The sequence below is a fragment of the Pantoea sp. BJ2 genome, assembly GCF_040255075.1.
Taxonomy (GTDB): Bacteria; Pseudomonadota; Gammaproteobacteria; order Enterobacterales; family Enterobacteriaceae; genus Pantoea; species Pantoea leporis.
This window is the reverse complement of sequence record NZ_CP158292.1, coordinates 2,585,158-2,642,828: the sequence shown is the minus strand read 5'-3', so window position 1 is coordinate 2,642,828 and position 57,671 is coordinate 2,585,158. Positions and strand designations below refer to the sequence as shown.

Here is a 57,671-nt window from a genome sequence, read left to right as displayed (position 1 = left end):
CGTTGGCAATGGTGCCGGTCACGGCGCCGAAGTCATCCCAGGCGCTGTTAATCACGGCATCGCGGTCCACGGTAGGATCGATGGTCAGCTGGAAGCTGCTCCAGCCGCTCTGGCCGCTCTTCTGCACCTCAAAGGTCCAGCTGCCTTTTGCCAGCGTATTTGGCGTCCACGACCAGGTGCCGTTTACGTCCACGCTCACCGTGGTAGAGGCATAGCTGCCGCCGTCCATTTTATAGCGCAGCGTAATGGTGCCGCTGGCCGGGCCGCTGCCGCGCAGGGTCGGCGTGGTGTCATCGGTGCTGCTGCCGCTGCTCAGGCTGCCGGTCACCGGGCCGACGTTGTCGAACGCGCTGTCGATGGTGGCATTGCGATCCAGGTTAGGATCGATGGTCAGCTTAAAGCTGCTCCAGCCGCTCTGGCCGTCCTTCTGCACCTCAAAGGTCCAGCTGCCTTTCGCCAGTGTATTTGGCGTCCATGACCAGTTGCCGCTGGCATCCACGCTCGCGCTGTCGATGGTGTAGCCACCGTTGCCGAGCTTGTAGCGCAGGGTGATAACGCTGTTGGCCGGGCCGGTACCGCGCAGGGTCGGCGTGGTGTCGTCGGTGGTCGCGCCGCTGCTCAGGCTGCCGGTCACCGGTCCGACGTTGTCGAGCGCGCTGTCGATGGTCGGGTAGCGGTCGAGGTCCGGATCGATGGTCAGCTGGAAGCTGCTCCAGCCGTTCTGGCCGGCCTTCTGCACCTCAAAGGTCCAGCTGCCTTTCGCCAGCCCGGACGGCGTCCACGACCAGTTGCCTGTGTTGTCCACGCTCACCGTGGTGGAGGCGTAGCTGCCGGTGCCGAGCTTGTAGCGCAGCGTGATGGTGCCGTTGGACGGGCCGCTGCCGCGCAGGGTCGGGGTGGTGTCGTCGGTGCTGCTGCCGCTGCTCAGGCTGCCGGTCATCGGGCCGACGTTGTCGAACGCGCTGTCGATGCTGGCGTTGCGGTCCGCGTTGGAATCAATGGTCAGCTCGTAGCGGCTCGCGCTTTCCTGGCCGTCCTTCTTCACCTCAAAGGTCCAGTGTCCGTCCTCCAGATCTGGCGCGGTCCACGTCCAGTTCCCGCTGGCGTCCACTTTAACTATGATGCCGCCGCTGCGGTCGCCATTGCTGTACTTCAGCGTGATGCTGCTGTTGGCCGGGCCGGTGCCGCGCAGCGTTGGCGTGCTGTCGTCGGTGGTCCCGCCGTTGGCAATGGTGCCGGTCACGGCGCCAAAGTCATCCCAGGCGCTGTTGATCACGGCATCGCGGTCCACGGTGGGATCGATGGTCAGCTGGAAGCTGCTCCAGCCGCTCTGGCCAGCTTTCTGCACCTCAAAGGTCCAGCTGCCGTTGGCCAGCGCGGACGGCGTCCACGTCCACTTGCCGTTGCCGTCCACGCTTATCGTGGTGCTGGCGTAGCTGCCGCTGCCAAGCTTGTAGCGCAGGGTGATAACGCTGTTGGCCGGGCCGCTGCCGCGCAGGGTTGGCGTGGTGTCATCGGTGGTCGCGCCGCTGCTCAGGCTGCCGGTCTCCGGGCCGACGTTATCCAGCGCGCTGTCGATGGTCGGGTAGCGATCGAGGTCCGGATCGATGGTCAGCTGGAAGCTGTTCCAGCCGCTCTGGCCGGCGTTCTGCACCTCAAAGGTCCAGCTACCCTTCGCCAGCGTATCCGGCGTCCACGACCAGTTGCCTGCATTATCCACGCTCACCGTGGTGGAGGCGTAGCTGCCGCTGCCCAGCTTGTAGCGCAGCGTAATGGTGCTGTTGGCCGGGCCGGTGCCGCGCAGGGTTGGCGTGCTGTCATCGGTGGACGCGCCGCTGTTCAGGCTGCCGGTTACCGGGCCGACGTTGTCCAGCGCATCGGTAATCACCGGTCCGGCGGCAGCAACGTACTTCAGAATAAATTTCCCGGTCCAGCCGCTGATAACGTCGCCGTTTTGCGCCTTCGCGTGAAACTCCCAGGTGCCGTTTTTGCTCAGTACCGGTGAGGTCCATTCCCAGGTGCCGTCCGCTTTAACGACGGTGCTGCCCACATCATTCCAGGAGCTGCCCGCCAGGCCGTTCTGGAAGAGGATGATGGTGCCGGCCACGCCGGTACCGCGCAGGGTTGGCGTGTTGTCATCGGTGGTGTCACCGCTTGTCAGGCTGCCGGTTACCGCACCAAAGTCGTCCCAGGCGCTGTCAATGGTTGGCTTCAGGTCCAGCGCCGGATCGATGGTCAGCTTAAAGCTGCTCCAGCCGCTCTGGCCGTCCTTCTGTACCTCAAAGGTCCAGCTGCCTTTTGCCAGCGTATTTGGCGTCCACGACCAGTTGCCGTCTGCATCCACGCTCGCGCTGTCGAGGGTGTAGCCACCGTTACCGAGCTTGTAGCGCAGGGTGATAACGCTGTTTGCCGGGCCGGTACCGCGCAGGGTCGGCGTGGTGTCGTCGGTGGACGCGCCGCTGCTCAGGCTGCCGGTTACCGGGCCCGCGTTGTCCAGCGCGCTGTCGATGGTGGGGTAGCGATCGAGGTCCGGATCGATGGTCAGCTTAAAGCTGCTCCAGCCGCTCTGGCCGGCCTTCTGCACCTCAAAGGTCCAGCTGCCTTTCACTAGCGCGGACGGCGTCCACGACCAGTTGCCTGCGTTGTCCACGCTCACCGTGGTGGAGGCGTAGCTGCCGCCGTCCATTTTATAGCGCAGGGTGATAACGCTGCTGGCCGGGCCGCTCCCGCGCAGGGTTGGCGTGGTGTCATCGGTGGATGCGCCGCTGCTCAGGCTACCGGTTACCGGGCCCGCGTTATCCAGCGCGCTGTCGATGCTGGCGTTGCGATCGGCATTGGGATCGATGGTGAGCGTAAAGCTGCTCCAGTCCATCTGACCGCTCTTCTTCACCTCGAAGGTCCAGCTGCCGCTGGCCAGCTCCGGCGGCGTCCACGACCAGTTGCCGCCTGCATCTGCTTTTATGCTGGCGCTGGCATAGCGGCCGTCGCCCAGGGTGTAGCGCAGGATCACCAGGTTGTTGGCTTCGGCGCGACCGTGCAGCGCTGGCGTGCTGTCGTCGGTGCTGCTGCCGCTGCCGAGGTTGCCGGTCACGGGACCGAAGTCATCCACCGCGTAATCGATGACGGGCGCAAAGCCGCCGTCGCTTTCAGAAACAATGATCAGATCGAAACTGTCGTTCCAGTGCGTCTGCCCCAGAGATTTGACGTCGAACGACCACTGGCCGGCGGCCAGCCCGGTGCCCGGCGTCCAGCTCCAGCGGCCGGTGCTGTCGGCGTCAACGGTGACGGAGGCAGCAGCACCGCCCGCCAGCGTATAGCGGATCACCACCTGGCTGTTGGCTTCCGCCCGGCCCTGGAAGGTGGGCGTGGCGTCGTCGGTGATGGCGCCGCTTTCCAGCAGGCCGGTGGCATCGCCGAAGTCGTCGATAACCGTTTCAAAGCGGGTGCGCAGGGCAATATCGGACGGGCTGACGATCTCCAGCTCAAACAGCGCCGAGGCGACGTCGCCGGTGCTGGCCTGGAATTCATAGCGGCCGGCCGGCAGGTTGCTGCCCGGCGTCCAGCTCCAGGTGTCGCCGCTGAGGGTGGCGGTGGCGCTGCCGGCCCAGGTCGGGCTGCCGGCGAGGCGGTAATAGACGATAACGGTGTCAGCGGCGGAGACCTCGCCGCGCAGGGTCGGCGTGGCGTCGTCGGTGAGCGCGCCGTTGCCGAGCGCGCCGGTGAAGCTGCCCGCGTCGTCAAACGCATCGGTAATGGTAACCGTGACGTTGTCGCCGGCAATCACGATGTCAAACGCCGCCGAAGGCGCGCCGGCGCGCAGTTGCTTACCAAAGGTCTCTTCGGCCATCAGGCGCAGGCTGTTAATGCCGTCTTTTAAGTCCTGCGATGGCTCCATCACCCACTTGCCGGTGACCTTGTCCGCCACCGCGCTGCCGATTTTTTCATTTTTGTCGTTGAGCAGGTAAACGGTGCTGCCTTTCTGCGCGATGCCGGTCAGCGTCGGGCGTTTGTCGTCGGTGGCCTTGCCGGCGTCAAAGCTGCCGGTCACGACGCCCTGGTCGTCGTAGAGGTTAATCAGCTCCGGCGCGTCCGGCGCGGTGGTATCCACAATCATGGTGCCGAGCGTCGGCGGGTTGCGGTTGCCGGCGTTGTCAAAGTGGCGGATGGAGAAGCTGTACTCGCCGTCGGCGTAGGGCGTCGGCGCTTCCCAGCGGTAAAAGCCTTCATCGTTTACCGGGACGCGGAAGGTGTCGGTGCCGATGACCAGCTCAATAAAGCCGCCGGGCTCCAGCTTCTCTTTGTTACCAAACACCAGTTTGCCGTCGGCGCTTTCAAAGTAGAGGGTTTTGCTGCGGGCCAGCGGTTCGGTGGCGGCCGGTGCGGCGGCGGCGTCACCGGTGTGTTCAACCTGCGCGCTGCCGTTGCCGGTAATGATGTTGAACGGCGCAGACGGCGTGCCGGCGCGCAGCTGTTTACCAAAGGTCTCTTCGGCCACCAGGCGCAGGCTGTTGCTGCCGTCTTTCAAGTCCTGCGCTGGATCCATCACCCACTTGCCGGTGACCTTGTCCGCCACCGCGCTGCCGATTTTTTCATTTTTGTCGTTGAGCAGGTAAACGGTGCTGCCTTTCTGCGCGATGCCGGTCAGCGTCGGGCGTTTGTCGTCGGTGGCCTTGCCGGCGTCAAAGCTGCCGGTTTTGTCGCCCTGGTCGTCGTAGAGGTTCAGCAGTTCAGGGGCGGCGGGGGCGCTGGTGTCAACAATCACGGTGCCGAGCGTCGGCGGGTTGCGGTTGCCGGCGTTATCAAAGTGGCGGATTGAGAAGCTGTAGTGGCCGTCGGCGTAGGCGGAAGGCGCTTCCCAGCGGTAAAAGCCTTTGTCGTCTACGGGGACGCGGAAGGTGTCGGTGCCGATGACCAGCTCAATAAAGCCGCCGGGCTCCAGCTTCTCATTGTTACCAAACACCAGCTTGCCGTCGGCGCTTTGAAAGTAAAGGGTCTGGCTGCGTGCAAATAAATCAATCATAAGGATCGTCCATAATGTGTTGTCAATGTAAGTGCGGCGCGGTTTACACGACATCGCACAGCGGCGGGAATGTTAGAGCAGCGCGTTACGGACTCGTATCAAGAACCGTCTGCAAAGGAGGAAAACTCCTGGTGGATCGGAGAGAGAGAAAAGGGGGAAGGGCCGGGCGGGCGGATACGGCCAGATGAGTTAACCGCAGCCGCAGAGGCTGGCCGTGTAATACCCGCCGGGGCACGGTGCCAGCACGTTCTGAGTGGGTAAACAACAAAAAAAAGCCACCGAATTTCGGTGGCTTTCCAGACAGATTTAGAAGGATCTAACCGTTAAATCAGCTCGGTTTTCACCCCCTGCTGCACCAGCAGTTCCGCGTCGTCGCCGTGGCTGTACACTTCGTACTCCACGCCCGCGACCGTCACGGTGCCCTGCTGATGCTGCCACTCGCTGATATCGCTGCCTTCCGGCAGAATATCTTTCAGCTGCACCACATCGCCGGCATCGCCGTTGACCATCAGCTGGGTTTTACCGTCTTCGATAAACAGATCTTTTTCGCCGTAATGCAGCAGCGCATCCAGATCGATTTTCAGCGTATTATCCCCGCTGCCACGAATATCAAAGATCTCCACCGACTGAATCTCTGCTTTATGCTGAGACAAATCGAGCAGCTGATCTTTGCCGGTTAATTGCAAAGTATCCACCTGCGTTTCACTGCCGATGATGGCGTGCTCGATTAATGCGTCGACGCCATCAAGGAAGTGGACGAGGTTTTCTACTTTATCCGATAAATTTTCTAATGCTTTAGGGCTATATTCAATAGATAAATTATCTATATAAACATTTCTAGAGTTATGCCCAAATTCAAATTTAAGAAAATATATTTCAGGCTGTATAGATTTATCTTCAATATAATCTTGCACATTCAGCGAAAAAACTTCCCCAGCTTTCATACGAATGGTAAATTCCTGTGGGTCACGCGAACCTTTAAATAATTGAAGGTAAAATTTAAATCTCATTTCTGTCTCTCCTGCGTACCAAATGTCACATTTGAAATTTTCATACGGAGGATCTATTGGGCCATAGTGCCCTATGACGGCTTGAGTATAATCTCCTATAATAAAGGCTTTATCTCCAAGAATGTCAGGCGCATTGTCTGGCGTGTCAACAACATGAGTGTATTTTTCTTCTCCAACAAGATTGAAGAAATTGAAATAAAAGTTATCTTCAAACCAATATTGATGAGAAGGTTCAACATCACCCGCATTATATCTCTCAAAATCAATTATTGAACTTTTAACAGGGCCTCTATCCAAATTCAATTCGAATGTTTGACCCCAGCTTTCCGCGCCAGAATTTTTTACCTGGAAATCCCAGTCCCCCTTCGCCAGCGCCTTTTCCGGCGTCCAGCTCCAGTTACCATCCGCACTCGCCTGCACGCTGAAGATTTTCTCACCCGCCGCATGCTGTGCACGGATCATCACCACGCTGTTTGCCAGCGCGGTGCCGCGCAGGGTCGGCGTCTGGTCATCGGTGGTATCACCGCTGGCGAGGCTGCCGGTTTCAGCACCAAAATTGTCAAACGCATCGGTGATGACAGGCGCGCCAGGCGCTGCCGCGACGTATTCCACTACGAATTTGTCGCTCCACGCGCTGTAATGATCGCCAGTCTGCGCGCGGGCCTGGAAGTTCCACGTATTGCTGCTACTCAGCGCCGGTGAGGTCCAACCCCAGGTGCCGTCGGTTTTCACCACGGTGCTGCCCACGCTCGCCCACTGCATACCCGAGAGGCATCTCTCGATATGGATGATGGTGCCGGCCACGCCACGTCCGCGCAGGGTTGGCGTGCTGTCGTCGGTGGTATCACCGTTCTGCAGGCTGCCGGTGACCGCGCCAAAATTGTCCCAGGCATCGTCGATGATGGGCTGCATATCCAGCGTCGGATCGATGGTCAGCTGGAAGCTGCTCCAGTCGCTCTGGCCAGCTTTCTGCACCTCAAAGGTCCAGCTGCCTTTCGCCAGCGCGGACGACGTCCACGTCCATTTGCCGCTGCCGTCCACGTTTACGGTGGTGGAGGCGTAGCTGTCGTTACCGAGCTTATAGCGCAGTGTGATGACGCTGTTAGCCGGGCCGCTGCCACGCAGGGTTGGCGTGGTGTCATCGGTGGTGGCGCCGCTCGCAAGGCTGCCGGTCACCGGACCCGCGTTGTCGAGCGCGCTGTCGATGGTGGCGTCACGGTCCGCGTTGGAATCAATGGTCAGCTCATAACTGTTCCATTTGTAATCCCCCTGTTTTTTCACCTCAAAGGTCCACAGGCCGTCAATGAGCTCTGGCGCAGTCCATGTCCAGTTACCGCTGGCGTCAACTTTGATGGTGTCCTCATACATGGTGGCCAGGCAGAAATAGCGCAGCAATATCGTGCTGTTCGCCGCGCCGGTGCCGCGCAGGGTCGGCGTACTGTCATCGGTGGTGCCGCCATTGGCGATAAGGCCGGTGGTGGGACCGAAGTCATCCCATGCGCTTTCAATGATCGGCTTGCGGTCGGCGGTAGGTTCGATAGTGAGCTGGAAGCTTTTCCAGTCGCTCTGACCGGCCCTCTGCACCTCAAAAGTCCAGCTGCCCTTCGCCAGCGCATCCGGCGTCCAGCTCCAGTTGCCGTTGGCATCGACGCTGACGCTGGTCGTAGTGTAGGTGCCGCTGCCGAGCTTATAACGTAAGGAGATCAGGCTGTTGGCCGGGCCGGTACCGGAAAGGGTTGGGGTGGCGTCATCGGTGATACCACCTCGCGCGATCATGCCTTTCACATCACCAAAATTATCATAGGCGTAGTCAATAGTCGCATTGCGATCCACGGTTGGATCAATGGTCAGTGTGAAGCTGCTCCAGTCGTTCTGGCTGGCTTTCTGCACCTCAAAGGTCCAGTTGCCCTTCGCCAGCGTTTTCGGCGTCCATGACCAGTTGCCGTCTGCATCCACGCTCGCGCTGTCGAGGGTGTAGCCACCGTTGCCGAGCTTGTAGCGCAAGGTGATAACGCTGTTGGCCGGGCCGGTACCGTGCAGGGTTGGCGTGGTGTCATCGGTGGTCGCGCCGCTGCTCAGGCTGCCGGTCACCGGACCGACGTTGTCGAACGCGCTGTCGATGCTGGCGTTGTGGTCCGCGTTGGCATCAATGGTCAGCTCGTAGCGGCTCGCGCTTTCCTGGCCAGTCTTCTTCACCTCAAAGGTCCAGTGTCCCTCCTCCAGCTCTGGCGCGGTCCACGTCCAGTTACCGCTGGCATCCACTTTAATCATGATGCCGGCGCTGCGGTCGCCGTTGCTGTACTTCAGCGTGATGCTGCTGTTGGCCGGGCCGGTGCCGCGCAGCGTCGGGGTGCTGTCGTCGGTGATCCCGCCGTTGGCAATGGTGCCGGTCACGGCGCCAAAATCATCCCAGGCGCTGGTGATCACGGCATCGTGGTCCACGGTCGGGTCGATGGTCAGCGTGAAGCTGCTCCAGCCGTTCTGGCCGGCCTTCTGCACCTCAAAGGTCCAGCTGCCGCTGGCCAGCGTATCCGGCGTCCACGTCCACTTGCCGTTGCCGTCCACGTTTACTGTGGTGCTGGCGTAGCTGCCGCTGTCGAGCTTATAGCGCAGGGTGATGACGCTGTTGGCCACGCCGGTGCCGCGCAGGGTCGGCGTGCTGTCGTCGGTGGTGTCGCCGCTGCGCAGCGTGTCGGTCACCGGGCCCTCGTTATCCAGCGCGCTGTCGATGGTTGGGTAGCGATCGAGAACCGGGTCGATGGTCAACGTGAAGCTGCTCCAGTCGTTCTGCCCGGCCTTCTGCACCTCAAAGGTCCAGCTGCCTTCTGCCAGCGTATCCGGCGTCCACGACCAGGTGCCGTTTACGTCCACGCTCACCGTGGTGGAGGCGTAGCTGCCGCCGTCCATTTTATAGCGCAGCGTAATAGTGCTGTTGGCCGGGCCGCTGCCACGCAGGGTCGGCGTGGTGTCGTCGGTGCTGCCGCCGCTGCTCAGGCTGCCGGTCACCGGACCGACGTTGTCGAACGCGCTGTCGATGGTGGCGTTGCGATCCAGGTTTGGATCGATGGTCAGCGTGAAGCTGCTCCAGTCGCTCTGGCCGGCCTTCTGCACCTCAAAGGTCCAGCTGCCTTCTGCCAGCGTATCCGGCGTCCACGACCAGTTGCCGTTGCCGTCCACGCTCACCGTGGTGGAGGCGTAGCTGCCGCTGCCGAGCTTGTAGCGCAGCGTAATGGTGCTGCTGGCCGGGCCGCTGCCGTGCAGGGTTGGGGTGGTGTCATCGGTGGACGCGCCGCTGCTCAGGCTGCCGGTCACCGGGCCCGCGTTATCCAGCGCGCTGTCGATGGTCGGGTAGCGATCAAGGTCCGGATCGATGGTCAGCGTGAAGCTGCTCCAGTCGCTCTGCCCGGCTTTCTGCACCTCAAAGGTCCAGCTGCCTTTTGTCAGCGTATCCGGCGTCCACGACCAGTTGCCTGCGTTGTCCACGCTCACCGTGGTGGAGGCGTAGTTACCGCCGTCCATTTTATAGCGCAGGGTGATGGTGCCGTTGGCCGGGCCGGTGCCGCGCAGGGTTGGGGTGGTGTCATCGGTGGACGCGCCGCTGCTCAGGCTGCCGGTCACCGGGCCCGCGTTATCCAGCGCGCTGTCGATGGTCGGGTAGCGATCTAGGTCCGGATCGATGGTCAACTGGAAGCTGTTCCAGCCGTTCTGGCCGGCGTTCTGCACCTCAAAGGTCCAGCTACCCTTCGCCAGCGTATCCGGCGTCCATGACCAGTCACCATTTGCATCAACGTTTACCGTGGTAGAGGCGTAGCTGCCGCTGCCCAGCTTGTAGCGCAGCGTAATGGTGCTGTTGGCCGGGCCGGTGCCGCGCAGGGTTGGCGTGCTGTCGTCGGTGGACGCGCCGCTGCTCAGGCTGCCGGTTACCGGGCCGACGTCGTCCAGCGCATCGGTAATCACCGGTCCGGCGGCAGCAACGTACTTCAGAATAAATTTCCCGGTCCAGCCGCTGATAACGTCGCCGTTTTGCGCCTTCGCGTGAAACTCCCAGGTGCCGTTTTTGCTCAGTACCGGTGAGGTCCACTCCCAGGTGCCGTCCGCTTTAACGACGGTGCTGCCCACGTCATACCACTTGCCGCCCGCCAGGCCGTTCTGGAAGTGGATGATGGTGCCGGCCACGCCGGTACCGCGCAGGGTTGGCGTGTTGTCATCGGTGGTGTCACCGCTTGTCAGGCTGCCGGTTACCGCGCCAAAGTCGTCCCAGGCGCTGTCAATGGTTGGCTTCAGGTCCAGCGCCGGATCGATGGTCAGCTTAAAGCTGCTCCAGCCGCTCTGGCCGGCCTTCTGTACCTCAAAGGTCCAGCTGCCTTTCGCCAGCGTATTTGGCGTCCATGACCAGTTGCCGTCTGCATCCACGCTCGCGCTGTCGACGCTGTAGCCACCGTTGCCGAGCTTGTAGCGCAGGGTAATAACGCTGTTGGCCGGGCCGGTCCCGCGCAGGGTTGGGGTGGTGTCATCGGTGGACGCGCCGCTGCTCAGGCTGCCGGTTACCGGGCCCGCGTTGTCCAGCGCGCTGTCGATGGTCGGATAGCGATCGAGGTCCGGATCGATGGTCAGCTGGAAGCTGCTCCAGTCGCTCTGGCCGGCCTTCTGCACCTCAAAGGTCCAGCTGCCCTTCGCCAGCGTATCCGGCGTCCACGACCAGTTGCCGTCTGCATCCACGCTCACGCTGTCGAGGGTATAGCTACCGTTGCCGAGCTTGTAGCGCAGGGTGATAACGCTGCTGGCCGGGCCGGTGCCGCGCAGGGTTGGCGTGGTGTCGTCGGTGGACGCGCCGCTGCTCAGGCTGCCGGTCACCGGGCCCGCGTTATCCAGCGCGCTGTCGATGCTGGCGTTGCGATCGGCATTGGGATCGATGGTGAGCGTAAAGCTGCTCCAGTCCATCTGACCGGTTTTCTTCACCTCGAAGGTCCAGCTGCCGCTGGCCAGCTCCGGCGGCGTCCACGACCAGTTGCCAGCTGCGTCTGCTTTTATGCTGGCGCTGGCATAGTGGCCGTCGCCCAGGGTGTAGCGCAGGATCACCAGGCTGTTGGCTTCGGCGCGACCGTGCAGCGCTGGCGTGCTGTCGTCGGTGCTGCCGCCGCTGCCGAGGTTGCCGGTCACGGGACCGAAGTCATCCACCGCGTAATCGATGACGGGCGCAAAGCCGCCGTCGCTTTCGGAAACAATGATCAGATCGAAACTGTCGTTCCAGTGCGTCTGCCCCAGAGATTTGACGTCGAACGACCACTGGCCGGCGGCCAGCTCAGTGTCCGGCGGCCAGCTCCAGCGGCCGGTGCTGTCGGCGTCAACGGTGACGGAGGCAGCAGCGCCGCCCGCCAGCGTATAGCGGATCACCACCTGGCTGTTGGCTTCCGCCCGGCCCTGGAAGGTGGGCGTGGCGTCGTCGGTGATGGCGCCGCTTTCCAGCAGGCCGGTGGCATCGCCGAAGTCGTCGATAACCGTTTCAAAGCGGGGGCGCAGGACGATATCGGACGGGCTGGCGATCTCCAGCTCAAACAGCGCCGAGGCGACGTCGCCGGTGCTGGCCTGGAATTCATAGCGGCCGTACGGCAGGTTGCTGCCCGGCGTCCAGGTCCAGGTCTCGCCGCTGACGGTGGCGGTGGCGCTGCCGGCCCAGGTCGGGCTGCCGGCGAGGCGATAATAGACGATAACGGTGCTGCCGATGGAGACCTCGCCGCGCAGGGTCGGCGTGGCGTCGTCGGTGAGCGCGCCGTTGCCGAGCGCCCCGGTGAAGCTGCCCGCGTCGTCAAACGCATCGGTAATGGTAACCGTGGCGTTGTCGCCAACAATCACGATGTCAAACGCCGCTGAAGGCGCGCCGGCGCGCAGCTTGCCGCCGAAGGTCTCTTCGGCCATCAGGCGCAGGCTGTTAATGCCGTCTTGCAGGTCCTGCGCCGGCTCCATCACCCACTTGCCGGTGACCTTGTCCGCCACCGCGCTGCCGATTTTTTCATTTTTGTCGTTGAGCAGGTAAACGGTGCTGCCTTTCTGCGCGATGCCGGTCAGCGTCGGGCGTTTGTCGTCGGTGGCCTTGCCGGGGTCAAAGCTGCCGGTCACGGCGCCCTGGTCGTCGTAGAGGTTAACCAGCTCCGGCGCGTCCGGCGGGGTGGTGTCGACAATCTGGATGCCGAGCGTCGGCGTGCTGCGGTTGCCGGCGGCGTCAAAGTGGCGGAGGGAGAAGCTGTACTCGCCGTCGGCGTAGGGCGTCGGCGCTTCCCAGCGGTAAAAGCCTTCATCGTTTACCGGGACGCGGAAAATGTCGGTGCCAATCACCAGCTCGATAAAGCCGCCGGGCTCCAGCGCTGTTTTACTGTTACCAAACACCAATTTGCCGTCGGCGCTTTCGCGATATATCACCGGGCTGCGGGCTAATAAATCATTCATAGGTATCGTCCATAATGTGTTGTCAATAGTGCGTCGCGGTTTACACGACATCGCACAGCGGCGGGGATGGTAGAGCAACGTGTTACGGGCCTGTATCAAGAACCGTCTGCAAAGAAGGAAAATTCCTGGTGGAACGCAGGGGAGAAACTCTGGCACGCGCGATAAATCGCGCCGAAACGGTGACGTGCAAATTCTGAGTGATGATTACGTTTGGCCGCTCAACGGCGGGTGCGGAAAACAGGTGCCCGCAGCGGTGAAATCATAATTCAATAACCGACTGTTCTTGCGTCCTATCATGGTGTCGTCCTGTTTTGTACCGGGCATCTTTTTCACGCCGCCCACAAACAAAAAAGCCACACAGCAAAGGCTGTATGGCTTGGTAATCGCGATGCTCGATTAGCGCCGCTATATCATCAGCGTTTAAACGGCGTGTTGCACCAGTAATTCGGTCTCATCCGTGTACTGATAAACATCGTATTGAATGCCAGCAACGGTGAGGGTGCCTTGCTGCTGTTGCCAGCCGTCAATATCGTTGCCGGACAGAATATCCTCCAGCTTCACCACGTTGTTGGCGTCGCTGTCCAGCATGTACTGCGTTTTACCGTTATCAATCAATACGTCACTATCAACAACGGACAGCAGATCGCCAACACTCAGTGACGTTAACGCGTTGTTAAACGCGTCATCACCGCTTGCTGTATCTGCTGAGGTATCAATGGTGATCGCGAAGCTCTGGCTCCAGCTTGGTGCGCCCTCAACCTGCACCTGGAATGTCCAGTAGCCGTCATTCAGATTCTGCCAGGGCGTCCAGCTCCAGTTGCCCTCGTTGTCAGTGAAGGTGCTGTTGGTACGCACTCTGCCGCCATCGGTATACAAAATATCGATCAACGTATTAGCCGGACCGGTGCCATGCAGGGTTGGCAACGCGTCGTCAGTGATGCTGCCGCTGTAAAGGTCACCCTGATCGCTGCCGACGTTATCCGTAATATGGGAGATCTCAGCGTCGCGCATCGCCATACGGCCTTCTGGCGTATCAATGGTGATCGCGAAGCTCTGGCTCCAGCTCGGTGCGCCCTCAACCTGCACCTGGAACGTCCAGTAGCCGTCATTCAGATTCTGCCAGGGTGTCCAGCTCCAGTTGCCCTCGTTGTCGGTGAAGGTGCTGTTGGTGCGCACCCTGCCGCCATCGGTATACAGGATATCAATCAGCGTGTTAGCCGGTCCGGTGCCGTGCAGGGTCGGCATCGCATCATCGGTAATGCTGCCAGAGAAGCGGTCACCCTGATCGCTGCCGACATTATCCGTAATATGGGAGATCTCAGCGTCGCGCATCGCCATACGGCCTTCTGGCGTATCAATGGTGATCGCGAAGCTCTGGCTCCAGCTCGGTGCGCCCTCAACCTGCACCTGGAATGTCCAGTAGCCGTCATTCAGATTCTGCCAGGGCGTCCAGCTCCAGTTGCCCTCGTTGTCGGTGAAGGTGCTGTTGGTGCGCACCCTGCCGCCATCGGTATACAGGATATCAATCAGCGTGTTAGCCGGTCCGGTGCCGTGCAGGGTCGGCATCGCATCATCGGTAATGCTGCCGCTGAAACGTTCGCCTTGCTCGCTGCCCACGTTATCGTAGATGTGGGTGATCAGCGCGTCCGGTGCCGCCGGGGTGTCGATGACCAGCTTGAACGCATTGCTCCACGTGTCCTGGCCGTCGGCCTGCACTTTAAATGTCCAGGTACCATCGGCCAAATCGGCGCGTGGCGTCCAGCTCCAGTTACCGTCAGCATCGGTGGTGATACCGTTGTAGCGGGTTACGCTGCCATTGGTGAACATAATGTCCATGTAAGTGTTCGCCGGGCCGGTGCCGCGCAGGGTCGGAGCGGCATCATCGGTGCGGTTGCCGCTGGCACGCACGCCTTGCTCCTGTCCAACGTCATCCCAGGCATAGCGAATAACCGGGGTGATCGCTTTTACGCCGTAAGCGTAAGACGAAGGCTGGTGCGCGTAGCTTACCGGTGTGTCACTGACGAGGCTTTCAGGGAAGCTACTCAGGGTTTTGGTGGCGGTTTGCTCAATCACATAAGTTGAATTATCGAGCGCGATATAGGCGGTTGAACCGTTTTCACGCGACGCGCGGTCGGTGTCGAGGGTGTAATCCGGATAGCGTGTGTTCATCTGTAGTTCCTTAACAGAGTAAAAGAAGGGATTGACGCCTTGCTTGCCGAAACGGGCGGGCAACATGCCGGTCCGGCTTGGGCTGGCAAGCGCACAGACGAGAGGATGGGTTAAACGCGTTAATCAGGGTACGAGAATGGTCCCGATGCGCACGCAGCTTTTCAATGCGTGAGCGAGAAAAGCGCGGCAGTCGGCGGCCGCCGCGCGGGAGCGTTAAGGGCGGGAAGCGGGCGGCAACATGGTCAAAATGTCATCCAGCGGCACCGCGTGGCTAAACAAATAGCCTTGCAGCTGATTACAGCCTGCATCGGCCAGCGCGTTTTTCTGGCCTTCGGTTTCCACGCCTTCAGCGGTCACCGTTAAGCCCATCGCGTGACCTAACCGCACCACCGATTCCACAATCGCAGTAGAGTTCTGCGCCACGCCCAGCGACTGAGTAAACGAACGGTCAATCTTGATTTTGTCCACCGGGAAGCTGCTGAGGTAATTAAGGCTTGAATAGCCGGTACCAAAATCATCCAACGCAATCCGGAAGCCGGCTTCGCGCAGTGCAATGATGCTGTTGCGCGCCTCGTGTTCATCTTCGATCAGCACGCCTTCGGTGATCTCCAGCTCCATGCGCTGCGGATCGGCACCTTCTTCCTGCACGATATGGATGATGCGCTCAACAAAATTCACCGCGCGGAACTGCACCGGCGAGACGTTCACCGCCACCACAATATCCGGCAGCTTGAGCGACGTTTTACAGGCTTCGCGCAGCACCCATTCGCCGAGCGGGATGATCATGCCGGTCTCTTCGGCGATGGCGATGAAATCACCCGGTGCAACGTCGCCGCGCATGGCGTGATGCCAGCGCAACAGCGCCTCCAGGCCAACCACCTGCTGGCCGCTGATATCCATTAACGGCTGATACCACACCGCCAATCCACTAAACTTCACCAGCGCCTGACGCAAATCCGCCGCCATCTGCTGACGGGTGCGCAGCGATTCATCCATCACTTTTTCGAACTGGCGATACTGGCCGCGTCCGTGGTTTTTGGCGTCATAAAGGGCGATATCCGCTTTGCGCATCAGCTCCAGCCGATCAATACCGTCTTTTGGCGCCAGCGCCAGACCGATGCTGACGCCTACCCACAGCTCGCTGCCCACCAGCTGATACGGCTCGCTCAGGCGGCTGATGATGCGTTGCGCCAGCGATTGCACCTGACCAATATTCTCCACCTCCGGCATCACGATGATGAACTCGTCGCCGCCGATGCGGCCCACGGTGTCGCTGGTGCGCACAATCTCATTGAGGCGGCGCGCCACCTCAATAATCAACTCATCCCCGGCGTGATGGCCGTAGGTATCATTGATATTTTTGAAGCGATCAAGATCCAGCAGCAGCAGCGCCACGCGCTGATCGTGGCGTCCGGCCAGCGCCAGCGCCTGGGTTAAGCGATCTTCCACCAGGGAACGATTGGGCAAACCGGTTAACACATCATGAAAGGCCAGATGCTGCGCCTGCGCTTCACTGGCACCGAGTTTCAGCAGCGACTGCGACAGCTTGAGTGACGAGGTCCAGATGCGGCGCACCATCACCAAACACAGCACGGTAATCAGGATCACCGACAGCAAGGTAGACGGGCCGAGGGTGCGTAACATCTGCGCGCCGGGCTTATCGGGATTCCAGCTGAGATAACCGACCGGTTCGCCCTGTTGTGAATTCAGCAGATAGCGCGCTTTGGTTTTCCCCGCTGGCTCGCTGTCGCTGAAATGCAACTGACGCAGCTGGCTGCGATCGGCGAGGTTGCGCAGATAGCCATCGTCGAGAAACTTAATGCTTACCAGACGATAGCGCCCGGCCTGTTTGGTACTGCTGATATCGCCCACCGCCAGCGCGGCGGCGCGTTGACCGATGCGCACGAAATCGGCGTGATCGGTGGGGCCGGCTACCACATCGCTGTTTTGCACCAGCGGACTGTTCAGCATGTCCTGCAGATTAGGTCCGATGCGCTTGTCCGGCACCGGCTGGCCATTGCGCCACACGTTGATCAGCTGGTTGTCGCGGTCCAGCAGCACCACCAGCTGGTGATCAAACATGTCATAGAGCCAGCCGCCGACATTTTGCGTCAGCCAGCGTTGATCGGGATGCGACGACGCCAGCTGATCGGCCAGCGGAGACCAGCGCGTCAGGCTGCGCAGCTGGCGCAGATGTTCCGTCAGGCTCTGGGTAAACGAAGCCTGGATCATGCGCTGTTGCTGATCGCGCGCTTCGTTATTGCTTAACGCTGTGCCCCAGAACAGACCCACGCCCGCGCCGACAAAGGTCAGAAGCAAAATTGCCAGCAGCGGCAAAATAACTTCACGCACAAAGTTGCGGCGAAAACCATCCGATAGTTTTATTGCGTTAATCATTTTAAAAGTTGGCCTGACAAGAAGGGTTCATCCTTTAACCTAGCAGAACATCCGCAGGCTGTATTCTGTAAGGGAGCTGAAAGCGTGATGTAAATTAGCGTTAATTTTTTGAATGCTGTCACAAACAGAAAAGTTAAAAATAATTTATTAAAACGCCGTCCGTTTCGCTGCAATTCTGCTGCCCTAAAACAAATTCATCCGCCCGTCATTGAGCCGTCACGGCGCTGTCATCTGACATGCGCAATGTAATCGCCATCCCGCAGCAAGCCCGCTGCGTTCCTCAACCAATGCGAATGAGGTATTGAGCGTGATGGAGATATCCAGACATCCGACCACTGTTTATCAGGCTGTTGCCGCCCAACTTGAGCAGGCGCTGCAGGAGCGCTATCGCTGCGGCGACTATCTGCCTTCTGAACAGCAGTTGGCCGATCACTACGCAGTGAATCGTCACACCTTGCGGCGCGCGGTGGATGAGCTGGTCAACAAAGGCCTGCTGCAACGGCGTCACGGCGTGGGCATTTTGGTGCTGATGCGGCCGTACGATTATCCGCTGCATGCGCAGGCGCGCTTCAGCCAGAACCTGATGGAGCAGGGCAGCCATCCCACCAGCGAGCGTCTGCTGGCGGTGCTGCGTCCGGCGAGCAGTGATGTGGCGAGCGCGCTGGGCGTCAACGAAGGTGACAACGTTATCCACTTGCGCACGCTGCGCCGCGTCAATGGTGTGGCGGTGTGCGTCATTAACCACTTCCTGGCGCAACTCAGCTGGTGGCCGGCGCTGCAACAGTTCCACAGCGGTTCACTGCACGACTTTATGCAGCAGCAGCTTGGCCTGAGCCTGACGCGCAGCCAAACCCGCATCAGTACGCGTCGTGCACAAGCCAAAGAGTGCAAGCAGCTTGAGATTGCGCTGCAGTCGCCGCTGCTGTGTGTGCGCACCCTCAATAAACACAGCGACGGTCAGGTAGCGGAATACTCCGTCAGTCTGACGCGTGGCGACATGATTGAACTGACTCTGGAGCACGAATGACACAGCAAACCGCCCGCCAGCATTGGCTCTCGGTGCTGGCGCACAGTGAAGCCAGCCAGCTTGAAGCGCACTGGCAGCCGTTACGTATCAATACTGATTTTGAACGCATCCGTCCGGCAGAAACTGGCTTAACTCGCCTGCAGGCGCGCATGGGCGGCAGCGGTAAGCGCTTTGTGATGGGCGATGCCACGGTGACGCGTGCGGTGGTGAAGCTGCACAACGGCACGCTCGGCTTTAGCTACGTGCTGGGGCGCGACAAAGCGCACGCCGAACGCTGCGCGCTGATTGATGCGCTGCTGCAACAGCCGGAAACCCAGACGCTGTTGCAGGAAAAATTGATTGCCCCGCTGGCGGCTCTGCGTGAAGAGCAGCGACAGCTGCGCGCGCGTGAAATCGCCAGCTCCAAAGTGGATTTCTTTACGCTGGTTCGCGGAGATAACTGATGACTTTACTGGCAGGTTTTACCCATCCGGTGGCCGATGCCCAACGTGCTTTTCGTCGCATCCTCAAAGCGATGAGCGAGCCGGGCGTGATGGTATCGTTGCCGCTGCAACAGGGCTGGGGCGATCTCTCGCCGGCGGCCACGGCGGTGCTGCTGACGCTGGTCGATCAGGAGAGCGCGCTGTGGCTCGATGGCCGCATCGATAATGACGTGGTACGCAGCAACCTGCGTTTCCACACCGGCGTGCCGATTGTCGATGAACGCGATGCCCCCTTTGCGCTGACGCATGCGGCGGCCAATCCCGATCCGGCGCTGTTTGCCTCTGGCGACAATATGTCACCGGAAAAAAGCACCACGCTGATTGTGGAAGTGCCATCACTGAGCGGTGGCTTAACGCTGCGTCTTTCCGGTCCCGGCTTACGTGAGCCGCGCGCCGTTGCGCCGCAGCTGCCGGAAGCGATTCTGCACTATCTGCGTGAGCGCCCACATCCGTTCCCGCAAGGTGTGGATCTGATTTTCACCTGCGGTGAAGCGATGATGGCGCTGCCACGCACCACCGACGTGGAGGTGTGCTGATGTACGTTGCGGTCAAAGGGGGCGAAAAGGCGATAGCCAGCGCCCATCAGCTGCAGGCCGATCTGCGTCGTGGCGATCGCGAGGTCGCCGAATTGGGTTGCGATCAGGTGGCGCAACAGTTGGGTTTAGCGGTCGATCGCGTGATGACCGAAGGCGGCATCTACGATCCGCAGCTGGCGGCTTTAGCAATTAAACAGGCGAGCGGCGATCTGGTGGAAGCGATTTTCCTGCTACGCGCCTATCGCACCACGCTGCCGCGCCTCGCCGATAGCCTGGCGCTGGCAACCGCTGAGATGCGCCTCGAACGCCGCATCTCAGCGGTTTACAAGGATTTGCCGGGCGGCCAGGTGCTCGGCCCAACCTACGATTACAGCCATCGCCTGCTCGATTTCACGCTGCTGGCGAATGGCGAAACGCCCGCCGCGCCGCGTGACGATCAGGCGCTGCCACAACGTTGTCCGCACGTGTTCAGCATGATGACGGCTGAAGGCTTGGCGGCACGCGAAGAGGATGACGGCAGCGAGCCGTGCGACATCACGCGCGAACCGCCAGGCTATCCGGCAACGCGCGCCGCACGGCTGCAACAGCTGGTGCGCGGCGACGAAGGTTTTCTGCTGGCGCTCGGCTACTCGACGCAGCGCGGCTACGGCCGTAATCATCCGTTCGCCGGCGAAATTCGTACCGGTTATCTCAGCGTGTCAATCTGCCCGGAAGAGTTGGGCTTTGAGATTGAGATTGGCGAAATCCTGCTGACCGAATGCGAGATGGTGAACGGCTTCACCACCGAAACTGACAGCGCGCCGCACTTTACGCGCGGTTACGGTTTGGTGTTTGGCCGTTCCGAGCGCAAAGCGATGGCGATGGCGCTGGTGGATCGCGCGTTGCAGGCGCCGGAGTACCACGAACGTATTGCCGGCCCGGCGCAGGACGAAGAGTTTGTGCTGTCGCATGCCGACAACGTCGAAGCTGCGGGCTTTGTCTCGCATCTGAAACTGCCGCACTACGTCGATTTCCAGGCGGAGCTTGAGCTGCTGAAGCAACTGCGCCAACCGCATCAGGAGCATAACCATGAGTGAGTTAACCGGCTACAACAACGGTTATCTGGATGAGCAGACCAAACGCACCATCCGCCGCGCCATTCTGAAGGCGGTGGCGATTCCCGGTTATCAGGTGCCGTTCGCCGGACGCGAAATGCCGATGCCCTACGGTTGGGGCACCGGCGGGATTCAGATCACCGCCAGTATTATTGGCGATGCCGATGTGCTGAAGGTGATCGATCAGGGCGCGGATGACACCACCAACGCGGTATCCATTCGTCGCTTCTTCCAGCGCGTCAGCGGCGCGGCAACCACCGAAGCGACCCGTGATGCCACGCTGATCCAGACGCGCCACCGCATTCCGGAAACGCCGCTGGAAGAAGATCAAATCCTGATTTTCCAGGTGCCGATCCCCGAGCCGCTGCGCTTTATCGAGCCGCGCGAGACCGAAACCCGCACCATGCACGCGCTGGAGGAGTACGGCATCATGCAGGTGAAGCTGTATGAAGATATCGCCCGCTACGGCCATATCGCCACCACCTATGCCTATCCGGTGAAGGTCAACGATCGCTACGTGATGGATCCGTCGCCGATCCCCAAATTCGACAACCCCAAAATGCACATGATGCCGGCGCTGCAGCTGTTTGGTGCCGGACGTGAGAAACGCATCTATGCGCTGCCGCCGTATACCAAAGTGGAAAGCCTCGACTTCGACGATCACCCGTTCAGCGTGCAGCAGTGGGAAGAACCCTGCGCGCTGTGCGGTTCGCGCCACAGCTACCTCGACGAGGTGGTGATGGATGACGCCGGTACGCGCATGTTTGTCTGCTCCGATACCGATTTTTGCCACCAGCAGCAGGAACAACAGCATGCACAGTGAACAGCCGCTGCTTGCGGTCAACCATCTCACCCACCTTTACGCGCCCGGCAAAGGGTTTGAAGAGGTGAGTTTTGAACTCTATCCCGGCGAAGTGTTAGGCATTGTTGGGGAATCCGGATCGGGCAAAACCACCTTGCTGCGCAGCCTGTCGGCACGCTTAGCGCCGCAGCAGGGCAACATTCTTTATCGCGCGCAGGATCTCTATCAGCTGAGCGAGAGCGATCGCCGCCGCTTGCTGCGCACCGAATGGGGCGTGGTGCATCAGCATCCGCTGGATGGTTTGCGTCCGCAAGTCACGGCGGGCGGCAACATCGGCGAGCGGCTGATGGCGGTGGGCCAGCGGCATTACGGTGATATTCGTCAAGAGGCGATGCGCTGGCTGCAGGATGTGGAGATCCCCGCCAATCGCATCGATGATCTGCCCACCACCTTTTCCGGCGGCATGCAGCAGCGTTTACAGATTGCCCGCAACCTGGTGACGCAGCCGACGCTGGTATTTATGGATGAGCCAACCGGCGGGCTGGATGTGTCGGTGCAGGCGCGCCTGCTGGATCTGCTGCGCACGCTGGTACGTGAGCTGAATCTGGCGGTGGTGATTGTAACGCACGATCTCGGCGTGGCGCGGTTGCTGGCGCATCGCCTGCTGGTGATGAAGCAGGGGCGCGTGGTGGAGAGCGGGTTGACCGACCGGGTGCTGGACGATCCACATCATCCGTATACGCAGCTGCTGGTTTCATCGGTGCTTAACTAATGGCGGACATCACTATGCAACCTTTACTGCGCGTAGAGCATCTGAGCAAAACCTTTGTGCTGCACAACCAAAGCGGCGCCGCGCTGCCGGTATTGCAGGACGCCAATCTTGACGTCAGCGGCGGCGAATGCGTGGTGCTGCATGGCCGCTCCGGCAGCGGCAAATCCACGCTGCTGCGCGCGCTGTACGGCAACTATCAGGCCAACAGCGGTCACATCTGGCTGCAACATCAGGGCGAATGGATCGACATGGCCAACGCGCCCGCCCGCCAGATTCTGGCGATTCGGCGCCACAGCGTTGGCTGGGTCAGCCAGTTTTTGCGTGTCATCCCACGCGTGCCCACGCTGGAGATCGTGATGCAGCCGCTGCTGGAGCGCGGCACCGAGCGCGCCTTCTGCGAAAAGCGCGCCAAAGAGCTGCTGACGCGCCTCAATGTGCCGGAGCGTTTATGGTCACTGGCGCCGTCCACCTTCTCCGGCGGCGAACAGCAGCGCGTTAACATCGCACGCGGCTTTATCGCCGACTATCCGGTGCTGCTGCTGGATGAGCCAACCGCCTCGCTCGACAGCGCCAACAGCGCTGCGGTGGTGGAACTGATTGAACAGGCGCGCGCCCGCGGTGCCGCCATTGTCGGAATTTTCCATGACGAAGCGGTGCGCGCACGCGTGGCCGATCGCCTGCACGTCATGCAGCCAATGCAAGCAGGAGCAGAAGCATGATCGTCAACAACGTCCAACTGGTGCTGGAAAACGAAGTGGTAACGGGATCGCTGGAAATCCGTGACGGGCGCGTCGCCAGCTTTAGCGACAGCGTCAGCCAACAGCCGGGCGCGCTGGATGGCGAAAACGCCTTCCTGCTGCCGGGGTTGGTGGAGCTGCACACCGATAACCTCGACAAGTTCTTTACGCCGCGCCCGAAGGTGGATTGGCCCGCCTATTCGGCGATGAGCAGCCACGATGCGCTGATGGCCGCCAGCGGCATCACCACGGTGCTGGATGCGATTGGCGTCGGCGACGTCCGCGATGGCGGCCATCGTCTGGATAATCTCACCAAAATGATCGACGCGATTCAGGACAGCAATCGCAAAGGCATTAACCGCGCCGATCACCATTTGCATCTGCGCTGCGAGCTGCCGCACAACACCACGCTGCCGCTGTTTGAAGCGCTGATCAACACGCCGGAGCTGTCGCTGGTGTCGCTGATGGATCACTCGCCGGGCCAGCGCCAGTACGCCTCGCTGGAGATGTATCGCACCTATTATCAGGGCAAATATCAGCTCAACGACGAGCAGATGGATCAGTTTGAGCGTGAGCAGTTGGCGCTGGCCGCCGAGTTCTCCACGCCTAACCGCAACGCCATCGCCAGCTTGTGCCGTTCACGCGGCATTCCGCTGGCCAGCCACGATGATGCCACGGCGGCGCACGTTGCCGAATCGCATGAGGTCGGCAGCGCCATCGCCGAATTTCCCACCACGCTGGAGGCGGCACGCGCATCACGCAACTGCGGCATGCAGGTGCTGATGGGCGCGCCCAACATCGTGCGCGGCGGTTCGCACTCCGGCAACGTGGCGGCGGCAGAACTCGCCAGCCACGGCCTGCTGGATATTCTCTCCTCCGACTACTATCCCGCCAGCTTGCTCGACGCGGTGTTCCGGCTGGTGGCCGATGAGCGCAACACGCTGACGCTGCCGCAGGCGGCCGCGCTGGTGACCCGCAATCCGGCGCGGGCAATTGGCCTGCACGATCGCGGCCGCATCGCCGAAGGACTGCGTGCCGATTTGGTGCTGGTGCATACCGATCATGGTCATTCGCACATTCGTCACGTCTGGTCGCAAGGCAAGCGGGTGTTCTGATGGCGCGCCTGGTCTGGCTTACCGGGCCTTCGGGCGCGGGAAAAGACAGCCTGCTGAACGCGCTGCGCGAGGCGCCGCCGGAGAATCTACTGATCGCCCATCGCTACATTACGCGCGCCGCCGATGCGGGCGGCGAGAACCATGTGGCGCTAAGCGAAGCCGAGTTTCGACGGCGTGAGGCGCTGGGGTTGTTCGCCGTCAGCTGGCAGGCGCACGGCATGTATTACGGGCTGGGCGAGGAGATCGATCTGTGGCTGGCGCGCGGAATGGACGTGCTGGTGAACGGTTCGCGCCTGCATCTGCCGATGGTGCAGCAGCATTACGGCACGCAGCTGCTGCCGCTGGTATTGCAGGTTTCGCCAGCGGTGCTGGAAGCGCGTTTGCGGCAGCGTGGGCGCGAGTCAGAAGCGGAGATCGCGCAACGGCTGGCGCGTGCCGCCGAACCGCTGCCCGCGCACTGTTATGCGTTGAATAATGATGGTGCGTTGAGCGAAACACTGCTATCGCTGCGCCAGTTGCTGACCGATCCAGCCGCTGTCACCGTTTAATCATTTTACTGTCATCAAGCTTTCATCCGTTTTGCCCGTAATAGCGTGCAATCAACAGCTCAGAAGAGATGGAGTGCAACATGGCACAGGCATTACTGAAAACCGTTGTCGACAATCCCTTCCCGCACGTTACCGGGCAGGGCAACAAGGTGCTGTCGGTGCAGGGATTGTGCAAAGCGTACGGCGCCAACCAGGTGCTGGATAACGTCAGCTTCGATCTGCATGCGGGCGAGCTAGTGGCGGTGATTGGCCGCTCGGGCGCAGGCAAATCGACACTGTTACACATGCTCAACGGCACCATCAGCGCTTCGCAGGGCGCGATCCTCAGCAATCGCCACGGCGAAGTGGATCGCGATGTGGTGACGCTGAACAGCCGCCAGATGCGCGAGTGGCGCAGCGAATGCGGCATGATCTTCCAGGACTTCTGTCTGGTGCCGCGCCTCGACGTGCTGACCAACGTGCTGCTGGGTCGTTTAAGCCAGACCTCGACGCTGAAATCGTTCTTCAAAGTCTTCTCCGAAACCGACCGCGCCCGCGCTATCGAACTGCTGCAGTGGATGAACATGCTGCCGCAGGCGCTGCAGCGTGCGGAAAATCTCTCCGGCGGCCAGATGCAGCGCGTAGCGATTTGCCGGGCGCTGATGCAGAACCCGCGCATCCTGCTGGCGGACGAACCGGTGGCGTCGCTCGATCCGAAAAACACCAAGCGCATCATGGATGTGCTGCGTCAGGTGAGCGAGCAGGGCATCAGCGTAATGGTGAACCTGCACTCAATTGAATTGGTAAAAAGCTACTGCACCCGCGTCATCGGTATTCAGCGCGGCAAAGTGCTGTTTGATGGACATCCTTCCCGGTTGACCGACGGCCTGATGCATGAGCTGTACGGCGACGAAATTAACCAGCTCTACTAACTCCCACGGCAAGAGAAAATCTAAGAATGAAACTGACTTCTTTAGCTTTACTGACTATTGCGATGGCATTTGGCGCAAACGCAGCGGATGCACCAAAAGAGTTGAACCTCGGGATTCTTGGCGGCCAGAATGCCACGCAGCAGATTGGTGATAACCAATGCGTGAAAGATTTCTTCGATAAAGAGCTGCAGGTGGATACAAAACTGCGCAACTCGTCTGACTATTCAGGCGTGATTCAGGGCTTGCTGGGCAACAAAATCGACCTGGTGCTGAGCATGTCGCCCGCCTCGTTTGCCTCGGTTTATCTGCAGAACCCGAAAGCGGTGGATGTGGTGGGCATCGTGGTGGACGACAAAGACGGTTCGCAGGGTTATCACTCAGTGGTGATCGTGAAAGCCGACAGCCCGTACCAAAAGCTGGAAGACCTAAAAGGCAAATCGTTCGGCATGGCCGATCCGGATTCCACTTCCGGCTTCCTGATGCCGAACCAGGCGTTCAAGAAAGAGTTTGGCGGCACGGTGGACGATAAGTACAACAACACCTTCTCCAGCGTCACCTTCTCCGGCGGTCACGAGCAGGACATCCTCGGCGTGCTGAACGGCCAGTTCGAAGGCGCAGTAACCTGGACGTCGCTGATTGGTGACCGCGAGACCGGTTATACCTCGGGTGCCTTTGGTCGTTTGATTCGTATGGATCATCCAGACCTGATGAAGCAGATCCGCATTATCTGGCAGTCGCCGCTGATCCCGAACGGTCCGATTCTGGTGAGCAACAATCTGCCCGCTAACTTCAAAGCGAAAGTGGTGGCCACCATCAAGAAACTGGATAAAGAAGATCACGGCTGCTTTGTTAAAGCGGTTGGCGGTGCCCAGCACATCGGCCCGGCTACCGTGGCGGATTACCAGAATATCATCGATATGAAGCGTGATTTGATGAAGGGTACGCGCGGTTAGTTGTGGTGGGGTGCTTGCTGTTACCTTCCTCGGTCGGTGCTCGCTGTCCCCCTCCTTGGTCGGTGCTGGCTGTCCCCCATCCCGGCCTTCCCCCACAAGTGGGGGAAGGAGATGCTGCCACATGCGACTTCGGAGCTGCATTTTGCAGCATCTTCCTCCCCCATTAATGGGGGAGGACCGAGGAGGGGGACAGCGAGCACCATCCAGCGAGCACCATCCAGCACGAACCCTCCCAACCAACAGGAATCCCCCCTTGACCGATTTCGAACACTACTACCAACGCATCCGCCGCCAGCAAAAGCGCGACTCGCTGCTGTGGTCGCTGCTGTTACTGGCGCTCTATCTGGCCGCGGGCAAGATGGCGGAATTTAACCTGCTCACCGTCTGGCAGTCGCTGCCACACTTTTTCGATTACATTGGCGAAACCCTGCCGGTGCTGCATCTCCCGCTGCTGTTCGCTGACGGCAAAACCGAGGGTTCGCTGGCCTATTGGGGCTATCGCCTGCATTTCCAGCTGCCGCTGATCTGGGAAACCTTACAACTGGCGCTGTCGTCCACCATCATAGCGGTGGCGGTGGCTGGCGTGCTGGCGTTCTTCGCCGCCGACAACACCCAAACGCCACGCAGCCTGCGCATGGCGATCCGCGCGTTTGTCGCCTTCCTGCGCACCATGCCCGAACTGGCGTGGGCGGTGATGTTCGTGATGGCGTTTGGCATTGGCGCCATTCCCGGCTTCCTTGCGCTGGCGCTGCACACCGTCGGTAGCCTGACCAAACTGTTCTACGAAGCGATTGAGAGCGCCTCGGATAAACCGGTGCGCGGCCTCGCGGCGTGCGGTGCCAGCAAACTGCAACGCATGCGCTTTGCCTTCTGGCCGCAGGTCAAACCAACGTTTCTCTCCTACAGCTTTATGCGTCTGGAGATCAACTTCCGTTCCTCCACCATACTCGGGTTGGTCGGTGCGGGCGGTATCGGGCAAGAGCTGATGACCAATATCAAACTCGATCGATACGATCAGGTCAGCATTACGCTGTTGCTGATCATTGTGGTGGTGTCGCTACTGGATACGCTGTCCGGCTGGCTGCGTCGCCGCGTAGTGGAAGGAGACGTATCATGATCGCCCTAGCGCCGGATGTCGCCAAACTCAAGCAGGAGCATGCCGCCCTGTTTGCTGCGCAAAATCGCTATCTGCGCCGCGTTGCGCTGGTGGCGCTGGCCATCGCGCTCTATTACCTGTTCTTTTTCGAATTCTTTGGCATTGAGTGGAGCCGTTTTCTCATCGGCTGCCAGCAGCTCAGCCGCTATTTCCTGCGTATGTTTGTCTGGCAGGATTTCCTCAACTGGCCGTTTGCTTACTACTTCACGCAGGTCGGGATTACGCTGGCGATTGTGTTTTCCGGCACGTTGACCGCGTCACTGATCGCCTTGCCGGTCTCGTTCCTGGCGGCGCGCAACGTGATGCACGATCCGCTGATGCGTCCGATTGCGCTGGTGGTGCGTCGCGTACTGGATGTGCTGCGCGGCATCGACATGGCGATTTGGGGGCTGATCTTCGTGCGTGCCGTCGGCATGGGACCGCTGGCTGGTGTGCTGGCGATCGTGATGCAGGATGTCGGCCTGCTCGGCAAACTCTACGCCGAAGGGCACGAAGCGGTGGAGCGTTCGCCGAGTCGCGGTCTCAGCGCGGTAGGCGCGAACAGCCTGCAAAAACATCGCTACGGCATTTTCACTCAATCGTTCCCGACCTTCCTCGCGCTCAGCCTGTATCAGATTGAGTCCAACACCCGCTCCGCAGCGGTGTTGGGCTTTGTTGGCGCGGGTGGCGTCGGCTTGGTGTATGCCGAGAACATGCGTTTATGGAACTGGGATGTGGTGATGTTCCTGACCCTGATTCTGGTGGCGGTGGTGATGATTATGGATGTGGTCTCCAGCAAGCTGCGTAAACGTTACATCACGGGGAAAGGGGTGCCGTTGTGGCAGCCTGCCGCGCGCGACTGAGCCGTTCACTGCGCTGCCAGGCGCGCTCCAGCGCCTGCACCAGCTGCGCCTGATGCCAGGGTTTTGCCAGCCGCTCACACAGTGGCAGCGTGACCTGCGTCTGGCGCAGATCCTGACCGCTGATCAACACCGTTGCCAGATGCGGCCACTGCGCCTGCGCCTGGCGAATCACATCCGCGCCGTTAATGCCGCCCGGCAGCATCAAATCACTGATGAACAGATCGATATCCGGCGTCTGGCGCAGCAGCCTCAGCGCGCTTTCGCCGTCGCCACACTCCAGCGTCAGATAACCCAGCTGATGCAGATGTTCGCACAGCGTTTGCCGCACCGTCGGTTCATCATCCAGCACCAACACCAGCCGATCGTTGCTGGCCTGCGGCACCAGCGGCGGCGGCACGCTGAGCGGTTGCGCCGCTTCGGGCGCGCGCGGTAATAACAGCCGCACGGTGGTGCCTTGTCCTGGCGCGGTTTCCAGCTCAATCTGGCCGCCGGATTGCCGCACAAAGCCATACACCATGGATAAGCCCAAACCGCTGCCGCTGCCGATGGCTTTGGTGGTGAAGAACGGCTCAAACACCTGTTCACGCACCTCGGCCGACATGCCGCAGCCGTGATCGATCACTTCAATGGTAACGCGATCGCGCTTGCCGTCGGCTTCCTGTTTGCGCTGATTCCAGATACGCAGGCGGATTTCGCCGCTCTGCTGCGCCATGGCATCGCGCGCGTTGACCACCAGATTGATCAGCGCGTTCTCCAGCTGTCCGGCATCGATCCACGCTGGCCAGCCAGGACGCTGCGCATCAATCACCAAATGCTGACCGGGCAGCAGCGCGTGCTGCAGCAGCGAATGCAGATTATCCACCAGCTCCACCACCGACACCGCGCGCGGATAGAGCGCCTGCTTACGTGAGAAGGCCAGCAAGCGCTGCGTCAGCTGCGCCGCACGGTCGGCGGCCTGACGTGCGCGTTCGATGCGGCTGGCGAGCGTGCCGGGCGGCAGCTGATCGACGGTTAACGCCAGGCTGCCAATGATCACCGCCAGCAGATTATTGAAGTCGTGCGCCAGTCCGCCGGTCAGCTGTCCCACGGCTTTCATCTTCTGGCTGTGCAGCAGCGCTTCCTCCAGCGCCTTGCGCGTGGTGCGCTCCAGCACGGTATTTACCATGCCGCGCCGCGGCACCGGGCTGAAGCGCAGCTCCAGCGTGCGGCCATCCGCCAGCCGTACTTCCTGCGCATCGGCTAATCCGTTGAGCTCGACATCAACGCGTTTGAGTAGCTGCTGATAGTGCAAACCGCGATGCAGTTCACGCGGCGCGATGCCGAGCAGCTCGGCATATTGCGCATTCCATACCACCAGCTGACCGCTGTTATCGAACAGCGCAAAGCCGTCGCGCATGGCGAGAAAGGTCGATTCCAGCTGGTTGCTTTTCTCTTTTAGCAGGCGCGACGTGTGCGCCAGCGACGCGGTATTGCGCGCAAACACGTTGAAGGCGCGCGCCAGATCGCCCAGCTCATCGCGCCGCGCCAGGCCCGGCACGTTGACGCTCTTTTCACCCTGCGCCAGCCGCGTCATGGCGTGGGCGATGGCGGTCAGACTCGAACCGAGATTGCGGTAAATGTAGTAACCGGCGTAACCGGTGATCAGCAGCGCCAGCAACATAAACAGGCCGATAAAGCCGATGATCGAATCCAGCTCTTCATGCGTCACCGCGCTGCGGGCGTCACTCTGTTGCGCCACCAGCTGCACGTAATGGGTGATGTCATCGTTGAGCATCGCCACCAGCGCTTTGATGCGATAAGTCGCGTAGGCGATGGCGATATCACTCTGCTCCAGCTGCTGCGCCACCGGCTGCAAATCCGTGCTGGTGGCGATCAGCCGCTGCACCTGGGTATTCAGCGCGCCGTTAAGCCTTAACGCTTGCCACTGGCGCAGCACCGAAGGCAATTGCTGCACTGCGGCCTGCGGCGCGCTGGATTGAATCGCCACGCTGAATAAGCTGTGGGTTTGCTGGCGCAGCGCGGCAGAAGGGGAATCGGTGCGCGTTAGCAGGTCAATGCGATTGAGTAACAGCTGCGATTGCCACAAGCCGCTTAGCATCACGTTGCGCTGCAGATGGCGCTGATGCCCGGCGCGCAGCAACTGATTGATGGTTTGTTCCAGCGTCTGGCTGCGCTCACGAATACGCGCTAGCAGCTGCGGCTGCTGTGCCGCCAGCGGCGCATTTGCCAGCAAGCTCAGCGACTGTTGCAGCTCCCGCTGCGTTTGCTGCAGGCGCGCCGATTCGCTTTGATACTCCAGCGCACCGACCACCTGCGATAACCGCACCGCTGCAATGGCCACATTGGCGGTGTCGCGCGCCAGCGCCAGGCTGCCGTTCATATCGGCCAGCGTTTGTGCCTGCGCCTGTTCCTGAATGTGACCTGCGTGGCGAAATCCAAAAATCGCGACCAGGCTCACCGCCAGCGTCACTGACATCACCAGCAGATTAAACAGCAGCAGACGACTGCGCGCGCCCGCGTGCCAGTGCAGACTGTGACTCATGGCTGCCACTCCTTACCGCTCAACTGCTGGCGAGTATAGAAGCGCGATCGGGGCGAAATATGACAAATATGAATGGCCGCTGACATTTTCCATTTATCTAAGCAGGTTTTACTCGCTGCAACCTTTGCCAGCAGGAGTCTGTAAATGGATGCCACACCGATACTCTCCATGCGGGGAATCACCCGACGCTTCGGCAACTTCTATGCGCTAAAGGGCGTGGATCTCACGGTCTGGCCCGGTGAAGTGCATGCGCTGATGGGCGAAAACGGCGCGGGCAAAAGTACTTTGATGAAAATTCTGGCCGGCGCCTATACCGCCAGCAGCGGGGAAATTCTTATCGACGGCCAGCCGTATGTCATAAAAGGCCCAAAAGAGGCGTTGGCGGCGGGCATCACCCTGATTTATCAGGAGATCAATCTGGCACCCAATTTGACGGTGGCGGAGAACATCTTTCTCGGCAGTGAAATCACGCGTGGAGGCCTGGTGAAGCGTCGCCAGATGGCGGAAGAGGCGCAGCGGGTGATTGATCGCCTGGGTGCGCAGTTCAGCGCCACCGATCTCGTGAGCCGCCTGAGTATTGCCGAGCAGCAGCAGGTGGAAATCGCCCGCGCGCTGCACCGCAACAGCCGCATTCTGGTGATGGATGAGCCGACTGCCGCACTCTCCAACCGTGAAACCGAGCAGCTGTTTGCGCTGATTAAACGGCTGCGTAGCGAAGGCATGGCGATCATCTACATCAGCCATCGCATGGCGGAAGTGTATGAGCTATCGGATCGCGTGAGCGTGCTGCGCGACGGGCAGTACGTCGGCAGCCTGACGCGCGAGCAGCTCAACGCCAGCGAGCTGGTGCGCATGATGGTCGGGCGTCCGCTCAGCGATCTGTTTAACAAAGACCGCGATATTCCGCTCGGCGACATCCGTCTCGCCGTCAATCACCTGTGCGACAAACACAAAGTGCGTCCCAGCAGCCTGTCGGTACGTGCCGGCGAGATTGTCGGGCTGGCGGGGCTGGTCGGTGCCGGGCGCAGCGAACTGGCGCAGCTGATTTTTGGCGTGCATCAACCGAGCGGCGGTGAGATCTGGATCGACGGCGTGAAAGTGCAGATTCACTCGCCGCGCGACGCCATCGCACGCGGCATCGGTTTTCTCACCGAAAACCGCAAAGAGCAGGGTTTGTTCCTCGAACTGGCGGCGCAGGACAACATTGTGATGGCGACGCTGGAACGCGACGCCAGCTACGGCCTGCTCAATCGGCGCAAAGGGCAGAAGATTGCCAGCGAGGCGATTGATGCGCTGAACATCCGCGTGCCGCATGCGCAGGTACGCGCGGGCGGCTTGTCCGGCGGTAATCAGCAGAAGCTGCTGATTTCGCGCTGGGTGGCGATTGCGCCGCGCATCCTGATTCTTGATGAGCCGACGCGCGGCGTTGATGTCGGCGCCAAGAGCGAAATCTACCGCATGATGCAGCAGATGGCGCAGCAGGGCGTGGCGATTTTAATGATCTCCAGCGAGTTACCGGAAGTGGTGGGCATGAGCGACCGCGTCTATGTGATGCGTGAAGGCGCCATTGCCGGTGAGTTGAGTGGGGCAGAGATTAGCCAGGAAAACATTATGACACTAGCCACCGGCGCGCAGCCGGTTCAGGCCTGAGGAGAGCGCAATGACCAGTGAATCCGCACGCGTAAAAAGTCCCACCCTCAAGCGCGCGTTAATGAGTGATCTGCTGCAAACCGTCGGCATCCTGCCGATTTTGATCCTGATCGTGGCGGTATTTGGCTTTGTCACGCCGAACTTCTTCACCGAGGGCAATCTGCTCAACATTACGCGTCAGGCCTCGATCAACATCGTGCTGGCGGCGGGCATGACCTTTGTCATTCTCACCGGCGGCATCGATTTGTCGGTGGGATCGATGCTCGGCACCACGGCGGTGGTGGCGATGGCGGTGTCGCTCGATCCGGCATTTGCGTCACTGACGATCCCGGCGGCATTAGGTGCCGGGCTGATTATGGGGTTGTTCAACGGCATTCTGGTGGCGTGGGCGGGGCTGCCGCCCTTTATTGTCACGCTTGGTACCTATACCGCGATGCGCGGCGCGGCTTATCTGCTGGCCAACGGCACCACGGTGATCAACTCCGACATCAACTTTGAGTGGATTGGCAACGGCTATCTCGGGCCGGTGCCGTGGCTGATCATCATCGCTTTTGCGGTGATCGCGCTGTGCTGGTTCATTCTGCGCCGCACTACCTTAGGCGTACACATTTATGCCGTTGGCGGCAACGTGCAGGCGGCGCGTCTGACCGGCATCAAAGTCAGCGTGGTGCTGCTGTTTGTCTACGCCATGAGCGGCTTGCTGTCGGGGCTGGCCGGATTGATGAGCGCCTCGCGCCTCTACAGCGCCAACGGCAACCTTGGCGTCGGTTACGAGCTGGATGCGATAGCGGCGGTGATCCTCGGTGGCACCAGCTTTGTCGGCGGCATCGGCACCATCACCGGCACGCTGATTGGTGCGCTGATTATCGCCACGCTGAATAACGGGATGACGCTAATGGGCGTCTCCTATTTCTGGCAGTTAGTGATTAAGGGCGCGGTGATCATTATCGCGGTGTTGATCGATAAGTACCGGACGCGGCATCACGTGGGTTGAGTTACAAGGTGCTGGCTGTTTTAGAAGGTGCTGGCTGTCCCAGACTGTGCTGGCTGTCCCCCTCCTCGGTCCTCCCCCACAAGTGGGGGAGGAAGATGCTGCCATATGCTCGTACTGAAGCTGCATGTGGCAACGTCTCCTTCCCCCGCTTGCGGGGGAAGGCCGGGATGGGGGACAGCGAGCACTAATCATAAAAACCAAAAAGCAGGAGAACATCGACTATGCGTTTTAATCCGATTCTAACCGGACTGCTGGCGGCTACGCTTCTGAGCGCGCCATTGGTGCAGGCCAAAGAGCTGAAATCCATTGGTGTGACCGTCGGCGATCTCGCCAACCCGTTCTTCGTGCAGATCACCAAAGGTGCCGAGCTGAAAGCGCGTGAACTGGCGGGCGACAAAGTCAACGTAACGCTGGTTTCCAGCGGCTACGATCTCGGCCAGCAGGTGGGGCAGATTGACAACTTCATCGCCGCTAAAGTGGACATGATCATCCTTAACGCCGCCGATTCCAAAGGTATCGCGCCCGCGGTAAAACGTGCGCGTGATGCCGGGATTGTGGTGGTGGCGGTCGACGTGGCAGCAGACGGCGCTAACGCCACTATCACCTCCGATAACACCGCCGCCGGCGCGATGGCGTGTAAATACATCTCCGACCGCCTGAAGGCCAAAGGCAACGTGGTGATCATCAATGGACCGCCGGTTTCTGCGGTGCAGAACCGTGTCGAAGGCTGCATGACCGAGCTGAAAACCCATCCGGACATCAAGCTGCTCTCCTACAACCAGAACGCCAAAGGCAGCCGCGAAGGTGGCCTCGAAGTGATGACCGGCCTGCTGTCGGCCAATCCAAAGATTGATGCAGTGTTCGCGATTAACGACCCAACGGCGATTGGTGCCGATCTGGCGGCGAAACAGGCGCAACGCAATGAGTTCTTTATTGTCGGCGTCGATGGATCGCCAGACGGTGAAGAGGCGCTGAAACGCAAAGGCTCGCTGTTCGTGGCCACGCCAGCGCAGGACCCGCAGGTGATGGCGGCGAAAGCGGTGGAGATCGGCTATGACATCCTGCAGGGCAAGCCCGCGCCGGATAAGCCGGTGCTGATTCCGGTGACGATGATCGATCGTAACAGCGTCAGCAGCTACAAAGGCTGGACGGTGAAGTAAGCAGCCGCTGTCCCTCACCCTAACCCTCTCCCATAAATGGGAGAGGGGACAAATAGCGCCCTCTCCTGCTTGCGGGAGAAGGCTGGGGTGAGGGCCAGCGTGGAAAGGAGGTGAAGATGCAACGCTCAGAAGTGAATGCGATCCTACAACGCACCCGCGAATTCTTTATGCGTCAGGATGTGCATCTGCCGCCGTGGGCCGATTACGGCCTCAGCCAGTGGCGCGCGCTCGATAAACATGACGCCGATGAACTGCTGGCGCTGCATCTTGGCTGGGATGTCACCAGCTTCGGCGCTGACGATTTCAATCAAACCGGTTTAACCCTGTTCACACTGCGCAACGGTTCGCGGGGTGGCCAGCCGTGGGCCAAACCTTATGCCGAAAAAATCATGCATGTGCGCGAAGGGCAGGTCACGCCGCTGCATTATCACCCGCAAAAGATGGAAGACATTATCAATCGCGGCGGCGGTAATCTGATCGTCACGCTGCATAACCGTGTGGGCAATCAGCTGGCTAATACGGCGGTGAACGTCACGCTCGATGGCATCCGCCAAACCCACGCCGCCGGTTCGCAGCTGCGTTTATCGCCGGGCGAAAGCGTTACCTTGTTGCCGGGCATCTGGCACAGCTTTTGGGGCGAAGAGGGCTACGGCGATGTGCTGGTGGGTGAAGTCTCGATGCCCAATGACGACGAACATGACAATGTGTTTCTCACGCCGCTGGCGCGCTTCAATCCGCTGGATGAAGATGAAGCACCACGCTGGCTGCTGTGTAACGAATATCACCGCTGGCTGGCCTAAAGGAGCCTGATATGGCACTGATTTCACTGGCGCAGGGTTTGGCCCATGCGCAACAGAACGGCTACGCGCTTGGCGCGTTTAACGTCCTCGACACCCATTTCCTGCGCGCGCTCTATCAGGCCGCTGAGCGGCAGCGCTCGCCGTTTATTATCAGCATCGCTGAAGTGCATTTTAAGTATGTCAGCCTCGAGCATTTGGTCGCCGCGGTGCGTACCGAAGCGGCGCTGCACGCTATTCCGGTGGTGCTGCATCTCGATCATGGCCTGCATTTTGAGGCGGTGATGCAGGCGATTCGCCTTGGCTTTACCTCGGTCATGTTCGATGGCTCGACGCTCAGCTATGAGGAGAACGTGCGCCAGACGCGCGAGGTGGTGAAGATGTGTCACGCGCTCGGCGTGTCGGTGGAGGCCGAACTCGGTGCGGTGGGCGGCGATGAAGGCGGAGCGCTGTTTGGCGAGGCCGATAGCGATAAATTTACCGATCCGGCGCAGGCCGCTGATTTTGTGCACTCCACCGGCATTGATTGCCTGGCGGTGGCGATTGGCAATGCGCACGGCAAATACAAAGGCGAACCCAAACTCGACTTCGACCGGCTGGCAGCGATTCGCTCGACGGCTGGCATTCCGCTGGTGCTGCATGGCGGTTCCGGCATTAGCGACGCGGATTTCCGCCGCGCCGTCAGCCTTGGCATCAACAAAATCAATTTCTATACCGGCATGTCGCAGGCGGCGCTCGGGGCGATTGAAGCGCAGATCGGCCAACGCGATGCGCGCTACGACGCCTTTGCTGAGTTGTTGATGGCGGTAGAGCGCGACATCGCCAACGTGGTGGCGCAGCAGATGCAGGTATTCGGCAGCGCCGGGAGGGCATAACCGCATGGTGCGTAACGGAATCATCGGTGCCGGCAGCATGCTGGTGGATCACGTGCAGCGCATCAGCCATTGGCCGGAACAAGGCTGGCTAACCGAGATTCAGCACAGCGAGAAGTGCAGCGGCGGCGCGGCGCTCAATGTGCTGTTTACGCTGGCGCGCATGCAGCTGAATCTGCCGCTGGCGGGCGTCGGCATAGTAGGCGAGGACAGCGACGGCGACTACATCCTGCAACTGCTTGACGATCATCACATCGACCGCCAGTTTGTACAGCGCACCGCGATCATTAACACGGCGATGACGCAGGTGATGACCACGCCGGATGGCCAGCGCACCTTCTTCCATGCGCGCGGCGCCAATGGCAAGCTCGATCTGGCGCACTTCGCCGACGTCTTCACTGCACACCGCATCTTCCATCTCGGGTATTTGCTGCTGCTGGATAGCCTTGATGTGCCGGACGATGAATACGGCACGCGCAGCGCACGGCTGCTGGCGCAGATGCAGCAGCGCGGCTATCTTACCTCCCTCGATTTGGTGTCGCGCGTGGGCGAATATCGACCGCTGGTGATGCCTGCGCTGCGCTGGCTCGATTATCTGGTGATCAACGAACTGGAGGCGCAATCACTCACCGGCATCAGTTTGCGCACGCCGCACGGGCTTGCCGCCCCCGAAGCTTTTGCCGAGGCGGCTACCTGGCTAATGCAGCAAGGCGTACGTCAGCGGGTGGTGATCCACGCACCCGAAGGCGCGTGGGGCCAGCAAGCGGACGGCGAAGAGCGCTGGCAACCGGCGTGGTGCTTAGCGCCAGAAGAGATCGTTGGCAGCGTGGGGGCAGGCGATGCGTTTTGCGCCGGTGTGCTCTATGCCAGCCATGAAGGCTGGTCGCTGACGGAAACGCTGAAGCTGGCGCACACCTGCGCCTGTTTTAATCTGCATGCCGCCAACGCGCTGGACGGCACGCGGCCATTAGCCGAGATGCAGCGCTGGATGGATCAGGCGATTTGCGTTTCGCGTGCCGAAGAGGCCGGACGCATCACGTCGGCGGAGAAAACATAGCCGAGACCGCGAATGGTGCGGATCAGGCTCGGTTGATGCGGATTGATTTCTATCTTGCGTCGAAGCCGCATAATCAGTACATCAATAGTGCGATCAAACACCTCAAGGCTTTCGCTGTGCGTCAGTTCGAGCAGTTGATCGCGGGTTAATACTTTGCGCGCATGCGCCACCAGCGCGCGCAGCAGCGTGTATTCACCTTGCGTTAGCGGCACGCTTTCACGCTGCGGATTGAACAGCTGGCAGCGCGCATCGTCGAGGCGCCAGCCGTTAAATTGCCAACCTTCATCTGCTAACGCTTCCGGCTGCGCCAGCCGTCCGCAGCGTCGCAGCGCCGCGCGTGCCCGAGCCACTACCACGCGCGGGTTGAACGGCTTGGCGATGTAATCATCCGCGCCCATCTCCAGCCCCACCACCATATCCGCTTCCGAACCCATGCCGGTCAACATGATCACCAGCAGATCGGGACGCTGCCGCTGCATCTGTTGCAGCACCAGCAAGCCGTTGGTGTCTGGCAGCATCATATCCAGCATCACCAGTGAAATTTCCGGGTGTAGCGTGAGCAGGGCTAGCGCATCTTTACCCTGATGGCAGCAATAAACGGTAAATACATGTTCATTCAACACATCGTGCAGCAATTCGCACACTGCACGATCATCATCGACCACCAGAATCGCGGGCTTCATGGATGCGCCTCTTTTGTTACGAAAGGGTTAAAAGCAGTGTAACCCGATGTTTTTTACCTGCTGATTAAGGCAACAGAAACGTGAGCGCCATCGCCTGGCAGAGTGCTGAAGCGTGCAGTGCCGCACTCTTTTTGCCAAACCATCGTCAGGTAGGAAAACGATTGCGCGGCGCTGGTGCAATGCACCATAATCGCGCCTCATTCTGGTTCAGAATAATCTTAGCCGCAGCCGCAAATGAAAACGTAATCGATTGCGTAGGGGAGTGGCATAGCTATTGCTATATGGACAGGGGAAAGCGCAAGGTTTCACAACCTGTTGTCTAGTTTGCTTCGCTTTCAAAACAACAATAAGCATGTAAACCACATTGGCAAGGAGCGCGCGCATTCGTGCCGTCTCCGCTCATGAGAGATGATGATGTTAGAAAAACTCTTCAAACTAAAAGCGCACAACACCACGGTTCGCACCGAAATCATTGCGGGTATCACCACCTTCCTGGCAATGGCTTACATCCTGTTTGTTAACCCGAACATTCTCGGCGCAACCGGCATGGATAAAGGTGCGGTCTTCGTGGCGACCTGTCTGGCGGCGGCGATTGGCTGTGTGTTAATGGGCCTGATCGCTAACTATCCGATTGCACTTGCACCGGGCATGGGCCTCAACGCCTTCTTCACCTATACCGTGGTGCTGCATATGGGTTACACCTGGCAAGTCGCGCTGGGCGCGGTGTTCTTGTCGGCGGTGATCTTCTTTGCCATGTCGCTTTTCAAAATCCGTGAGTGGATTATTAACAGCATTCCGCTGCCGCTGCGTGCCGGTATTGGTGCCGGTATCGGTCTGTTCCTGGCGATTATCGCGCTGGAAGGCGCGGGTATCGTGGTGGATAACCCAGCAACGCTGGTTGGCCTGGGCGATCTGACCAAACCGGGTCCGCTGCTGGCGCTGCTCGGCTTCTTCATCATTGTGGTGATGGAAGCGCGTCGCGTTACCGGTGCGGTGCTGATCGGCATTCTGGTGGTGACCTTCATTTCTATGGGCATTGGCCTGACGCCGTTTGGTGGCGTGTTCTCCGCTCCGCCCTCTATCGCGCCAACCTTTATGCAGCTGGATATCGCCGGTGCCTTTAACGTCGGTTTGGTGAGCGTAATCTTCGCCTTTCTGTTCGTGGACGTGTTCGATAACACCGGCACCTTGCTGGGTGTGACCAAGCGCGCCGGTCTGGCGGATGAGCAGGGCAACGTACCGAAAATGGGCCGTGCGTTGATCGCAGATAGCGCCGCCGCGCTGTTCGGCTCGCTGCTTGGTACTTCAACCACCACCAGCTATGTGGAATCTGCTGCCGGCGTCAGCGCCGGTGGCCGCACCGGCCTGACGGCGATTGTGGTGGCGATTCTGTTTCTGCTGAGCCTGTTCTTCTCGCCGCTGGCGGGCAGCGTACCGGTTTATGCCACCGCACCAGCGCTGCTGTTTGTGGCGGTGCTGATGGCGTCTGGCCTGGCGGATATTGACTGGAAAGATATCACCACCGCCGCGCCGGTAACCGTGACCGCGCTGACCATGCCGCTGACCTACTCGATCGCCAACGGTATTGCGTTCGGCTTCATCACCTGGACGGTGGTGAAACTGCTGAGCGGCCGCACCAAAGAGGTCAACCCGGCGCTGATCATTTTGTCGATTCTGTTTGTTATCAAACTGGGCTGGCTGAGCGCGTAAATGTTGCTTAACGGAAGCCCGCTCGGGCTTCCGTGTCTGCTGTTGCATCCCTTCGTTTATTTTCTGCGTGACACTTCGCAATCCTTTTTGATGCTCACTTTCCTTCCCTCTCAAAACAGCCCAGGCTTTGCGTGTTATTTAAACCTGCCCGCAAAAAATGTGCTGTGAATGGCGGGATCGTGGAATGTTAACGCTGCGCAAATCTGTTTCACTAACAGTGTGGTGGAAAGATTGAGCTGCGCGATGGAAGAGGATTCGGTGATGGATTACCCCATTAGCAATACAACTCGTGTGTTCCCACCGCTTATTTTTGACGTTGGTAACAAAGGAGATCATCAAATGGAACAACTCACCAAACGCGTTGAAGAGCTGGAAAAAACCACGCAGCAGATTCAGATGGATGTTGCTGTGCTAACTGCGCGTTCAGAGCATTTTGCGACTAAAGCGGATATCGAAAAGGTCAGAGCCGAGCAGGGCGTCATGCGTGTGGAGATTATGGGCGAGCTGGGGGCGCTTGAACAACGTCTCGATAAAAAGTTTGAGCGGATGGAAGACAAATTCGATAAAAAGTTCGAAAAGATAGATGAGAAGTTTGGAAAGATAGATGAGAAGTTCGAAAGGATTGATGAGAAGTTTGAAAGGATTGATGAGAAGTTCGACAGAGTTGATCAGAGATTCAATCAGCTGGAAGATAAAATATCTGCCTTCAACAACAGCATCACCTGGAAAATCATGATACCGACCGGCCTTCTGGTGCTGGCGTGGTTTGTGCAGAATATCGTTTTGAAAATGTCATGACGCGCTTTACTGCACGGTTCCGGCCCTTCATGGGCCGGAACTCATCATGATTACCTAAACGGCGGCTCGTTAAAGGTTCTCAGCTTCCTCGAATGCAGCTTGTCGCCTTCAGCTCGCAGCAGTTCTACCGCGCAGATGCCAATCTGCAGGTGCTCAGAGATTGCGCCCTCATAGAAGCGGTTTGCCTGGCCCGGTAGCTTGATCTCGCCATGCAGCGGTTTATCGGATACGCATAGCAAGGTGCCGTAAGGCACGCGGAAGCGATAACCCTGCGCGGCGATGGTGGCGCTCTCCATATCAACCGCTACGGCGCGGCTCAGGTTGAAGCGCAGCGCCGAAGCGGAGTAGCGCAGCTCCCAGTTACGGTCATCGGTGGTGACCACGGTGCCGGTGCGCAGGCGCTGTTTAACTTCTTCGCCGGGCATGCCGCTGACCGCTTTGGTGGCGTCATACAGTGCGCGCTGCACTTCGGCGATGCTCGGGATTGGGATATCTGGCGGCAGTACGCTATCCAGTACGTGGTCGTCGCGCAGGTAGGCATGCGCCAGCACATAGTCGCCGATGGTCTGGCTTTCGCGCAGTCCACCGCAGTGGCCAATCATCAGCCAGGCGTGCGGACGAATCACCGCCAGGTGGTCACAGATGGTTTTGGCATTGGATGGGCCCACGCCGATGTTCACCAGCGTAATGCCGCGACGATTCGGTGAAGTCAGGTGCCATGCCGGCATTTGGTGCTTCTTCCACGCCAGATCGGACATCATCGCCGTCGGGTCTTGCGTATCGGCGGTGATCACCACTTCACCGGCGCAGGCCAGGCTGTCGTAAGGCGTGGTGGGATCCTGCACCTGCTCAATCGCCCAGCGCACGAACTCATCGACGTAGCGCGTGTAGTTGGTAAACAGCACGAACGGCTGAAAGTGCTCTACGCTCGTGCCGGTGTAGTGGCGCAGGCGTGCCAGTGAGAAATCGGTGCGCAGGGCGTCAAAGTGCGACAGCGGGAAAATCGCATTGGCGTGGAACAGGCCGTCGGCGGTTTCATCACCGATTTGCGACAGTTCGGTGGTGGGGAAATGGCGTGCGATGCTGGCGCTCATTGAGCGGTCCAGTGACAAGCCGTCAATCACATAAGGATAAGGAATTTCCTGCTGTGAAGGCGCGACCTCAATCAGCACGTCGTACTCCTTCTCCAGCATCTGCAGCTGCTCGCTGAGATAGTGGCGCAGCAGCGCCGGGCGCGTGATGGTGGTGCTGTAGCTGCCGGTATGGGTAAAACGTCCCCACGCGCGGGTGCGATTTTGCTGCGGACCTTCACCCAGCCAGGTGATGCGCAGCTGCGGATAAACAAACAGCCCTTGCTGACGCGCGGCCTCATCCGGCAACTGTCCGGTGGCGGTAAAATCGCGAATGGCGTTGCGCAGCGCGTCAACGGCTGCGTCGTACAGGCGTTCTAGTTCGTCCAGCGCTTGCTGGCTGCTCAATCCGTTCCGTTGTGTATTCATGGGTTCTCCTTCAGAAACATGGACCGTTTTCACCAGAGCATAGCGGATAAACCCTTCGCTACGATGAAGAATCTGTGATCGACCGCATTCTGCACCATCACGGTGCTGGTGCGTGGCGTAACCGCGGCTATGTTTATGATCAGCAGGGATGTTACATCGCGTGTCTCCTGTTCTGGAGCGATGCCCGAGTAATAAATCGTCCACCTTCGCGGTATTGGCGAGCTTATTGCTTAGTTTTCAACCGTGGCCTTAATGAATCCATCCGGTTCTTAAAGCAGGTTGCCATAAATGGCGACTCTTCAGGTGTTGGAGGCCGCACTCTGTTCTGCCGAAGTTTCAGAAATTGATTTCTCCCAGGCCGTGGTATGGCTCCGTTCCTGACCCGTTGAGGATTGAAAGCATGTCTTTGAAATTCATAAAACACCCAATGAAGGTGGCGATTGCAGGTTGTTTAAGCGTGGCCTTTTACGCTCAGGCAGATATTAAAATTGGTGTGGCGGGTCCGTTCTCAGGGCCTAATGCGACGTACGGCGCGCAATACTGGAAAGGCGCAAGCCAGGCCGCGGAGGATATCAATGCGGCAGGCGGCATCAACGGCGAGAAAATCGTGCTGGTGCAGGGCGACGACGCGTGTGAACCGAAGCAGGCGGTATCCGTCGCTAACCGACTGGTCGATCAGGATAAAGTGATGGCGGTGGTCGGCCACTTCTGCTCCTCATCCACCATGCCCGCCTCGGAAGTCTATGATGAGGCCGGCGTTTTAGCGATCACGCCCGGATCCACCAACCCAAAAATTACCGAACGCGGCATGAAAACCCTATTCCGCATGTGTGGTCGTGATGACCAGCAAGGCGCCATCGCCGCGGATTACATCATCGACAAGCTGAAAGCGAAGAAAGTGGTCATCATTCATGACAAAGACACTTACGGCCAGGGTTTGGCGGATGCCACCAAAGCCTCACTTGAGAAGCGCGGCGTAAAAGAAGTGCTGTATGAAGGGTTGTCGCGCGGTGAGAAAGATTTTAATGCGCTGGTAACCAAGATCGGCGCGCTGAAACCGGACGTGGTCTATTTCGGCGGCTGTCATCCGGAAGCCGGTCCGCTGGTGCGTCAGATGCGTGAGCAGGGCGTTAATGCGGCTTTCTTCTCCGGTGACTGCATTGTGACGGAAGAGATGGTGACGGCAGCAGGCGGCCCGCAATACACCAAAGGCGTCTACATGACCTTCGGCAACGATCCGCGCACTATCGCCGATGGCAAAGCGGTCATCGACAAATTCCGCGCCGGCGGATTTGAGCCAGAAGGTTATACCTTGTATGCCTACGCCTCCGTGCAGACGCTGGCCGCCGCTTACAAAGCAGCCGGTAAAGACAACGCCAAGGCCAGCGACTGGCTGAAAGCCAACAGCGTCGATACCGTCATGGGCAAAAAAGCCTGGGACAGTAAAGGCGATCTCAAGGTGTCGGATTACGTCGTGTATCAATGGGACGACAAAGGCAAGTATCACCAGCTGTAATGTGCCACGCGGCCCCGTACAGTGCGGGGCCATTCGCGATTGCGCGCGAGGTGTGCGCTCCCATTGAGTACGAGACGACATTATGGACGCCTTTTTCTTACAGCAGCTGATCAACGGTTTAACGCTCGGTGCCGTGTATGGCCTGATCGCCATCGGTTACACCATGGTTTACGGCATTATCGGCATGATCAACTTCGCCCACGGCGAGGTGTATATGATCTCCGCCTATCTGTGTGCCATTGGCTTATCGTTACTCAGCTTTTTTGGCATTCACTCCTTCCCGCTACTGATATTCGGCACCTTAATCTTCACCATTATCGTCACCTCGGCTTACGGCTGGGCGATTGAGCGCATCGCCTATCGACCGCTGCGCAACTCGACGCGCCTTGCGCCGCTGATTTCAGCAATTGGCATGTCACTGATTTTGCAGAACTATGTGCAGCTCAGTCAGGGGCCAAATCAGCAGGGCATTCCGACGTTGCTGACCGGCGTGTTGCGCATGGAATTTGATGGTGGCGTGGTGCAAATCACCTGGACCAAAATCTTCATCCTGATCGCGGCGTTTTGCGGCATGGCGCTGCTGACCTGGATTATCCAGTACACCAAACTCGGGCGTATCTGCCGTGCAGTGCAGCAGGATCGACGCATGGCTTCCATTCTCGGCATCAATACCGATCGCGTTATCTCGCTGGTGTTTGTGATTGGTGCGGCGATGGCGGGATTGGCCGGCGTGCTGGTGACCATGAATTACGGCACCTTTGATTTTTACGCCGGATTTATTATTGGCATCAAAGCGTTCACCGCCGCAGTGCTCGGCGGCATCGGTTCACTGCCGGGCGCGATGCTTGGCGGATTATTGCTGGGCGTCGCGGAAGCGCAGTTCGCCGGGATGGTGAATTCTGACTACAAAGATGTGTTCTCGTTTTCGCTGCTGGTGGTGATTTTGATCTTCCGCCCGCAAGGACTGCTGGGACGTCCGCTGGTCGCTAAAGTGTGAGGAAGCCCCGATGAATGCAATGACGCAAAATCCTGTGCGCCAGGCGCTGCTCGATACGCTGCTGGCGGGGTTAGTGGCGCTGGTGGTATTTGGTCCGATTGTTGGCGTGGTGCTCGACGGTTACAGCTTCAAACTGTCGCCACAGCGCGTGGCGCTGCTGGTGGCGGTGGTGATGGCGGGGCGTTTGCTGTTCAGTTTGTTTCTGCACGCGCCTGTTGGTCAGCGCATCATGCGCAAGTTTGCCAGCAGCGATGACGGGGTTTACGTGCGCGAGCCCGGCTATCGTTCGCGTTTGCGCTGGATATTGCCGCTGCTGCTGATCGTGGCGCTGGCCTTTCCGTTTCTCTCCAGCAAATATCTGCTGACGGTGGCGATTCTCGGCCTGATTTATGTGCTGCTCGGGCTGGGCTTGAATATTGTGGTCGGGCTCGCCGGATTACTCGATCTCGGCTACGTGGCTTTTTATGCCATCGGAGCGTACGGCCTGGCGCTTGGCTATCAATATCTCGGATTGGGTTTCTGGAGCATGCTGCCGCTGGCGGCGCTGCTGGCAGCTTTTGCTGGCGCGCTGCTCGGGTTCCCGGTGCTGCGCATGCACGGCGATTATCTGGCGATCGTTACGCTCGGCTTTGGTGAAATCATTCGTCTGGTGCTGACCAATTGGGTCGCCTTTACCGGCGGCCCGAACGGGGTTTCCGTGCCGTCGCCGACCTTCTTTGGCCTCGAGTTTGCCCGCCGCGCGCGCGATGGCGGCGTGCCGTATCACGAGTTTCTGCACGTCACTTACAACCCGAATATGAAATTTATCTTTATCTATGTTGTGCTGGTTCTGGTGGTGTTGCTGGTGCTGTGGATCAAGCATCGCCTGACGCGTATGCCGATTGGCCGCGCCTGGGAAGCGCTGCGTGAAGATGAGATTGCCTGCCGCGCGATGGGGCTTAACCATGTGTTGGTGAAGCTTTCAGCCTTTATGTTGGGCGCGTCAACGGCGGGCATCGCCGGGGTGTTTTTCGCCAGCTATCAGGGCTTCGTTAATCCCACCTCGTTTACCTTTTTTGAGTCGGCGCTGATTCTCGCCATTGTGGTGCTCGGTGGGATGGGATCGACGCTCGGCGTGGTGCTGGCAGCGTTTGTGCTGACGGTGGCACCGGAACTGCTGCGCAGCTTTGCCGAATACCGCGTGCTGCTGTTCGGCATGCTAATGGTGCTGATGATGATCTGGCGGCCACGTGGGCTGGTGCGCACCGCACGCGTTGGCGTGCCGCTGCGAAAAGGAGTGCGCCATGAGTGATGCCATCCTGCAAGTGGACAACCTGATGATGCGCTTTGGCGGCATCAAGGCGCTGAATGACGTCAGCCTGGCGGTGGAGCGCGGTTCGGTGACCTCATTAATTGGTCCTAACGGTGCCGGTAAAACCACGGTGTTCAACTGCCTGACCGGTTTTTATCGCGCCACCGGCGGACGCATTGTGCTCAACGCCAATCAGTGCAGCACCGATGTGATTCAGGTGCTGGGGCAAAAAATTCACGCAGGTGACTGGATCAATCCTACACGGCTCGGCTCGCGGCTCTGGTACAAGATGTTTGGCGGCGCGCATTTGGTGAACCGCGCCGGGCTGGCGCGTACCTTTCAAAATATCCGGCTGTTCCGCGAAATGTCGGTGATTGAGAATCTGCTGGTGGCACAGCATATGCAGGTCAATCGTCAGCTGCTGGCGGGCGTGCTGAACACGCGCGGCTACCGCGAAGCAGAAAATCGCGCGCTGGATCGCGCTTTTTACTGGCTGGAAAACGTCGATTTGGTCGCCAGCGCCAACCGCCTGGCGGGCACGCTCTCTTACGGTCAGCAACGGCGGCTGGAGATCGCGCGCGCCATGTGTACGCGACCGGAACTGATTTGTCTGGATGAACCGGCGGCTGGGCTGAATCCGGTGGAAACGGAGGCGTTGAGCGCGATTTTGCATCGTCTGCGCGCCGACCATCGCATCAGCGTGTTGCTGATTGAACACGACATGCCAATGGTGATGCGCATTTCCGATCACATCGTAGTGCTCGATCATGGCGATGTGATTGCCCAGGGCACGCCGCAGCAAATTCGTCACGATCCCAAAGTGATTGCCGCCTATCTCGGCGCAGAAGAGGAGAGCGATCATGGCTGAACCGATGCTGGCTTTTGAGCAAGTCGATGTGTTTTACGGTCCTTTGCAGGCGTTGAAACAGGTGTCGTTGACGGTGAATCAGGGCGAAACCGTGGCGCTGATTGGCGCTAACGGCGCGGGAAAATCCACGCTGCTGATGTCGATCTTTGGTCAGCCGCGCATTGCCAGCGGCGAGATCCGCTTGCGCGGCGAAGCGATCAGCCAGCGTTCGACGCACTTTATCGCGGCCAGCGGCATTGCGCAGGCCCCGGAAGGACGACGCATCTTTCCTGATATGACGGTGGAAGAGAACCTGCTGATGGGCACCATCGCTATCGGCGAACGTTTTGTTAAAGAGGACAAAGATCGCATGTATCAGCTGTTCCCGCGTCTGCTGGAGCGGCGTAAGCAGCGCGCCATGACGCTCTCGGGCGGCGAGCAGCAGATGCTGGCGATTGCCCGCGCGCTGATGAGTCGACCTAAGCTGTTGCTGCTCGACGAACCCAGTCTTGGCCTCGCGCCGATTGTGGTGAAGCAGATCTTTGGCATTCTGCGCGAGTTGACCCAGCAAGGCATGACGCTGTTTCTGGTGGAGCAGAATGCCCGCCATGCATTGCAACTTGCGGATCGCGGCTATGTGATGGTGAACGGTGAGATTCGCCTGAGCGGCAGCGGCGCAGAGCTGCTCAATAATGACGACGTGCGCAGCGCCTATTTGGGCGGCGCAGCCGATCCTGCGGTGGTGGCGACAAAAAGTTTGTAATAATGATTAAATGGTGAGGGGAAACACTTTGCATAATTCTCAGTGGCCTATCATCATTATTACTCTTCTTCCTCTCCAAAGTGATTTGGTAATCCCTTGCAAAATCCTGGCGTAGCAGTGATGCGGGCGGTCAGAAACACGGCGTGGTATCCCAAGCGCCGCGCTTACCGTACGTTGTTCTGGCGAGAAATCACCCCATTAGCCGTGCCCATCTTTATCGAAAACCTCTGCGTGATGCTGATGGGCGTCCTCAGTACCTTTTTGGTGAGCTGGCTGGGTAAAGAAGCGATGGCGGGCGTCGGTTTGGCCGACAGCTTCAACATGGTGATCATCTCCTTCTTTGCCGCCATCGATCTCGGCACCACGGTGGTGGTGGCGTTCAGCCTGGCGAAACGCAACGGCAAACGTGCGCGAGCCGCCACCAGACAGTCGCTGGGATTGATGACCGCGCTGGCGTTTGTGCTGGTGATCGCCATCGAGTTTTGGGGGCATCTGATCATTGATGTGATTGCCGGCAGCGCCGATCCCAAAGTGAAAGAGCTGGCGCTGAGCTATCTGCAAACTTCGGCGTGGAGCTATCCCGCAGCGGCAATTGCGCTGATTGGCAGCGGCGCGCTGCGTGGCGCGGGCAATACTAAAATCCCGATGCTGATCAACGGCGGCATGAACATTCTCAACATCGTGATCAGTAGCGTGCTGATTTACGGCTGCCTCGGTTGGGAAGGGCTGGGCTTTGTTGGTGCCGGATTGGGCTTGACCATTTCGCGCTACATCGGTGCGGCGGCGGCGATTTACGTGCTGTATCGCGGCATTACGCCAGCCCTGAAAATCTCCATCGCCAGCTATTTCCGGCGCTGGGATCGCAATATTCTGATGGAAGTGTTGGGCATTGGCGTGCCCGCCAGTATTGAATCGGTACTGTTTAACGGCGGTAAGCTGCTCACGCAGATTTTTGTCGCTGGCATGGGTACCAATGAGATCGCCGGTAACTTTATCGCCTTCTCGATTGCTTCGCTGATTAACCTGCCGGGTAACGCGTTGGGATCGGCGTCGACCATTATTACCGGCCGCAGGTTGGGACTGAATCAGGTGATGCAGGCTGAACGCCAAATCAAACACGTGTTCTGGCTGGCGATGATTGGATTGTGTTCGCTGGCGCTGATCACCGTGCCGCTCGCCGGAACACTCGCGCAGTTTTACAGCCGCGATCCGGAAGTCATTTCAGTTACTAAGCATTTAATTTGGCTGAATGCCGCCTTTATGCCGATCTGGACCGCTTCATGGGTGCTGCCCGCCAGCCTGAAAGGCGCGCGCGATGCGCGTTACACCATGTATGTGTCAATGTTTAGCATGTGGGGCGCCCGCGTCGTAGCAGGTTATTTCCTTGGGATTGTGTTGGGAATGGGCGTGATAGGCGTGTGGCTCGGCATGTTCCTCGACTGGACGGTGCGCGGCGTATTTTTCTGGTGGCGACTCAACAGCGGCAAATGGCTGAACAATTACCGCAAGATGATGGCGAAGAGCAGGGGATAGGGCATTGGCTGGTGCCCATTGTGGGCTCTACGTATATGCATTAATTGGCAATGAAGCGCACAACTAATCGGTTTGGTTATAGGAGAGAATACGGTTTACTGTCAGCGTCAATCATTTGTGGAGAAGCTGACAATGAAACACCTCTTGCAGCAGTGGTTTAACCAACTGATCAATGGCGAGACTGGACCCGCAGAAGAGCGCGAATTCGATCTCAGTAATCATATCGACCTGCTGATTCCCATCAGCCAGCTGTACGGTGTTGAGTTCCATCCTTCGGTGTATCGTTACTATGAGAGATGAGCGCCTGCACCATGTCATCCGCTACAGCTACTGGAATGAGCTGTGCGCTGTTGAATAAAGAACCCGCTCTAGCCAGCGGGTTTTTTTATGCCTGAAATTTGACCCTTCGTTCAAAAAAATTCATCAGATTTTTACACTCTCTATCAATTGTCTTGATTCCGTAATTTTCTCGTAAAGAAATGTATTCCTAACTCGCGGCGCGCGTGTAAGATAGAAAAGTAAATGATAACCATTGGCGTTATCATTTAGGTGTCACGCCAGCTCAACGCCTTGCCGCCGGAATGCTTCTGCGCCAGGGCATCCGCTGATGTGATGTGCGCGTCAATCATTACAAGAAACTCACTCCCTTAAAAATGGATAAAAATCGCACCCTGCCGTTTGGCAGCTTCAATTCGTTGACCCTGTTCACCGGGCTTTGCATTGGTATTTCTCCTGCTGCCGCATTAGCGGCAGAAAATGCCAACAAAAAATCTGACGATACCTTAGTGGTTGAAGCGCATACGCCATCGCTGTATGCCCCCAACGCATCTGCCGATCCGAAATTCAATCGTCCGCTGGTGGATACCACCCGCACCATGACGGTGATTCCGGATCAGGTGATTAAAGATCAGGGCGTAACCAATCTTACCGACGCGCTGAAAAACGTGCCGGGCGTGGGCGCGTTCTATGCGGGGGAAAACGGCAGTTCTACTACCGGTGATGCGGTGTATATGCGTGGCATTGATACCTCCAACAGCATTTACGTTGATGGTATTCGCGATATTGGTAGCGTGACGCGCGATACCTTCAACACTCAGCAGGTTGAAGTGATTAAAGGGCCATCGGGCACCGATTACGGACGCAGCGCGCCGTCAGGTTCGATCAATATGATCAGCAAACAGCCGCGCCTCGATACCGGGCTCGACGCCTCAGTCAGCGTTGGCAGCGCGTGGATGCGTCGCGGCACGCTGGATTACAACCAGGCGATTAACGACAACGCCGCGTTCCGCCTCAATCTGATGGGTGAGAAAACTCACGATGCGGCGCGTGATAACGTGCAGAACGAGCGTTATGGCGTTGCGCCATCGCTGGCGTTGGGTCTGGATACTGCAACGCGCTTGTACCTCAACTATCTGCATGTGCAGCAAAACAATACGCCCGATGGCGGCATTCCAACCATTGGCCTGCCGGGCTATTCGGCGCCAAATGCGGCGACATCGGCACTGAACAATTCTGGCAAAGTCGCGACCAGTAACTATTACGGCACCGATTCTGACTTTGATAAATCGACCACCGACAGCGCCACCATACGCTTCGAGCACGATATTAACGACAGCACCACCATCCGCAACACCACGCGTTGGTCACGCGTGAAGCAGGAATATCTGCTGACGGCAGTGATGGGCGGCGCCACCAATATCACTGCCCCGAACCGGAACGATGTGAATAGCTGGAGCTGGTCGCGCCTGGCGAACACCAAAGACATCAGCAACCGCATTCTCTCCAACCAAACCAACATCACCTCGAAGTTTTACACCGGTTCGGTTGGGCACGATGTCAGCGCGGGCGTGGAGTTTACGCGTGAAAATCAAACCAACTACGGCGTCAATGCGATTACGCCGCCATCGGTTAATATCTACCATCCTATCAGCAGCATTTCGGTGGGTGGATTGGACAGGAATGGTGCCAATGCTAACGGGCAAACCGATACCGCAGGCATTTACGCCTTTGATACGCTCGCCATTACCAAAAGTTTTGAGCTGAACGGCGGCATTCGTCTCGATAACTATCACACCGAGTATGACAGCGCGACCGCCTGTGGCGGCACCGGACGCGGTGCGTTGACGTGCCCAGCTGGCGTGCCGCGCAATACGCCGGTTACCACCGTGGATACCGCAAAATCGGGCAATCTGGTGAACTGGAAAGCCGGTGCGCTTTATCGTCTGACCGAGCAGGGCAACGTCTATGTTAACTATGCCATTTCTCAGCAACCGCCAGGTGGCAGCAGCTTTGCACTGGCCGCGGGCGGCACCGGCAACAGCGCCAACCGCACTGACTTCAAACCGCAGAAAGCCAAGTCCAGCGAAGTGGGCACCAAATGGCAGGTGCTGGATAAACGTCTGTTGCTGAATGCAGCGCTGTTCCGTACCGATATTGAAAATGAAGTCACCGCTAATGACGACGGCACCTATTCGCAAGCCGGTAAAAAACGTGTGGAAGGTTATGAGCTCTCAGCCACTGGCAACATCACGCCAGATTGGGAAGTGATCGCCGGCTATACCCTGCAGCATGCGTCAGTGACCGAAGGGGATAGCGTATCGCAGGATGGATCTTCTGCGCTGGCTTACACGCCGAAGCACGCCTTTACATTGTGGACCAACTATCAGGCAACCGATGCGATTTCAGTCGGTGCCGGTGCGCGTTATGTGGGCAGCCTGCGTCGCGGCAGCGATGGTGCGGTCGGTACGCCGGATCACACCGAAGGTTATTGGGTCGCCGATGCCAAATTGGGCTACAAGGTGAACAACAACCTCGATCTGCAGCTCAACGTGTACAACCTGTTTGATACCAACTATGTTGCGTCAATCAATAAGAGCGGTTATCGCTACCATCCAGGCGAGCCACGGACTTTCCTACTGACGGCAAACGTGCATTTCTAAGTTAACGTCGTGGGGCGTGCGCGCCCCACAATTTTTGAGAGAACAACGCGATGATGTATCACATTCCTGCTGTACTGACGCCGGAAGAGGTAGCGAGTTTTAGCACGCTGCTGCAACAGGCCGAATGGATCGACGGAAGGGCGACGGTCGGCAGCCAGGGCGCGACGGTGAAAAACAATCAGCAGATCGATACCCGCACGCCACTGTACGATCAGCTGCAAACCGCGGTGATGCAGGCGCTGAACAACAACCCGCTGTTCTTTTCCGCTGCATTACCACGATCGATTTCCACGCCGCTGTTTAACCGTTATGAGCAGGGCGAAACCTACGGTTTTCATGTCGATGGCGCGGTACGCCATAACGGCGCGGCGGGCTGGATGCGAACCGATCTCTCCGCCACGCTGTTCCTCAGCGAACCTGAAAGCTACCAAGGTGGCGAGTTGGTGATTGAAGACACGTATGGTCAGCACAAGGTGAAGCTGCCAGCGGGCCATCTGGTGCTGTATCCGTCGAGCAGCCTGCATTGCGTCACGCCGGTTACCCAAGGTGCGCGCGTCGCTTCTTTCCTGTGGATTCAATCGATGGTACGCGATGATAAACAGCGCGCCATGCTGTTCGAGCTGGATCGCAATATTCAAAGCCTCAAAGCGCGTCACGGTGATAGCCCAGAGCTGTTGTCGCTGCTGAACATGTATCACAACCTGCTGCGCGGCTGGACGGAAGTGTAAAAGCAAAAAGCCCGCTTAGTTTCCTAAGCGGGCTTCTCTAAATATGGCTCCTCTGACTGGACTCGAACCAGTGACATACGGATTAACAGTCCGCCGTTCTACCGACTGAACTACAGAGGAATCGTGTGAACGAGGCGAATATTAATGGCGCCCCTTGCAGGTGTCAACAGCTTAAAACACATTTGTATTCAACTGGCTAGCATTAGTACAAAGCGATCGCGATTTAAGCAGGTTCTGCTGTTAGCATCGCCAGTCGCGCCAGGGGATCCTGACGATAGAACTGCTGCAGATGGCGATACATCGCCGGGAAACGGTTAGCCAGTAAATCCGGTGCGCTGAAGAAATACTCCGACAGCACCGCAAAACATTCAGCCGCATCGCTGGCGGCGTAAGGATCGATGGTCGCCGCCTGTTCACCGACTAACTCAACTTCCGCTTCAATCTCCGCCATTGCCTGCAGCAGATCTTTCTCCCAGCTGGCGACATCGCGCAGCGCCATCACCGGAATGCCGCTGGTATAGCCGCTGCCGCGCGCATCAAGTTTATGCGCCACTTCGTGGATCACCAGGTTAAAGCCGGAGAGATCGAGCGAATCCTGAATATCCAGCGCATTCAGCACCACCGGACCTTGCGTCCAGCTTTGTCCAGCGTGCACCGCCGGCGCGTGATGCACCAGGCCGTTATCATCTTCCCAGCGATCGTCGACATTGAAAGGTTCAGGATAGATCAGCACTTCATGAAAGCCATCAAGCCATTCGAGACCGAGCTTCAACACTGGCAAACAGAACAGCAGCGCCAGACGCGTCAGTAACAGTTCATCGAGTTGCAGGCCTTGCAGAGGCGAGATTTTTTTCTGCTGCAGGAAGCGTTGCGCCAGCGTAACCAGCGCGGTTTTTTCATCAGGATCGAGCAGTGAAAAGATCGGCTGCGCCAGCGCCTGTTGCCAGGGCAGCGCCAGTACTGAAGTCTCTATTTGCGCATGCCACGGCCATTTGAACATTGCGTCACTCACTCTTCAGACGAAAACAGTATCCTGGCGCGGCAAAGGGGAAATTACCAGCGCGGAATCAAAGCCAGAGATTCAACCAGTTAATGGGGGATTTGTCTGTGATTGGCGTGGCAAAGCGGCAAAGTAAGTTTGCCTTCACACCAACGCTCTCCCGCAGGCGGTGTACAGTCCGGGGACATGGTGAACACTTGTTCGGGGACATGGTAGACACTTACAACTAAGGCATAAGAACCCGTTTATGGAGTCGCTTATGTCCTGGGATGCGAGAGATACCATGTCATTACGTAAAGAGTTTGTTCTGTTCGCCTCGCAAGACGGGGCGAACATCCGCGCACTCTGCCGTCACTACGGCATTTCTTCCGCCACTGCCTACAAGTGGCTTCGCCGCTGGGCTGAAGAGGGAGAATCCGGTCTTGAGGACCGCCCCTGCATACCCCATCACTCTCCCAACCGCTCGTCTGACGACATCACTGACCTGCTTCGTATGGCGCATGAACTTCATCAGCACTGGGGCGCGCGCAAGATAAAGCGCTGGCTCGAAGACCGCGGACACCGCATGCCCGCCTTCAGCACCGTCCACAGCCTGATGGCCCGCCACGACCTGCTGCCGGGCTCAGCTCCGGGTGTCCCGGCCACGGGCCGGTTTGAACATGCGGCCCCGAACCAGCTCTGGCAGATGGATTTCAAGGGGCATTTTCCCTTTGGCGGCGGCCGCTGCCACCCGCTTACCCTCCTTGACGATCACTCCCGCTTCTCGCTGTGCCTCGTACACTGCGCTGACGAGCGGCGTGAGACGGTGCAGAAGCAGCTGGTCAGCGTCTTTGAACGTTACGGCCTGCCGGACCGGATGACGATGGATAACGGTTCGCCGTGGGGCGACACTACCGGGACCTGGACGGCCGTCGAGCTGTGGCTTATGCGACAGGGTATCCGGGTGGGGCACTCCCGGCCTTATCATCCGCAGACGCAGGGCAAGCTGGAGCGCTTTCACCGCAGCCTGAAGGCTGAAGTGCTGCAGGGGAAGTGGTTCGCGGACGACGGTGAGCTGCAGCGCGCCTTCGATCACTGGCGGACGGTTTATAACCTTGAACGCCCGCATGAGGCGCTGGATATGGCGGTGCCGGCGTCGCGCTATCAGCCATCGGCTCGGCAGTACAGCGCCAGCGTAACGTCAGCGGAATACGACGAGGGCGTGATGGTCAGGAAGGTAGATATCAGTGGGAAGCTGACTATAAAAGGCCTGAGTCTGAAGGCAGGCAAGGCGTTCAGGGGAGAGCACGTTGGCCTGAAGGAGATGCAGGAAGACGGGTGCTACGAGGTATGGTGGTACAGCACAAAAGTGGGGGTGATCGACCTGAAGAAAAAGTCGATCACCATGGGTAAAGGATGTTAAAAAGTGTTCACCATGTCCCCGAACACCTGTCTACCATGTCCCCGGACTGTACAGGCGGGAGAGGGAGCTTACTGTGCAAATCTTCGCGTGATCCCCAAACTTCTACATCGCTAAGAACGGTTCCCTCGCCCGCCCGCGGGAGAGGGTTAGGGGGAGGGGACGTCTTATCGTTCAACCCGCTGAAACGCGATCACCCAAACCCACGGGTTCACTTCCCAGCTGGTGGCGCCGTACTGTTTCTGCCACGCTTTGCGGTACGCTTCTTTTGGCGATTCTGAATTCATATTCATGGTGAAGAAGTTATTCAGGAAGTGCGAATCGGTCTGCACGCCTTCCGCCATGATGTCATCTTCACTAATGTCCTGAATCTTCTCGGCTCGCACCGAGGTGATTTGCAGGTCGATGCGGCTGGCCCAGCGCGGCATATGAATCGCGGTTTGCCAGCCAAACTGCTCGGCATTCTGCATATTCTCATCCAGCTGTCCCAATTCATTGCTGTCAGCGCGATATTGGCAGTAAGCCGCATTGCGGAACGGCAGAGGATCGCGTTCGTAATCCGCCAGCATCGCCTCCGGCACGATCGGGCCGCGCCAGGTTTCACGTACCCACAAACCATCGCCCGCCTGACCAAATGGGCAGTGCGAACTGACATCGGTCATCGACATCAATTTATAGCCGTGCAGATGATTGGCACTGACATCAAATGCGTGTACGCCTTCATGATGATCCTGACCCGGACCAAAGGCTTGAGTTTTCATAATGCGCCGGGTCTGCGTTTGCTGGCCAACCAGCAGGGCGCGTACCCGCTGTTCGGAAAAAAGAATCGGCCGTTCTTTCATTGCATACCTCTTAATGTGTCACAAACCCGGAAACTGCGAAGAATCCCCTAACATCCGTAGATGTGAGAGCTAGCATAATGGGTTTGAATCAGTTTGCTTAATAATTTGTCGACTTAGTATCAGGCTATTCTGGCAATTTTAGATGTAAAAAATGGTTCATAAGCAAAATGTGTGCTGAAAAGGACTTTGCAAGGGATCAGAAGCCATAAATTTTCCAGATACAGTACGTTATAAAGGCCATTATGGGAACCTTTTCAGATTATGCCGTGTTGATCTGCCTCTAAGAAGCCCCATTTATCAGCATAGATAACTGGAATTTATCCCTAAAGCGAAATTTGTTGATGACGCGAATATATTAAACCTATTGAACAGAGTTATTTAACTAAAACGCACTAAGGAAATACCGAAATCGCAATGGCTGCTGTGCAAGCGGCGTTAACAGCGTTATAACAAGATCGGGATCTCATTTTTACGCCTGGCACCGGCTGGACGGATGTAAAAAAAGTGTCATGACCAGGCCGCTATGATGTCCGCAGGAACGTAGATAACAGCAATAACAGGAGAAGCACGATGTCACTTACTCACTGGCAACAACGCTACGAGAATTGGCTGCAGCTCAACTGGCTGCACGACGACAAAGCCCACGATATCGCGCACCTGCGCCGCGTCTGGATGAGTGCTAAGCGCATCATGCAGCACAGTGACGCCGATCCTATGGTCGTGATGACCGCCTGCTATTTTCACGATGTGGTCAACCTGCCGAAAAACCATCCCGAACGTCATTTAGCGTCAACTTATGCCGCGGAAGAGACGCGCCGCATACTGCAGCAAGATTTCCCCGACTTCCCGTTCGAACGGCTGGATGCCGTTGCGCACGCGGTGCAGGCTCATAGCTTTAGTGCGCGTATCGCGCCGCAAACGCTGGAAGCGAAAATCGTGCAGGATGCCGATCGTCTCGAATCATTAGGTGCTATCGGCCTGGCGCGCGTTTTCTATACGGCGGGCGCGTTAGGTCGTCCGCTGTTTGATAGCGAAGATCCGTTAGGAAAAGATCGGGAACTGGATGATGTGAAGTGGACCTTGGATCACTTCCAGAAAAAGCTATTGGGTTTACCGCAAACCATGCAAACCGAAGCTGGACGCCTGCTGGCGGAACATAACGCCGATTTTCTCGTCCACTACATGGGCAAACTTTGCGCCGAGCTGCAGGGCAATTTGACCTCCATCGATGAGTCGGTGTTAAGAGATTTCAGCCCTATACACTCGTAATATTAAATTTTTATGACAGTCTGTTAAGTTTCATCTGCTTCCGCTACGTTGTTGTAAATCAAAAGGGAGTATGAAAATGACCGAGACCGTTAACTTAACCATCAAAATTGACCCGGCACTGAAAGAGCACATCAAACAGTTAGCCGCCGATAACCAAATCTCCATGAGTCAGGAGATCGTTAATCGCCTGCAGGCCAGTTTAGATGCGGGTGCGCAACCGGCCATTGATAGTCTGGACACGCAAGAAGCGGTGGAAGATCAGCTCTCCGCTGCGGAACTGAAGCAGATTCGTGCACTGCTGAAGAAAAGTAAGAAGAAGAAATAAGCAGAAAACCCGTCACTGACGGGTTTTTTATGCCTGCAGATTAAATACGGAACTGCTGCGCGCGCTGCGCCAGGCGGTCCGATAAAGCGCGCAATTGCACTGCCGATTGCACCTGATGGGCGTTAAGCGCTTCGTTCTGCTGCAGCTGTCCGCTCATCTCCACCACTTCCAGCGCAATCTTTTTCACCCGATGACTCTGCGCAGCACTGTTGTGCTGTAGCTCGTTCAACTGCGTCACCACGCCAGACACCGCGCTGCTGATCTGCGCGAACAGCACCTCCAGCGCTTTCACCTTATCGAAGCCAGCATGCACATGTTGCTGCGTATGCTGAATCAATCCGTCAATCTGGCGCGTCGAGGCACCGCTTTGCTGCGAGAGCAAACCCATCTCTTTGGCGACCACCGAGAAGCTGCGGCCGTAAGCGCCGGCATGTGCAGACTCGAT

43 protein-coding genes and 1 tRNA gene (2 of these 44 only partly in view) are annotated in these 57,671 nt (G+C 58.7%); 33 read left to right on the top strand and 11 right to left on the bottom strand.

All coding sequences use genetic code 11. The features are described 5' to 3' along the window. The 4 genes from AAF463_RS12330 to AAF463_RS12315 form a co-directional block, all read right to left on the bottom strand. Positions 1 to 5,020, bottom strand: the 5' portion of a protein-coding gene (locus AAF463_RS12330) for an Ig-like domain-containing protein (protein ID WP_350260862.1). It extends 4,592 nt beyond the left edge of the window; the window shows 5,020 of its 9,612 coding nt (coding positions 1–5,020); it begins with the start codon at positions 5,018 to 5,020; its stop codon lies beyond the left edge, outside the window. Positions 5,021 to 5,343: 323 nt separating this feature from the next. Next, a complete protein-coding gene (locus AAF463_RS12325) occupies positions 5,344 to 12,474 on the bottom strand; it encodes an Ig-like domain-containing protein (RefSeq protein ID WP_350260861.1) in 7,131 nt (2,376 codons plus the stop codon). Positions 12,475 to 12,894: 420 nt separating this feature from the next. Further along, the gene (locus AAF463_RS12320; protein WP_350260860.1) at positions 12,895 to 14,643 is read right to left on the bottom strand and encodes an Ig-like domain-containing protein; all 1,749 of its coding nucleotides are present in this window, start codon (positions 14,641 to 14,643) and stop codon (positions 12,895 to 12,897) included. A 213-nt stretch (positions 14,644 to 14,856) separates the two neighbouring features. Beyond that, positions 14,857 to 17,040 (bottom strand): EAL domain-containing protein, encoded by a 2,184-nt coding sequence (locus AAF463_RS12315; protein ID WP_350260859.1) that lies wholly within the window; start codon positions 17,038 to 17,040, stop codon positions 14,857 to 14,859. Positions 17,041 to 17,350: 310 nt separating this feature from the next. On the opposite strand from AAF463_RS12315, the gene phnF reads away from it, so the two are divergent. From phnF to phnE (AAF463_RS12250), 13 genes are all read left to right on the top strand, one after another. Further along, complete coding sequence (gene phnF / locus AAF463_RS12310) at positions 17,351 to 18,067, top strand: phosphonate metabolism transcriptional regulator PhnF (protein ID WP_192233472.1); 717 nt, start codon at positions 17,351 to 17,353, stop codon at positions 18,065 to 18,067. Further along, positions 18,064 to 18,510 (top strand): phosphonate C-P lyase system protein PhnG, encoded by a 447-nt coding sequence (phnG, locus tag AAF463_RS12305; protein ID WP_192233474.1) that lies wholly within the window; start codon positions 18,064 to 18,066, stop codon positions 18,508 to 18,510. The genes phnF and phnG overlap by 4 nt, the downstream gene beginning before the upstream one ends. After that, the gene (gene phnH, locus AAF463_RS12300) at positions 18,510 to 19,085 is read left to right on the top strand and encodes a phosphonate C-P lyase system protein PhnH (protein ID WP_350260858.1); all 576 of its coding nucleotides are present in this window, start codon (positions 18,510 to 18,512) and stop codon (positions 19,083 to 19,085) included. Before phnG ends, phnH begins: the two co-directional genes overlap by 1 nt. Further along, the gene (locus AAF463_RS12295) at positions 19,085 to 20,161 is read left to right on the top strand and encodes a carbon-phosphorus lyase complex subunit PhnI (protein ID WP_192233476.1); all 1,077 of its coding nucleotides are present in this window, start codon (positions 19,085 to 19,087) and stop codon (positions 20,159 to 20,161) included. Before phnH ends, AAF463_RS12295 begins: the two co-directional genes overlap by 1 nt. Then, entirely contained in the window at positions 20,154 to 21,002 is an 849-nt protein-coding gene (locus AAF463_RS12290) for an alpha-D-ribose 1-methylphosphonate 5-phosphate C-P-lyase PhnJ (protein ID WP_008105508.1), read from the top strand. Before AAF463_RS12295 ends, AAF463_RS12290 begins: the two co-directional genes overlap by 8 nt. Continuing rightward, the gene (gene phnK / locus AAF463_RS12285; protein ID WP_101762819.1) at positions 20,992 to 21,753 is read left to right on the top strand and encodes a phosphonate C-P lyase system protein PhnK; all 762 of its coding nucleotides are present in this window, start codon (positions 20,992 to 20,994) and stop codon (positions 21,751 to 21,753) included. Before AAF463_RS12290 ends, phnK begins: the two co-directional genes overlap by 11 nt. Before the next feature lie 14 nt (positions 21,754 to 21,767). After that, a complete protein-coding gene (phnL, locus tag AAF463_RS12280; RefSeq protein WP_240632910.1) occupies positions 21,768 to 22,472 on the top strand; it encodes a phosphonate C-P lyase system protein PhnL in 705 nt (234 codons plus the stop codon). Further along, the gene (gene phnM / locus AAF463_RS12275) at positions 22,469 to 23,605 is read left to right on the top strand and encodes an alpha-D-ribose 1-methylphosphonate 5-triphosphate diphosphatase (RefSeq protein WP_350260857.1); all 1,137 of its coding nucleotides are present in this window, start codon (positions 22,469 to 22,471) and stop codon (positions 23,603 to 23,605) included. The genes phnL and phnM overlap by 4 nt, the downstream gene beginning before the upstream one ends. Continuing rightward, positions 23,605 to 24,153, top strand: a complete 549-nt coding sequence (phnN, locus tag AAF463_RS12270; RefSeq protein WP_350260856.1) for a ribose 1,5-bisphosphokinase — start codon at positions 23,605 to 23,607, stop codon at positions 24,151 to 24,153. Before phnM ends, phnN begins: the two co-directional genes overlap by 1 nt. An 80-nt stretch (positions 24,154 to 24,233) precedes the next feature. Next, on the top strand, positions 24,234 to 25,064 hold the full coding sequence (gene phnC, locus AAF463_RS12265) for a phosphonate ABC transporter ATP-binding protein (RefSeq protein WP_350260855.1): 831 nt from the start codon (positions 24,234 to 24,236) through the stop codon (positions 25,062 to 25,064). 26 nt (positions 25,065 to 25,090) lie between these two features. Then, entirely contained in the window at positions 25,091 to 26,017 is a 927-nt protein-coding gene (phnD, locus tag AAF463_RS12260) for a phosphonate ABC transporter substrate-binding protein (protein WP_192233486.1), read from the top strand. A 253-nt stretch (positions 26,018 to 26,270) separates the two neighbouring features. Beyond that, a complete protein-coding gene (phnE, locus tag AAF463_RS12255) occupies positions 26,271 to 27,134 on the top strand; it encodes a phosphonate ABC transporter, permease protein PhnE (protein ID WP_101762813.1) in 864 nt (287 codons plus the stop codon). Beyond that, positions 27,131 to 28,015 (top strand): phosphonate ABC transporter, permease protein PhnE, encoded by an 885-nt coding sequence (gene phnE / locus AAF463_RS12250; RefSeq protein ID WP_210082086.1) that lies wholly within the window; start codon positions 27,131 to 27,133, stop codon positions 28,013 to 28,015. Before phnE (AAF463_RS12255) ends, phnE (AAF463_RS12250) begins: the two co-directional genes overlap by 4 nt. Here phnE (AAF463_RS12250) and AAF463_RS12245 read toward each other — a convergent pair. After that, a complete protein-coding gene (locus AAF463_RS12245; RefSeq protein ID WP_350260854.1) occupies positions 27,969 to 30,557 on the bottom strand; it encodes an ATP-binding protein in 2,589 nt (862 codons plus the stop codon). The two genes, phnE (AAF463_RS12250) and AAF463_RS12245, sit on opposite strands and share 47 nt — an antisense overlap. Positions 30,558 to 30,701: 144 nt before the next feature. Between AAF463_RS12245 and AAF463_RS12240 the strand changes: the two genes are divergently transcribed. From AAF463_RS12240 to AAF463_RS12215, 6 genes are all read left to right on the top strand, one after another. After that, positions 30,702 to 32,207, top strand: a complete 1,506-nt coding sequence (locus AAF463_RS12240; protein ID WP_101762810.1) for a sugar ABC transporter ATP-binding protein — start codon at positions 30,702 to 30,704, stop codon at positions 32,205 to 32,207. Between the two features lie 10 nt (positions 32,208 to 32,217). Continuing rightward, positions 32,218 to 33,201, top strand: a complete 984-nt coding sequence (locus AAF463_RS12235; RefSeq protein ID WP_101762809.1) for a ribose ABC transporter permease — start codon at positions 32,218 to 32,220, stop codon at positions 33,199 to 33,201. A gap of 221 nt (positions 33,202 to 33,422) precedes the next feature. Then, positions 33,423 to 34,361 carry an ABC transporter substrate-binding protein gene (locus tag AAF463_RS12230; protein ID WP_101762808.1) on the top strand — a complete coding sequence of 313 codons (939 nt, stop codon included), beginning with the start codon at positions 33,423 to 33,425 and terminating at the stop codon, positions 34,359 to 34,361. 116 nt (positions 34,362 to 34,477) lie between these two features. Then, entirely contained in the window at positions 34,478 to 35,161 is a 684-nt protein-coding gene (locus AAF463_RS12225) for a D-lyxose/D-mannose family sugar isomerase (RefSeq protein WP_350260853.1), read from the top strand. Positions 35,162 to 35,172: 11 nt separating this feature from the next. Then, positions 35,173 to 36,033, top strand: coding sequence for a ketose 1,6-bisphosphate aldolase (locus tag AAF463_RS12220; RefSeq protein WP_312465098.1), 861 nt, complete (start codon positions 35,173 to 35,175; stop codon positions 36,031 to 36,033). A gap of 4 nt (positions 36,034 to 36,037) precedes the next feature. Further along, the gene (locus tag AAF463_RS12215) at positions 36,038 to 37,087 is read left to right on the top strand and encodes a carbohydrate kinase family protein (protein WP_350260852.1); all 1,050 of its coding nucleotides are present in this window, start codon (positions 36,038 to 36,040) and stop codon (positions 37,085 to 37,087) included. Here the strand turns inward: AAF463_RS12215 and AAF463_RS12210 are convergent. Then, complete coding sequence (locus AAF463_RS12210; protein WP_101762804.1) at positions 37,024 to 37,770, bottom strand: response regulator transcription factor; 747 nt, start codon at positions 37,768 to 37,770, stop codon at positions 37,024 to 37,026. The two genes, AAF463_RS12215 and AAF463_RS12210, sit on opposite strands and share 64 nt — an antisense overlap. Positions 37,771 to 38,181: 411 nt before the next feature. On the opposite strand from AAF463_RS12210, the gene AAF463_RS12205 reads away from it, so the two are divergent. Together AAF463_RS12205 and AAF463_RS12200 are read left to right on the top strand one after the other, a co-directional pair. Further along, positions 38,182 to 39,480 (top strand): NCS2 family permease, encoded by a 1,299-nt coding sequence (locus tag AAF463_RS12205; RefSeq protein ID WP_350260851.1) that lies wholly within the window; start codon positions 38,182 to 38,184, stop codon positions 39,478 to 39,480. A 261-nt stretch (positions 39,481 to 39,741) separates the two neighbouring features. After that, entirely contained in the window at positions 39,742 to 40,278 is a 537-nt protein-coding gene (locus AAF463_RS12200) for a DUF4164 family protein (protein ID WP_255610241.1), read from the top strand. Between the two features lie 50 nt (positions 40,279 to 40,328). Here AAF463_RS12200 and AAF463_RS12195 read toward each other — a convergent pair whose 3' ends face one another. Then, positions 40,329 to 41,777, bottom strand: a complete 1,449-nt coding sequence (locus AAF463_RS12195) for an AMP nucleosidase (protein ID WP_110868358.1) — start codon at positions 41,775 to 41,777, stop codon at positions 40,329 to 40,331. A 400-nt stretch (positions 41,778 to 42,177) separates the two neighbouring features. On the opposite strand from AAF463_RS12195, the gene AAF463_RS12190 reads away from it, so the two are divergent. The 9 genes from AAF463_RS12190 to ybiX all read left to right on the top strand — a co-directional run bounded on the left by AAF463_RS12190 (position 42,178) and on the right by ybiX (position 52,391). Beyond that, complete coding sequence (locus AAF463_RS12190; protein ID WP_309834126.1) at positions 42,178 to 43,293, top strand: branched-chain amino acid ABC transporter substrate-binding protein; 1,116 nt, start codon at positions 42,178 to 42,180, stop codon at positions 43,291 to 43,293. An 82-nt stretch (positions 43,294 to 43,375) separates the two neighbouring features. After that, on the top strand, positions 43,376 to 44,290 hold the full coding sequence (locus tag AAF463_RS12185; protein ID WP_008105462.1) for a branched-chain amino acid ABC transporter permease: 915 nt from the start codon (positions 43,376 to 43,378) through the stop codon (positions 44,288 to 44,290). A 10-nt stretch (positions 44,291 to 44,300) separates the two neighbouring features. Beyond that, on the top strand, positions 44,301 to 45,581 hold the full coding sequence (gene livM / locus AAF463_RS12180) for a high-affinity branched-chain amino acid ABC transporter permease LivM (protein ID WP_101762800.1): 1,281 nt from the start codon (positions 44,301 to 44,303) through the stop codon (positions 45,579 to 45,581). Further along, on the top strand, positions 45,574 to 46,449 hold the full coding sequence (locus AAF463_RS12175) for an ATP-binding cassette domain-containing protein (protein ID WP_350260850.1): 876 nt from the start codon (positions 45,574 to 45,576) through the stop codon (positions 46,447 to 46,449). The genes livM and AAF463_RS12175 overlap by 8 nt, the downstream gene beginning before the upstream one ends. Then, positions 46,442 to 47,191 (top strand): ABC transporter ATP-binding protein, encoded by a 750-nt coding sequence (locus AAF463_RS12170; protein WP_110868361.1) that lies wholly within the window; start codon positions 46,442 to 46,444, stop codon positions 47,189 to 47,191. The genes AAF463_RS12175 and AAF463_RS12170 overlap by 8 nt, the downstream gene beginning before the upstream one ends. 120 nt (positions 47,192 to 47,311) lie before the next feature. Beyond that, a complete protein-coding gene (locus tag AAF463_RS12165) occupies positions 47,312 to 48,724 on the top strand; it encodes an EmmdR/YeeO family multidrug/toxin efflux MATE transporter (RefSeq protein WP_137386053.1) in 1,413 nt (470 codons plus the stop codon). Between the two features lie 132 nt (positions 48,725 to 48,856). After that, on the top strand, positions 48,857 to 49,024 hold the full coding sequence (locus AAF463_RS12160) for a hypothetical protein (RefSeq protein WP_167391193.1): 168 nt from the start codon (positions 48,857 to 48,859) through the stop codon (positions 49,022 to 49,024). A gap of 353 nt (positions 49,025 to 49,377) precedes the next feature. Continuing rightward, on the top strand, positions 49,378 to 51,663 hold the full coding sequence (locus tag AAF463_RS12155; RefSeq protein ID WP_350260849.1) for a catecholate siderophore receptor Fiu: 2,286 nt from the start codon (positions 49,378 to 49,380) through the stop codon (positions 51,661 to 51,663). A gap of 50 nt (positions 51,664 to 51,713) precedes the next feature. Then, positions 51,714 to 52,391, top strand: a complete 678-nt coding sequence (ybiX, locus tag AAF463_RS12150; RefSeq protein ID WP_222182793.1) for a PKHD-type hydroxylase YbiX — start codon at positions 51,714 to 51,716, stop codon at positions 52,389 to 52,391. A 44-nt stretch (positions 52,392 to 52,435) separates the two neighbouring features. On the opposite strand, the gene AAF463_RS12145 is transcribed toward ybiX, so the two are convergent. Further along, positions 52,436 to 52,511: transfer RNA gene (locus AAF463_RS12145), tRNA-Asn, on the bottom strand. Between the two features lie 103 nt (positions 52,512 to 52,614). Beyond that, positions 52,615 to 53,391, bottom strand: coding sequence for a DgsA anti-repressor MtfA (gene mtfA / locus AAF463_RS12140; RefSeq protein ID WP_101762794.1), 777 nt, complete (start codon positions 53,389 to 53,391; stop codon positions 52,615 to 52,617). 247 nt (positions 53,392 to 53,638) lie between these two features. Here mtfA and AAF463_RS12135 point away from each other — a divergent pair, with 247 nt between their 5' ends. Next, positions 53,639 to 54,793 carry an IS481 family transposase gene (locus AAF463_RS12135; RefSeq protein ID WP_350260848.1) on the top strand — a complete coding sequence of 385 codons (1,155 nt, stop codon included), beginning with the start codon at positions 53,639 to 53,641 and terminating at the stop codon, positions 54,791 to 54,793. 164 nt (positions 54,794 to 54,957) lie between these two features. Here AAF463_RS12135 and AAF463_RS12130 read toward each other — a convergent pair whose 3' ends face one another. Further along, positions 54,958 to 55,632, bottom strand: coding sequence for a hypothetical protein (locus tag AAF463_RS12130; protein ID WP_101763938.1), 675 nt, complete (start codon positions 55,630 to 55,632; stop codon positions 54,958 to 54,960). Between the two features lie 570 nt (positions 55,633 to 56,202). On the opposite strand from AAF463_RS12130, the gene AAF463_RS12125 reads away from it, so the two are divergent. Together AAF463_RS12125 and AAF463_RS12120 are read left to right on the top strand one after the other, a co-directional pair. Further along, positions 56,203 to 56,901 (top strand): phosphohydrolase, encoded by a 699-nt coding sequence (locus AAF463_RS12125; protein ID WP_110868365.1) that lies wholly within the window; start codon positions 56,203 to 56,205, stop codon positions 56,899 to 56,901. Between the two features lie 76 nt (positions 56,902 to 56,977). Further along, complete coding sequence (locus tag AAF463_RS12120) at positions 56,978 to 57,226, top strand: hypothetical protein (protein WP_008105442.1); 249 nt, start codon at positions 56,978 to 56,980, stop codon at positions 57,224 to 57,226. 40 nt (positions 57,227 to 57,266) lie between these two features. Here the strand turns inward: AAF463_RS12120 and AAF463_RS12115 are convergent, their stop codons facing one another. Beyond that, positions 57,267 to 57,671, bottom strand: the end of a protein-coding gene (locus AAF463_RS12115; protein ID WP_350260847.1) for a methyl-accepting chemotaxis protein. It continues 1,188 nt past the right edge of the window; only the last 405 of its 1,593 coding nucleotides appear in the window; the start codon falls outside the window, past its right edge; its stop codon occupies positions 57,267 to 57,269.

Bases quoted from the DNA above. Each gene is read 5' to 3' on its own strand.
- AAF463_RS12155 (WP_350260849.1), top strand. From the start codon at position 49,378: ATGGATAAAAATCGCACCCTGCCGTTTGGCAGCTTCAATTCGTTGACC.
- AAF463_RS12205 (WP_350260851.1), top strand. From the start codon at position 38,182: ATGATGTTAGAAAAACTCTTCAAACTAAAAGCGCACAACACCACGGTT.
- phnD (WP_192233486.1), top strand. From the start codon at position 25,091: ATGAAACTGACTTCTTTAGCTTTACTGACTATTGCGATGGCATTTGGC.
- AAF463_RS12230 (WP_101762808.1), top strand. From the start codon at position 33,423: ATGCGTTTTAATCCGATTCTAACCGGACTGCTGGCGGCTACGCTTCTG.
- phnH (WP_350260858.1), top strand. From the start codon at position 18,510: ATGACTTTACTGGCAGGTTTTACCCATCCGGTGGCCGATGCCCAACGT.
- AAF463_RS12210 (WP_101762804.1), bottom strand. From the start codon at position 37,770: ATGAAGCCCGCGATTCTGGTGGTCGATGATGATCGTGCAGTGTGCGAA.
- phnF (WP_192233472.1), top strand. From the start codon at position 17,351: ATGGAGATATCCAGACATCCGACCACTGTTTATCAGGCTGTTGCCGCC.
- AAF463_RS12215 (WP_350260852.1), top strand. From the start codon at position 36,038: ATGGTGCGTAACGGAATCATCGGTGCCGGCAGCATGCTGGTGGATCAC.
- AAF463_RS12235 (WP_101762809.1), top strand. From the start codon at position 32,218: ATGACCAGTGAATCCGCACGCGTAAAAAGTCCCACCCTCAAGCGCGCG.
- AAF463_RS12315 (WP_350260859.1), bottom strand. From the start codon at position 17,040: ATGATTAACGCAATAAAACTATCGGATGGTTTTCGCCGCAACTTTGTG.
- AAF463_RS12125 (WP_110868365.1), top strand. From the start codon at position 56,203: ATGTCACTTACTCACTGGCAACAACGCTACGAGAATTGGCTGCAGCTC.
- AAF463_RS12120 (WP_008105442.1), top strand. From the start codon at position 56,978: ATGACCGAGACCGTTAACTTAACCATCAAAATTGACCCGGCACTGAAA.
- AAF463_RS12170 (WP_110868361.1), top strand. From the start codon at position 46,442: ATGGCTGAACCGATGCTGGCTTTTGAGCAAGTCGATGTGTTTTACGGT.
- phnC (WP_350260855.1), top strand. From the start codon at position 24,234: ATGGCACAGGCATTACTGAAAACCGTTGTCGACAATCCCTTCCCGCAC.
- phnN (WP_350260856.1), top strand. From the start codon at position 23,605: ATGGCGCGCCTGGTCTGGCTTACCGGGCCTTCGGGCGCGGGAAAAGAC.
- AAF463_RS12130 (WP_101763938.1), bottom strand. From the start codon at position 55,632: ATGAAAGAACGGCCGATTCTTTTTTCCGAACAGCGGGTACGCGCCCTG.
- AAF463_RS12225 (WP_350260853.1), top strand. From the start codon at position 34,478: ATGCAACGCTCAGAAGTGAATGCGATCCTACAACGCACCCGCGAATTC.
- livM (WP_101762800.1), top strand. From the start codon at position 44,301: ATGAATGCAATGACGCAAAATCCTGTGCGCCAGGCGCTGCTCGATACG.
- AAF463_RS12165 (WP_137386053.1), top strand. From the start codon at position 47,312: ATGCGGGCGGTCAGAAACACGGCGTGGTATCCCAAGCGCCGCGCTTAC.
- AAF463_RS12320 (WP_350260860.1), bottom strand. From the start codon at position 14,643: ATGAACACACGCTATCCGGATTACACCCTCGACACCGACCGCGCGTCG.
- phnM (WP_350260857.1), top strand. From the start codon at position 22,469: ATGATCGTCAACAACGTCCAACTGGTGCTGGAAAACGAAGTGGTAACG.
- AAF463_RS12190 (WP_309834126.1), top strand. From the start codon at position 42,178: ATGTCTTTGAAATTCATAAAACACCCAATGAAGGTGGCGATTGCAGGT.
- AAF463_RS12325 (WP_350260861.1), bottom strand. From the start codon at position 12,474: ATGAATGATTTATTAGCCCGCAGCCCGGTGATATATCGCGAAAGCGCC.
- mtfA (WP_101762794.1), bottom strand. From the start codon at position 53,391: ATGTTCAAATGGCCGTGGCATGCGCAAATAGAGACTTCAGTACTGGCG.
- AAF463_RS12290 (WP_008105508.1), top strand. From the start codon at position 20,154: ATGAGTGAGTTAACCGGCTACAACAACGGTTATCTGGATGAGCAGACC.
- AAF463_RS12185 (WP_008105462.1), top strand. From the start codon at position 43,376: ATGGACGCCTTTTTCTTACAGCAGCTGATCAACGGTTTAACGCTCGGT.
- AAF463_RS12220 (WP_312465098.1), top strand. From the start codon at position 35,173: ATGGCACTGATTTCACTGGCGCAGGGTTTGGCCCATGCGCAACAGAAC.
- phnE (WP_210082086.1), top strand. From the start codon at position 27,131: ATGATCGCCCTAGCGCCGGATGTCGCCAAACTCAAGCAGGAGCATGCC.
- AAF463_RS12200 (WP_255610241.1), top strand. From the start codon at position 39,742: ATGGATTACCCCATTAGCAATACAACTCGTGTGTTCCCACCGCTTATT.
- AAF463_RS12135 (WP_350260848.1), top strand. From the start codon at position 53,639: ATGGAGTCGCTTATGTCCTGGGATGCGAGAGATACCATGTCATTACGT.
- AAF463_RS12195 (WP_110868358.1), bottom strand. From the start codon at position 41,777: ATGAATACACAACGGAACGGATTGAGCAGCCAGCAAGCGCTGGACGAA.
- phnG (WP_192233474.1), top strand. From the start codon at position 18,064: ATGACACAGCAAACCGCCCGCCAGCATTGGCTCTCGGTGCTGGCGCAC.
- AAF463_RS12240 (WP_101762810.1), top strand. From the start codon at position 30,702: ATGGATGCCACACCGATACTCTCCATGCGGGGAATCACCCGACGCTTC.
- AAF463_RS12160 (WP_167391193.1), top strand. From the start codon at position 48,857: ATGAAACACCTCTTGCAGCAGTGGTTTAACCAACTGATCAATGGCGAG.
- AAF463_RS12175 (WP_350260850.1), top strand. From the start codon at position 45,574: ATGAGTGATGCCATCCTGCAAGTGGACAACCTGATGATGCGCTTTGGC.
- AAF463_RS12245 (WP_350260854.1), bottom strand. From the start codon at position 30,557: ATGAGTCACAGTCTGCACTGGCACGCGGGCGCGCGCAGTCGTCTGCTG.
- phnL (WP_240632910.1), top strand. From the start codon at position 21,768: ATGCAACCTTTACTGCGCGTAGAGCATCTGAGCAAAACCTTTGTGCTG.
- phnK (WP_101762819.1), top strand. From the start codon at position 20,992: ATGCACAGTGAACAGCCGCTGCTTGCGGTCAACCATCTCACCCACCTT.
- AAF463_RS12295 (WP_192233476.1), top strand. From the start codon at position 19,085: ATGTACGTTGCGGTCAAAGGGGGCGAAAAGGCGATAGCCAGCGCCCAT.
- ybiX (WP_222182793.1), top strand. From the start codon at position 51,714: ATGATGTATCACATTCCTGCTGTACTGACGCCGGAAGAGGTAGCGAGT.